General features: G+C 70.7%; 48 protein-coding genes, 1 tRNA gene and 1 pseudogene. 30 read left to right on the plus strand and 20 right to left on the minus strand.

Translation table 11 applies throughout. The features are described 5' to 3' along the window. Window positions 1–142: 142 nt before the first annotated feature. From AC07FN_RS37165 to AC07FN_RS37175, 3 genes are all read right to left on the minus strand, one after another. Window positions 143–901 carry an SDR family NAD(P)-dependent oxidoreductase gene (locus AC07FN_RS37165; protein WP_452613448.1) on the minus strand — a complete coding sequence of 253 codons (759 nt, stop codon included), beginning with the start codon at window positions 899–901 and terminating at the stop codon, window positions 143–145. Between the two features lie 104 nt (window positions 902–1,005). Further along, on the minus strand, window positions 1,006–1,128 hold the full coding sequence (locus tag AC07FN_RS37170; protein WP_358568070.1) for a hypothetical protein: 123 nt from the start codon (window positions 1,126–1,128) through the stop codon (window positions 1,006–1,008). Window positions 1,129–1,364: 236 nt separating this feature from the next. Further along, the gene (locus AC07FN_RS37175; protein WP_452613449.1) at window positions 1,365–2,327 is read right to left on the minus strand and encodes an aldo/keto reductase; all 963 of its coding nucleotides are present in this window, start codon (window positions 2,325–2,327) and stop codon (window positions 1,365–1,367) included. A 156-nt stretch (window positions 2,328–2,483) separates the two neighbouring features. On the opposite strand from AC07FN_RS37175, the gene AC07FN_RS37180 reads away from it, so the two are divergent. Both AC07FN_RS37180 and AC07FN_RS37185 read left to right on the plus strand, forming a co-directional pair. Continuing rightward, window positions 2,484–3,794 (plus strand): UDP-glucose dehydrogenase family protein, encoded by a 1,311-nt coding sequence (locus AC07FN_RS37180; RefSeq protein ID WP_478399894.1) that lies wholly within the window; start codon window positions 2,484–2,486, stop codon window positions 3,792–3,794. 216 nt (window positions 3,795–4,010) lie between these two features. Continuing rightward, window positions 4,011–5,813: a gamma-glutamyltransferase family protein gene (locus tag AC07FN_RS37185; protein WP_478399861.1), complete on the plus strand. Its 1,803-nt coding sequence runs from the start codon at window positions 4,011–4,013 to the stop codon at window positions 5,811–5,813. A 131-nt stretch (window positions 5,814–5,944) separates the two neighbouring features. Here AC07FN_RS37185 and AC07FN_RS37190 read toward each other — a convergent pair whose 3' ends face one another. The 3 genes from AC07FN_RS37190 to AC07FN_RS37200 all read right to left on the minus strand — a co-directional run bounded on the left by AC07FN_RS37190 (window position 5,945) and on the right by AC07FN_RS37200 (window position 9,710). Further along, on the minus strand, window positions 5,945–7,090 hold the full coding sequence (locus tag AC07FN_RS37190; RefSeq protein WP_478399862.1) for a glycerate kinase family protein: 1,146 nt from the start codon (window positions 7,088–7,090) through the stop codon (window positions 5,945–5,947). A gap of 25 nt (window positions 7,091–7,115) precedes the next feature. Then, window positions 7,116–8,618, minus strand: a complete 1,503-nt coding sequence (locus tag AC07FN_RS37195; RefSeq protein ID WP_478399863.1) for an SLC13 family permease — start codon at window positions 8,616–8,618, stop codon at window positions 7,116–7,118. Window positions 8,619–8,810: 192 nt separating this feature from the next. Then, on the minus strand, window positions 8,811–9,710 hold the full coding sequence (locus AC07FN_RS37200) for a DMT family transporter (RefSeq protein ID WP_478399864.1): 900 nt from the start codon (window positions 9,708–9,710) through the stop codon (window positions 8,811–8,813). A gap of 333 nt (window positions 9,711–10,043) precedes the next feature. On the opposite strand from AC07FN_RS37200, the gene AC07FN_RS37205 reads away from it, so the two are divergent. Beyond that, window positions 10,044–11,162 carry a baeRF11 domain-containing protein gene (locus AC07FN_RS37205; protein WP_478399865.1) on the plus strand — a complete coding sequence of 373 codons (1,119 nt, stop codon included), beginning with the start codon at window positions 10,044–10,046 and terminating at the stop codon, window positions 11,160–11,162. Window positions 11,163–11,403: 241 nt separating this feature from the next. On the opposite strand, the gene AC07FN_RS37210 is transcribed toward AC07FN_RS37205, so the two are convergent. From AC07FN_RS37210 to AC07FN_RS37220, 3 genes are read right to left on the minus strand one after another with little or no spacing between them, the layout of a single operon-like run. After that, window positions 11,404–12,066 (minus strand): response regulator transcription factor, encoded by a 663-nt coding sequence (locus AC07FN_RS37210; protein ID WP_478399866.1) that lies wholly within the window; start codon window positions 12,064–12,066, stop codon window positions 11,404–11,406. Further along, on the minus strand, window positions 12,063–13,550 hold the full coding sequence (locus AC07FN_RS37215; protein ID WP_478399867.1) for a sensor histidine kinase: 1,488 nt from the start codon (window positions 13,548–13,550) through the stop codon (window positions 12,063–12,065). The genes AC07FN_RS37210 and AC07FN_RS37215 overlap by 4 nt, the downstream gene beginning before the upstream one ends. Then, window positions 13,531–13,776 (minus strand): hypothetical protein, encoded by a 246-nt coding sequence (locus AC07FN_RS37220; RefSeq protein ID WP_478399868.1) that lies wholly within the window; start codon window positions 13,774–13,776, stop codon window positions 13,531–13,533. Before AC07FN_RS37220 ends, AC07FN_RS37215 begins: the two co-directional genes overlap by 20 nt. A 445-nt stretch (window positions 13,777–14,221) precedes the next feature. On the opposite strand from AC07FN_RS37220, the gene AC07FN_RS37225 reads away from it, so the two are divergent. Further along, window positions 14,222–17,464 (plus strand): glycosyltransferase, encoded by a 3,243-nt coding sequence (locus AC07FN_RS37225; RefSeq protein WP_478399869.1) that lies wholly within the window; start codon window positions 14,222–14,224, stop codon window positions 17,462–17,464. A gap of 386 nt (window positions 17,465–17,850) precedes the next feature. Here AC07FN_RS37225 and AC07FN_RS37230 read toward each other — a convergent pair whose 3' ends face one another. Continuing rightward, a complete protein-coding gene (locus tag AC07FN_RS37230; protein WP_478399870.1) occupies window positions 17,851–19,269 on the minus strand; it encodes a hypothetical protein in 1,419 nt (472 codons plus the stop codon). 225 nt (window positions 19,270–19,494) lie between these two features. On the opposite strand from AC07FN_RS37230, the gene AC07FN_RS37235 reads away from it, so the two are divergent. Beyond that, window positions 19,495–21,330, plus strand: a complete 1,836-nt coding sequence (locus tag AC07FN_RS37235; protein WP_478399871.1) for an acyltransferase family protein — start codon at window positions 19,495–19,497, stop codon at window positions 21,328–21,330. Window positions 21,331–21,351: 21 nt separating this feature from the next. Then, complete coding sequence (gene msrA / locus AC07FN_RS37240) at window positions 21,352–22,020, plus strand: peptide-methionine (S)-S-oxide reductase MsrA (protein WP_478399872.1); 669 nt, start codon at window positions 21,352–21,354, stop codon at window positions 22,018–22,020. A 66-nt stretch (window positions 22,021–22,086) separates the two neighbouring features. Here the strand turns inward: msrA and AC07FN_RS37245 are convergent, their stop codons facing one another. Then, window positions 22,087–23,133 carry an alpha-hydroxy acid oxidase gene (locus AC07FN_RS37245; RefSeq protein ID WP_478399873.1) on the minus strand — a complete coding sequence of 349 codons (1,047 nt, stop codon included), beginning with the start codon at window positions 23,131–23,133 and terminating at the stop codon, window positions 22,087–22,089. Between the two features lie 273 nt (window positions 23,134–23,406). On the opposite strand from AC07FN_RS37245, the gene AC07FN_RS37250 reads away from it, so the two are divergent. Next, window positions 23,407–23,616 carry a dodecin gene (locus AC07FN_RS37250; RefSeq protein ID WP_478399874.1) on the plus strand — a complete coding sequence of 70 codons (210 nt, stop codon included), beginning with the start codon at window positions 23,407–23,409 and terminating at the stop codon, window positions 23,614–23,616. A 110-nt stretch (window positions 23,617–23,726) separates the two neighbouring features. Here the strand turns inward: AC07FN_RS37250 and AC07FN_RS37255 are convergent, their stop codons facing one another. Further along, window positions 23,727–24,653 (minus strand): NADP-dependent oxidoreductase, encoded by a 927-nt coding sequence (locus AC07FN_RS37255; protein WP_478399875.1) that lies wholly within the window; start codon window positions 24,651–24,653, stop codon window positions 23,727–23,729. Window positions 24,654–24,726: 73 nt separating this feature from the next. Here AC07FN_RS37255 and AC07FN_RS37260 point away from each other — a divergent pair, with 73 nt between their 5' ends. After that, window positions 24,727–25,110, plus strand: a complete 384-nt coding sequence (locus tag AC07FN_RS37260) for a winged helix-turn-helix transcriptional regulator (RefSeq protein ID WP_478399876.1) — start codon at window positions 24,727–24,729, stop codon at window positions 25,108–25,110. Between the two features lie 375 nt (window positions 25,111–25,485). On the opposite strand, the gene AC07FN_RS37265 is transcribed toward AC07FN_RS37260, so the two are convergent. Together AC07FN_RS37265 and AC07FN_RS37270 are read right to left on the minus strand one after the other, a co-directional pair. Then, window positions 25,486–25,558 (minus strand) — tRNA-Gly (locus AC07FN_RS37265). A 72-nt stretch (window positions 25,559–25,630) separates the two neighbouring features. Next, entirely contained in the window at window positions 25,631–26,041 is a 411-nt protein-coding gene (locus tag AC07FN_RS37270) for a PPOX class F420-dependent oxidoreductase (protein WP_478399877.1), read from the minus strand. Between the two features lie 112 nt (window positions 26,042–26,153). Here AC07FN_RS37270 and AC07FN_RS37275 point away from each other — a divergent pair, with 112 nt between their 5' ends. The 10 genes and pseudogenes from AC07FN_RS37275 to AC07FN_RS37320 all read left to right on the plus strand — a co-directional run bounded on the left by AC07FN_RS37275 (window position 26,154) and on the right by AC07FN_RS37320 (window position 36,559). Beyond that, window positions 26,154–26,753, plus strand: coding sequence for an RNA polymerase sigma factor (locus tag AC07FN_RS37275; RefSeq protein WP_358568027.1), 600 nt, complete (start codon window positions 26,154–26,156; stop codon window positions 26,751–26,753). A 184-nt stretch (window positions 26,754–26,937) separates the two neighbouring features. Beyond that, on the plus strand, window positions 26,938–27,375 hold the full coding sequence (locus AC07FN_RS37280; protein ID WP_478399878.1) for a DUF983 domain-containing protein: 438 nt from the start codon (window positions 26,938–26,940) through the stop codon (window positions 27,373–27,375). 78 nt (window positions 27,376–27,453) lie between these two features. After that, window positions 27,454–28,305, plus strand: a complete 852-nt coding sequence (locus AC07FN_RS37285; protein ID WP_452613466.1) for an Fpg/Nei family DNA glycosylase — start codon at window positions 27,454–27,456, stop codon at window positions 28,303–28,305. Between the two features lie 158 nt (window positions 28,306–28,463). Further along, window positions 28,464–29,726, plus strand: a complete 1,263-nt coding sequence (locus AC07FN_RS37290; RefSeq protein ID WP_452613705.1) for a GAF domain-containing sensor histidine kinase — start codon at window positions 28,464–28,466, stop codon at window positions 29,724–29,726. A gap of 9 nt (window positions 29,727–29,735) precedes the next feature. Beyond that, window positions 29,736–30,644, plus strand: coding sequence for a S49 family peptidase (locus tag AC07FN_RS37295; protein ID WP_478399879.1), 909 nt, complete (start codon window positions 29,736–29,738; stop codon window positions 30,642–30,644). 439 nt (window positions 30,645–31,083) lie between these two features. Then, on the plus strand, window positions 31,084–31,860 hold the full coding sequence (locus AC07FN_RS37300) for a LytR/AlgR family response regulator transcription factor (protein ID WP_452613706.1): 777 nt from the start codon (window positions 31,084–31,086) through the stop codon (window positions 31,858–31,860). 16 nt (window positions 31,861–31,876) lie between these two features. Further along, window positions 31,877–32,284, plus strand: coding sequence for a hypothetical protein (locus AC07FN_RS37305; RefSeq protein ID WP_478399880.1), 408 nt, complete (start codon window positions 31,877–31,879; stop codon window positions 32,282–32,284). Window positions 32,285–32,332: 48 nt separating this feature from the next. Beyond that, window positions 32,333–34,075 carry a sodium/solute symporter gene (locus tag AC07FN_RS37310; RefSeq protein ID WP_478399881.1) on the plus strand — a complete coding sequence of 581 codons (1,743 nt, stop codon included), beginning with the start codon at window positions 32,333–32,335 and terminating at the stop codon, window positions 34,073–34,075. A 325-nt stretch (window positions 34,076–34,400) separates the two neighbouring features. Then, window positions 34,401–34,727 (plus strand): annotated as a pseudogene (locus tag AC07FN_RS37315) (DUF485 domain-containing protein); the annotation flags it as partial. Between the two features lie 308 nt (window positions 34,728–35,035). After that, window positions 35,036–36,559 (plus strand): solute symporter family protein, encoded by a 1,524-nt coding sequence (locus tag AC07FN_RS37320; RefSeq protein WP_478399895.1) that lies wholly within the window; start codon window positions 35,036–35,038, stop codon window positions 36,557–36,559. Window positions 36,560–36,637: 78 nt separating this feature from the next. On the opposite strand, the gene AC07FN_RS37325 is transcribed toward AC07FN_RS37320, so the two are convergent. Then, window positions 36,638–36,856, minus strand: a complete 219-nt coding sequence (locus AC07FN_RS37325) for a hypothetical protein (RefSeq protein WP_478399882.1) — start codon at window positions 36,854–36,856, stop codon at window positions 36,638–36,640. A gap of 240 nt (window positions 36,857–37,096) precedes the next feature. Here AC07FN_RS37325 and AC07FN_RS37330 point away from each other — a divergent pair, with 240 nt between their 5' ends. The 4 genes from AC07FN_RS37330 (at window position 37,097) to AC07FN_RS37345 (ending at window position 40,622) form a co-directional block, all read left to right on the plus strand. Next, window positions 37,097–37,456: a rhodanese-like domain-containing protein gene (locus AC07FN_RS37330; RefSeq protein WP_478399883.1), complete on the plus strand. Its 360-nt coding sequence runs from the start codon at window positions 37,097–37,099 to the stop codon at window positions 37,454–37,456. A gap of 32 nt (window positions 37,457–37,488) precedes the next feature. After that, window positions 37,489–38,373, plus strand: coding sequence for a DUF4328 domain-containing protein (locus AC07FN_RS37335; protein ID WP_478399884.1), 885 nt, complete (start codon window positions 37,489–37,491; stop codon window positions 38,371–38,373). 425 nt (window positions 38,374–38,798) lie between these two features. Further along, window positions 38,799–39,650: a glycerophosphodiester phosphodiesterase gene (locus AC07FN_RS37340; RefSeq protein WP_478399885.1), complete on the plus strand. Its 852-nt coding sequence runs from the start codon at window positions 38,799–38,801 to the stop codon at window positions 39,648–39,650. Window positions 39,651–39,671: 21 nt separating this feature from the next. Then, window positions 39,672–40,622: a DUF5926 family protein gene (locus AC07FN_RS37345; protein WP_452613473.1), complete on the plus strand. Its 951-nt coding sequence runs from the start codon at window positions 39,672–39,674 to the stop codon at window positions 40,620–40,622. A gap of 82 nt (window positions 40,623–40,704) precedes the next feature. Here AC07FN_RS37345 and AC07FN_RS37350 read toward each other — a convergent pair whose 3' ends face one another. Then, window positions 40,705–41,040 (minus strand): winged helix-turn-helix transcriptional regulator, encoded by a 336-nt coding sequence (locus tag AC07FN_RS37350; RefSeq protein WP_478399886.1) that lies wholly within the window; start codon window positions 41,038–41,040, stop codon window positions 40,705–40,707. 136 nt (window positions 41,041–41,176) lie between these two features. On the opposite strand from AC07FN_RS37350, the gene AC07FN_RS37355 reads away from it, so the two are divergent. From AC07FN_RS37355 to AC07FN_RS37365, 3 genes are all read left to right on the plus strand, one after another. Next, window positions 41,177–42,079, plus strand: a complete 903-nt coding sequence (locus AC07FN_RS37355) for an NAD(P)-dependent oxidoreductase (protein ID WP_478399887.1) — start codon at window positions 41,177–41,179, stop codon at window positions 42,077–42,079. Window positions 42,080–42,273: 194 nt separating this feature from the next. Further along, the gene (locus tag AC07FN_RS37360) at window positions 42,274–42,774 is read left to right on the plus strand and encodes a SigE family RNA polymerase sigma factor (RefSeq protein ID WP_235883265.1); all 501 of its coding nucleotides are present in this window, start codon (window positions 42,274–42,276) and stop codon (window positions 42,772–42,774) included. Further along, window positions 42,771–43,271, plus strand: a complete 501-nt coding sequence (locus AC07FN_RS37365) for a hypothetical protein (RefSeq protein WP_478399888.1) — start codon at window positions 42,771–42,773, stop codon at window positions 43,269–43,271. Before AC07FN_RS37360 ends, AC07FN_RS37365 begins: the two co-directional genes overlap by 4 nt. 9 nt (window positions 43,272–43,280) lie before the next feature. On the opposite strand, the gene AC07FN_RS37370 is transcribed toward AC07FN_RS37365, so the two are convergent. The 3 genes from AC07FN_RS37370 to AC07FN_RS37380 all read right to left on the minus strand — a co-directional run bounded on the left by AC07FN_RS37370 (window position 43,281) and on the right by AC07FN_RS37380 (window position 46,317). After that, window positions 43,281–43,841 carry a ferritin gene (locus AC07FN_RS37370; RefSeq protein WP_478399889.1) on the minus strand — a complete coding sequence of 187 codons (561 nt, stop codon included), beginning with the start codon at window positions 43,839–43,841 and terminating at the stop codon, window positions 43,281–43,283. Between the two features lie 297 nt (window positions 43,842–44,138). Continuing rightward, on the minus strand, window positions 44,139–45,341 hold the full coding sequence (arcA, locus tag AC07FN_RS37375) for an arginine deiminase (RefSeq protein WP_452613477.1): 1,203 nt from the start codon (window positions 45,339–45,341) through the stop codon (window positions 44,139–44,141). A gap of 166 nt (window positions 45,342–45,507) precedes the next feature. After that, complete coding sequence (locus tag AC07FN_RS37380) at window positions 45,508–46,317, minus strand: CPBP family intramembrane glutamic endopeptidase (protein WP_478399890.1); 810 nt, start codon at window positions 46,315–46,317, stop codon at window positions 45,508–45,510. Window positions 46,318–46,429: 112 nt separating this feature from the next. Here AC07FN_RS37380 and AC07FN_RS37385 point away from each other — a divergent pair, with 112 nt between their 5' ends. Next, the gene (locus AC07FN_RS37385) at window positions 46,430–46,780 is read left to right on the plus strand and encodes a hypothetical protein (protein WP_478399891.1); all 351 of its coding nucleotides are present in this window, start codon (window positions 46,430–46,432) and stop codon (window positions 46,778–46,780) included. Between the two features lie 75 nt (window positions 46,781–46,855). Here the strand turns inward: AC07FN_RS37385 and AC07FN_RS37390 are convergent, their stop codons facing one another. Next, a complete protein-coding gene (locus AC07FN_RS37390) occupies window positions 46,856–47,635 on the minus strand; it encodes a DUF2470 domain-containing protein (RefSeq protein ID WP_397527376.1) in 780 nt (259 codons plus the stop codon). A 295-nt stretch (window positions 47,636–47,930) separates the two neighbouring features. Here AC07FN_RS37390 and AC07FN_RS37395 point away from each other — a divergent pair, with 295 nt between their 5' ends. The 4 genes from AC07FN_RS37395 (at window position 47,931) to AC07FN_RS37410 (ending at window position 51,775) form a co-directional block, all read left to right on the plus strand. Next, entirely contained in the window at window positions 47,931–48,797 is an 867-nt protein-coding gene (locus AC07FN_RS37395) for a hypothetical protein (RefSeq protein WP_478390645.1), read from the plus strand. After that, window positions 48,794–49,999 carry a fumarylacetoacetate hydrolase family protein gene (locus tag AC07FN_RS37400; RefSeq protein WP_478399892.1) on the plus strand — a complete coding sequence of 402 codons (1,206 nt, stop codon included), beginning with the start codon at window positions 48,794–48,796 and terminating at the stop codon, window positions 49,997–49,999. Before AC07FN_RS37395 ends, AC07FN_RS37400 begins: the two co-directional genes overlap by 4 nt. A 40-nt stretch (window positions 50,000–50,039) precedes the next feature. Further along, entirely contained in the window at window positions 50,040–50,696 is a 657-nt protein-coding gene (locus AC07FN_RS37405; protein ID WP_452613709.1) for an IclR family transcriptional regulator, read from the plus strand. 485 nt (window positions 50,697–51,181) lie between these two features. Next, window positions 51,182–51,775: a CAAX protease gene (locus AC07FN_RS37410; protein ID WP_478399893.1), complete on the plus strand. Its 594-nt coding sequence runs from the start codon at window positions 51,182–51,184 to the stop codon at window positions 51,773–51,775. The last annotated feature ends 257 nt before the right edge of the window (window positions 51,776–52,032 follow it).

The following is a 52,032-nucleotide window of genomic DNA, read 5'->3' on the forward strand; positions in this document are numbered from 1 at the left end:
GCCGACAAATCCCAAACAGGACAGTCGAGACGTCAGTCGTGAGTCGGGTCAGACCCGCCAGCAGCGTCACCACGAACATCATCACTGTCGTGAGTGCTTTTGGCCGCCATGGCAACCAAAAGCACTCACGACCCCCTGGTCGTTACCGCGGCGCCATCCGCAGGGCACCGTCCATCCGGATGACCTCGCCGTTGAGGTAGTCGTGCTCGACGATGTCCAGCGCGAGCTTCGCGAAGTCCTCCGGCGTGGCCAGGCGCTTCGGGAACGGCACGCTCTCGGCCAGCCCGGTGCGGAACTCCTCGCTGATGGTCGCCAGCATCGGCGTGTCCACGATGCCCGGCGCGATGGTCATGACCCGGATGCCCGACGACGCCAGGTCGCGCGCGGCCGGCAGCGTCAGGCTCGCCACGCCGCCCTTGGACGCCGAGTACGCGGCCTGGCCGATCTGCCCGTCGAAGGCGGCGACGGAGGCGGTGTTGATCACCACGCCGCGCTGGCCGTGCTCGCCGGGGTCGGTCTGGCCGATCGCCGCGGCGGCCAGCCGCAGCACGTTGAAGGTGCCGATCAGGTTGATCTCGATGACCTTGCGGAACAGGTCGAAGTCGTGCGGGCCCTTGCGGCCGACGATCCGCGCCGACGGCCCGATGCCCGCGCAGTTCACCACGATCCGCAGCGGAACCCCGGCACCGGCGGCCTGGTCGACGGCGGTCTGCACCTGGTCCGCGTCGGTGACGTCGGCGGCCGTGTAGGTGACCCCGTCAACGACCGGCGCGTTGGCCACCGAGTCCGGCAAGTCCACCGCGAAGACCTGCGCGCCGCGCGAGGCGAGTGCTCGTGCGGTGGCCGCGCCAAGGCCGGAAGCCCCGCCGGTGACGATCGCCGCGGTGTCGGTGATCAGCATCTGCTCGTTCCTTTGCGTTCGTTGCTGGTGTCCCGGCATGTCTAACACCTGGGAACGGTCGTGCCCAGCACCTGACGCGGAACGGACAGGCGGCGAACCCGCGCTCAGTGATGGCGGCGCACCCGTCGTTGCGAACTCATCTCGACGAACGCCAGCAGCGCGACCAGCGGCAGCGCGGCCAGCAACGCGAGGCCGGCGAACAGTGTGGCGATCCCGATCAGCTCCATGTTCAGAGCCTGGTCCGCTGGCCGGGGCCGCCGCGTCTGCCACCGGTGCGATTCTCGGGTCCGTCCGAGCGAAAAGCCGGTCACCGACGGTGTCGGAAGACCCGCGAAGTCGTGGCTGGAGCGCGATTCCGCGAGAAATCGACGTTCACCCGATGGCGGTCGGCTTCTCGCGAAACCGTCCACCACCTGCGGAAACGAAGACGGTGGTGACGGAGCGCCACCGCCGTCGTCAGGACCTAGCGCTCGGTGGGCGGGCAGATCGCGTCGATGGCGTCCAGATCGGACTGGGTGGGGCGCCAGGCGCCCGCCACCGCGTTCGCCTGCACCTGCTCCGGCGTGGTGGCGCCGGTGATCACCGAACCCACCACCTCCTGCGCCGCCAGCCAGCCGACCGCCACCGCGGTCATCGGGATGCCGCGCTCCTCCGCGAAGGCGCGCAGCTGCTCGATGCGCTCCCACGGGGCGTCGGCGAGCATCTGGTTCCGGTTCGCCAGCCGGCTGCCCTCCGGCGGCTCCTGGTCCTGCCGGTACTTGCCGGTGAGCAGCCCGTTGGCCAGCGGGAAGTACGGGATGATCCCGACGCCGAACCGCTTGCAGGCCGGCACGACCTCGCGTTCGGCCTCCCGCGCCAGCAGCGAGTAGTGGTTCTGCGCCGACACCGGCGCGGCCAGCCCGGCCGAGGACGCCGTCCACGACGTGTCGGCGAGCTCCCAGCCCGCGAGGTTGCAGTGCCCGACGTAGCGGATCTTGCCCTCGCGCACCAGGTCGTCCAGCACCGAGAGGGTTTCGTCGATCGGCGTCAGCCGGTCCGGCCGGTGCAGCTGGTACAGGTCGATCCAGTCGGTGCCCAGCCGCCGCAGCGACGACTCGACGGCGCGCCGCACGTAGCGGCGGGAACCGCGCGCCGCGAAGTCGGGCCCGTTGCCGCCCTGCATGTCCATGCCGAACTTGGTGGCGATGATCGCGTGCTCGCGGCGGCCGGACAGCGCCTGCCCGAGCAGCTCCTCGCTGCGCCCGCGGGGCGAGCCGTACACGTCGGCCACGTCGAAGAAGGTGATCCCGGCGTCGAGCGCGGTATCCACCACGGCTCGAACACCGGACAGGGATTCGGTGGCCGTGCCGGGGCGGCCGAGGTTGTTGCAACCCAGACCGACCGCGCTGACCACCAGGCCGGATTCGCCCAAACGTCGCTGCTCCACGGCCGGTGAGCCTAAACGCCGGTTCACCGGCGCGTCACGCAGGACGTACGGCGCGTGAACGTTTGGCGATGCAGGTTCCGCTGTGCGGGCGATGTGCCACGATGCCCAAGGGGGCCACGACCGAACGGTCGTGCGAGGTGAAGGGGTGTGGGGACTGTGTTCGCCCGTCGAATCGTCGTTGTTGGCACCGGGTACGTCGGCTTGACGACCGGCGCGTGCCTGGCGTCGCTGGGGCACCGGGTGGTGTGCAGCGACGTGAACGCCGCGAAGGTCGAGCAGCTCTCCCGCGGCGAGGTGCGGATCCACGAGCCCGGGCTGGCCGAGCTGGTGCAGGAGGGCATCGCGGCCGGGCGGCTGGAGTTCGTGGTCGGTTCGGCGGCCGCCGTCGCCGAGGCCGAGGTGGTCTTCCTGTGCGTGCCGACGCCGATGGGGGCCGGCGGCAAGGCGGACCTGGCCGTTGTGGAGGCGGTGGCGCACGAGGTGCGCGAACTGCTGCCCGCGGGATGCGTGCTGGTCACGAAGTCGACGGTGCCGGTGGGCACGTCGGCGCGGCTGCGCGAGCTGGTCGGCCGCGAGGACGTCGCGGTGGTCAGCAACCCGGAGTTCCTGCGCGAGGGCTCGGCGGTGCACGACTTCCTGAATCCCGACCGCATCGTGGTCGGCTCGGACACCCAGGACGCGGCCGAGCGGGTGGCCGCCCTGTACGCGCGGCTCGGCGCCCCGACGGTGCTCACGGACGCGGCGAGCGCGGAGATGGTGAAGTACGCGGCGAACTGCTTCCTGGCGACCAAGCTCTCGTACGTGAACGCGATCGCGGAGCTCTGCGAGCGGCTGGGCGCGGACATCTCGGACGTCACCGAGGGAATGGGCTATGACCGCCGGATCGGGCAGTCGTTCCTGCAGCCGGGGCCGGGCTGGGGCGGTTCGTGCCTGCCGAAGGACACCGCGGCGCTGCTGCAGGTGGCGGAGGCCGTCGACTTCGAATTCCCGCTGCTGCAGGCGACAATCTCGTCCAACACCCGGCAGCGCGAGCGGATGGTGGCGAAGGTCGCCGACGCCTGCGGCGGCTCCCTCGACGGGGTGCGGCTCGGGCTGCTGGGCCTGACGTTCAAGGCCGGCACCGACGACCTGCGCGATTCGCCGGCGCTGGAAGTGGCGCGGCTGCTGGCGGAGCGCGGCGCGGAGCTGGTCGCCTACGACCCGGGGCTGCAAGGCGACGAGCCGGCGCTGCCGCCGGAGGTGGAGCTGGTGGACGACCCGTACCAGGCGGCGAAGGAGGCCGCGGCGCTGGTGCTGCTGACGGAGTGGCAGGAGTTCCGGACGCTGGACTGGAACCGAGTGGCCGAGGTATTGCGCGGCCCGGTGGTGGTCGACACCCGGAACCACCTCGACCCGGACGTCCTGCGCCGAGCGGGCCTGTCCTGGCGAGGCGTCGGCCGAACCCCGGTCGCGGGCGCGCCCGCCTGAGAGCTTCCCGGGTGGCTGGCTGAGGCGTAGGGCGCCGGTTTCGCGCGAAACCGCCACCCGGTGCCGGGAACCGGTCGAGCCGGGCGGAGCCATTCGGAAACGACCATCGGGAGCCCTCCTGCCCGGCTCGGGCCTCGGGCGGCTGGTGCTGGGCGCGGGGGATGTGCTCGCTTCGACTATCGCTCGGACGGGTGGCGCCCGCTTAAGGTGGTTGACGTGTTTACGACTCGCCCGGAACTCGCCGGCACGCACGGGATGGTCGCCTCGACGCACTGGCTCGCCTCCGCGGCGGGCATGGCGGTGCTGGAGGACGACGGGAACGCCTTCGACGCCGCGGTCGCCGCCGGGTTCGTCCTGCAGGTCGTGGAACCCCACCTCAACGGCCCGGGCGGCGAGGTCCCCGCGCTGTTCACCACCGCCGACGACCCGCGCCCCCGCGCGCTCTGCGGCCAGGGCCCGGCGCCCGCCGCGGCGACCATCGGCCACTACCGCGACGAGCTCGGCCTAGAACTGGTACCCGGCACCGGATTCCTGGCCACCACCGTGCCGGGCGCCTGGGACGGCTGGCTGCTGTTGCTGCGCGATCACGGCACCAAGCCGCTGCGCGACGTGCTGAAGTACGCCATCGGCTACGCCCGCGACGGGTTCCCGATCGTGGAGCGGATCAGCACGACCATCGACACCGTCCGCGCGATGTTCACCGAGCGCTGGCCCAGCTCGGCCCAGCTCTGGCTGACCGACGGCGCCGCGCCGAAGCCCGGCAGCGTGCTCAAGAACCCGGTGCTGGCCGACACGTGGGAGCGGCTGCTGGCCGAGGGCGAGGCGGCCGGGCCCGGCCGCGAGGCGCAGATCGACGCGGCCCGCCGCGCCTGGTCGCACGGCTTCGTCGCCGAGGCCGTCGAGAAGTTCGTGCGCACGCCGCACCGGGACAACTCCGGGCGGGACCACGCGGGCGTCATCACCGCGCAGGACATGGCCGAGTTCGAGGCGGGCTACGAAACCCCGCTCACGGTCGACCTCCCCGGCGACTGGACCCTGGCGAAGTTCGGCATCTGGTCCCAGGGCCCCGCGCTGGCGCAGCAGCTGCGCCTCCTGGAGGGCGACCGGATCAACTACGTCGACGGCGTCGCAGACGCGGACACCGTGCACGTCGCGGTCGAAGCCGCCAAGCTCGCCTTCGCCGACCGCGAGGCCTGGTACGGCGACTCCGCCGACCCCGGCGTCCTCGCCGACCTGGTGTCCCGCGACTACGCCGCCGCCCGCCGAGCGCTGATCGGCGACCGCGCCTCGCTGGAGCTGCGCCCCGGCTCGCCCGGCGGTCGCGACGCGATCCTGGCCGCGCACGTCGCCGAGGGGCGCGGCGTGGACGGTGAGAAGGACCCGAGCGGCGTCGGCATCGGCGAGCCCACGGTGTCGCCGACCGGTGAAAGCCGCGGCGACACGGTGCACATCGACGTGGTCGACCGGTGGGGCAACCTGATCTCGGCGACGCCGTCCGGCGGTTGGCTGCAGTCCTCGCCGACCATCCCCGAGCTGGGCTTCTGCCTCGGCAGCCGGGCGCAGATGTTCTGGCTGGACGAGGGCCTGCCGAACTCGCTGGCGCCGGGCAAGCGGCCCCGGATCACGCTGAGCCCGTCGCTGGCGCTGCGCGGCGGCGTGCCGACCATGGCCTTCGGCACCCCCGGCGGCGACCAGCAGGACCAGTGGCAGCTGTGCTTCTGGCTGGCGCACGTCCACGGTGGACCGAACCTGCAGGCGGCGATCGACGCACCGGCCTGGCACACCGGCGCGTTCCCGGGCTCGTTCTACCCGCGCGCCTGGGAACCCGGCCGGGTCGTCGCGGAGTCGCGACTCGGCGCGGACACCCTCGCCGAGCTCCGCCGCCGCGGCCACGACGTGCTCGACGCCGGGCCGTGGGCGCTCGGCCGCCTGTCGGCGGTCTCGCGGGACCCGGACACCGGCCTGCTGCGCGCGGCGGCGAACGCCCGCGGCGCCCAGGGCTACGCCGCCGGCCGCTGACGCCGGGTTGCTTACGCCGACCGCTGACGCCGGGTTGCGGCACCAGGGGATCCGCAATTTCCATTGAAATCGAAGGTCCAATTTCAATGGAAATTGCGGTCCGGGGAAGGTGACGTGCCGATCGGGCCGCGTCAGGCCGCTCGTAAGGTGCGGCCGACGAGGAGCATGCGGAGGGTTCGGGCGGTGGCGTCCGCGATGAGCTCCGGGGCGCGGGTGATCGCGTCCGCCAGGTCCACCGGTTCCGTCAGGATGCCGGTGATCGCGTCGATCCCGTGGTCGTAGCTGGCGTCCGCGCCGGGGCCGATGGTGCCGCACAGGGCGATCACCGGCTTGCCGTGCCGCTTCGCCCGCCGCGCCACCTCGGTCGGGATCTTGCCGAGCGCGGTGGACGCGTCGATCGCGCCCTCGGCCGTGATCACCAGGTCGGCGGCCCGCAGCCGCTGGTCCAGGTCGCTGCTCTCGAGGAACACGCCGAACCGCGAGACCAGCCGCGCACCGAGCACTCCCGCCAGCCCGGCGCCGAGCCCGCCCGAGGCGCCGCCGCCGGGCAGGTCGGTGAACCGGGTTCCGCTGTGCCGGCGCAGGACTTCCGCCCAGATCTGCATCGCGGCGGCGAGCTGCTCGACGCGCTCCGGCGCGGCGCCCTTCTGCGGCCCGTAGCGGCGCGCGACGCCGTCCGGCCCGCACAGCACGTTCGTCGGGTTCACCGCGACCACGAGCTCCACTTCGGACAGTCGCGGGTCCAGCCCGGTCGCGTCGAGCCGCCGGGCGCGGACCAGTTCCGCGCCGCCGTCGCCGATCTCCGCCCCGTCGGCGTCCAGCACGCGAACGCCGAGCGCCCGCAGCGCACCGGAGCCGCCGTCGCAGGTCCCGGAGTCGCCGCAGCCGATGACGATCTTCTTCACGCCCGCGTCGAGCGCGGCGGCGATCAGCTCGCCGACGCCGCGGCTGGTCGTCGCGCCGGGATCGCGCCGGCCCGGCGGCACCAGGGAAAGCCCGGCGGCGGCGGCCATTTCCACGAATCCGGTGTCGCCGACCAGCGCGAAGTGCGACTCCACCGGTTCGCCGACCGGGCCGGTGGCGGTGACCGGCACCAGCTCGCCGTCGGTCGACCGGGCCAGCAGCCGCGCCGATCCCTCGCCGCCGTCGATCAGCGGGATGGTGTCGATGGCCGCGGCGGGCACCACCCGGCGGATGCCGGCGCGGATCCCGTCGGCGACGGCCTCGGCGTCCAGGCACTCCTTGAACCCGCTCGGGGCGACGGCGAAGCGCAGCATGATGTTCTCCTCCACTGTGGACTTATCAGGTGAGCGGCAGGCCGAGAGCCGGCCAGACGAACAGGGCGAACAGCACGACGAGCGCGCCCAGCGCGGGGCCGAGCAGGGCGGACAGCTTGAGCAGGTCGCGCGGGGTGTAGGCGTGGTCGAGCCGGGCGAACATCGCGACCGGCTTGGCCGAGGACGGCAGCGTGTGGCAGAAACCCGCCGCGGCGGTCGAGGCGAAGGCCAGCGCGACCGGGTTCATGCCGACCGCGAAGGCGGCGGGCACGATCAGCGGGATCAGCACCGCCGACCGCGCCGACCGCGACTGCACCAGCAGGTGTGCGGCGACGCTCAACGCGACGACGGCGATCAGCATGGCGCCGGTGCTGTCGCCGACGAGCGCGTTCGCGGCGACCCAGCCGGCGGCCCCGGACTCGGTCAGCGCCGCGCCGAGCGCCGTGGTGGCGGCCATGAAGAGCAGCAGCGACCAGGGAATTTCGGAGATCGCGGCGCCGATGCGCACCGTCCCGAACCGCGGCGAGGCGATCAGCAGCGCCCCAGCCAGCGCGATCAGCGCGGGCGACAGGCCGTGCAGCGGCTCGGTGCTCCAGAGCAGCACGACGGTGCCGAGCAGGCCGATGGCGCGGATCTCGGTGCGCCGCATCTGCGGCGGCACGTCGAGCTGCTCGCGCAGCGCGACGGCGTCGACCCGCAGCCGCGCCCGGCGTTCCGCGCGGCCGGTGAACAGCAGCAGCACCAGCTCAGCGGCTAGGTGCGAGCTGACCACGGCGAACGGCAGTCCCCACAGCAGCCACTGGCCGAAGCCGATGCCCGTGCCGATCGTGCTGTCCAGGACCTGGCTGGTGATCAGATGCGCCCCGGCGCCGACCAGCGTCGCGATCGCCGACAGCAGCACGACGGTCGGGAACAGCGCGGCGAGGGCCCGGACCAGGCGCGGCCGGTGCGCGAACGCGCCCGCCAGCGCGAGGAAGATGGGCAGCACCAGCGCCGCGCGCCCGCTCGTGCTCGGCACCAGCAGCGCGGTGATCACCAGGCCCGCGGTGATCAGGTGCACCAGGCCGCGCGCCGATCGGGCGCGGCCGACCAGCGCGATCGCCAGCCTGGCGGGCAGGCCGGTCCGGTTGATCCCGGCGGCCAGCACGAACGCCGCCACCAGCAGCCAGATCTGGTCCGCGCCGAGCGACTCGAACAGCTCGTCGGCGTCCAGCGCGCCCAGCACCACCAGCACGGCCGCCGCGGACAGCGCGACGAAGGTGTCGTCGAGCCGGTTGCTCATCCAGCCGGCGACGGCGGCGGCGAACACCAGGATGGTGATCAGCCCGGACCTGCCGAGCTGGTCGGCCCCGGCGTCCTCCGGCGCGGTCAGCACCGCCATCAGCCCGAGCAGGCCTAGCGCGCCGAGGGTGATCCCGATGGCCCAGCCGCGCCCGGCGCTCGGGTCGGACGCCACGCGGGCGGTGCGCACCGGGCTCGTGGCGAACTCGGTGCGCACCAGCTGCGTGGTGTCCTCGTGGCTGTTCACGCCACAAACGATCTGTCCTGCGGCTGAACCGCGCGTGAACCGCCCATGAGGAGCACTTCATCTTTGCCGCGCAGTTGTCCACAACCCTGTGGACAACTTTGTCAACAGGTCGCTCAGCTGCGAAAACACCTGGTTGAGCGATCGGTTTGTGCACAGCTGTGGAGAAAGTTATCCACAGCTGTGCACAGGTTCTCAGCGGCGCGTGCTGACCAGCACCAACCCGACGCCGATCAGCGCGACGCCGAACCACGCCGCGATGCCCAGCCGTTCCCCGACGACGAGCACGCTCAACAGCGCGGCCACCACCGGCTCCAGCAGGCTCAGCGTCGTCGCGACGCTGGCCGATGTGCTGCGCAGCCCGGCCCCGAACAGCAGGTACGCCAGGCCCATCGGGATCACCGCGAGGTAGCCCGCAACCAGCAGTCCGGACGGGGAGCTCAGCAGCGGACCGCCGGTGAACGCCAGCACCGGCAGCAGCACGACGGCGCCCGCACCGAACATCGCGCCCATCACCGCGCGCGAGCCGTGGCCACCGCGCATCATCCGCGCGGCCGCCCACGAGTAAGCGACGTACGCGGCGCCGCCGAGCAGGCCGAGCAGGGCACCCACGATGACCTCCGCGCCGACGCCGCTCTCGCCGCCGACGGTGATCAGCAGCAGGCCGAGCACCGAAACCGCGGCGGCCACCGCCCACCGGCGATCCAGCCGGACGCCGTCGACGACGCGTTCCAGGATCGCGGCGAACACGGGCGCCGAGCCGAGCGTGATGACGGTGCCGATGGCGACCCCGGCGAGCGCCATCGACGAGTAGAACGCCAGCGGGTAGACCGCCACGGCCAGGGCGCCCACGAGCAGCAGCCCGGTCCGGCCGGACCGCAGCACGTCGAACGCGGAGCGCCCGGCGATCACGAGCAGCAGCACGCCGCCGACGCCCATGGTGGCGGCGCCGATCGACAACGGGCTCGCGGCGGCCGGGGCGAAGCTGGCGGCCGTTCCCGTGGTGCCCCACAGGAACGCCGCGAGCAGCACCGGCAGCGGGCCGGCGGCGAAGCTGCGGGCAGGAGCGGGTGCGATGAGCAGTTGATCAGTCAAGGTGAACTCTTCCGTTCGCGAACCGTCAGGACTCGTCGAACGGGCGCGCGTCAACCCCGGTGGGTGCGTGCAGTTTCAATTGAAACTGCGTGGGAGGACCCGGACCTGGCAGTTTCAATTGAAACTGCGCCTTCGGGGTGTTGGAGGTTCGCCGCCCGTCAGCGGGACGGGGGCGGCAGAACGCGGTGCCAGTGCGAGTTCACGCCGACCACCTTAACCGCAGGTAGGGGCCCCTCGGAACGGGCGAAGCGGGGTGAGCTCCGTCGCCCTGCCGGTTCGCCGGGACCTCGGTAGCGTCGCCGGTGCCGGACGTTCCGCCTGGGGAGGGCACCGATGGCGATCTTGCACACCGACATCCCGACGCGGGCGCAGGTCGATGCGCTGCTGACCGCGCGCGAACCGATCAGCGTCTCGCTGTACCTGCCGACCAGCCCGGCCTCCGGTGGCGACGCCGAGCGCATCGAGCTGAAGAACCTCGCCGGGCAGGCGACCGACCAGCTCCGCCGGGCGGGCGCCGCCAAGGAGGACGTGGCCGGCATCAGCGGCCAGCTGGCCGACCTGGCCGAGGACGAGGAGTTCTGGCGCTTCCAGGCCCGCAGCCTCGCGCTGTTCGCCACGCCGACCTCGCTGACCACCTTCCGGCTGCCCAACCGGCTGAATGCGGTGGTCGAGGTGTCCGACCGGTTCCACCTCAAGCCGCTGCTGCGCTCGATCACCTTCCCGCAGACCGCGCTGCTGCTGGCGCTCGCGCAGAACTCGGTGCGGCTGCTGGAGGTCGTGCCCGAGATGGACCCGGTCGTCGTCGACGTGCCGGGGATGCCCGCGGACCTGGCGAGTTCGGTGGGCAAGGAGTCGGTCACCGACCGCCTGCCGCGCCGCCGGTTCCAGGGCGGCGAGGGCACGAAGGTCCGGATGGGCCAGTTCTCCCGCCAGGTCGACCGGGCGCTGCGGCCGGTGCTGCGCGGCGACGTGCCGCTGGTCCTGGCGGCGACCGAGCCGCTGGCGAGCATCTTCCGGTCGGTCAGCACCGCCTCGGAGCTCGCCTCGGTCGGCCTGACCGGAAACCCGGAGGAGAGCAGCGACCGCGAGCTGGCGTCGGCGACGCGCGAGGTCCTCGACGACCTGCACGCCGACCGGCTGCGCGAGCTGCGCGAGCTGTTCGAGCAGCGCACCGGCCAGGGCCGGGCGGTCACGGACATCGCGGACGTGGCCCGGCACGCGACGATGGGCGCGGTCGGCACGGTGTTCGTGGACATCGACAACGTGGTCCCGGGCTTCATCGACGAGGCGGGTGCGGTGACGTTCGAGCAGGCCGACGACGCGGTGTCCTACGGCGTGGTGGACGAGATAGCCCGCCGCGTCTGGCTCACCGGCGGCCGGGTCATGGCGGTGCGCAGCGAGGACATCCCGGGAGGCGGCGCGACCGCGGCGATCCTCCGCTACGCCCCATGACCTGAGCCGCTGGGCCGGGGCCTGGTCGCCGAGGGCGACTGCGGATCCTCGGAGTGCGGTAGGGCGGGCCAAGCAGCGCAGCCGCTTGGCCCGCCCTCGCAGCTCGCACCGCCGCGGGTTCTCAGGGGTTTTCTCGCGAGGACAGCCCCGACGTGGTGAATTGACTCGGGGATCCCACAGCGAGAAGGCCTCTGAGATTCCGACCCGCACCGCTACGCAAAACGAGCCTGGGAACAAGTTCTCAGGCGCCCAGCCGGTAGCCCATGCCGCGGACGGTGCTGATCCGTTCGGTGCCGATCTTGCGGCGCAGCGCCCGCACGTAGACGTCCACGACGTTGGAACCCGGGTCGAAGTCGTAGCCCCACACGTGCGACAGGATCTGCTCGCGGGAGAGCACCTGCCCGGAGTGCCGCAGGAACAGCTCCAGCATCGCGAACTCGCGTGCCGTCAGGTCGACCGTGCCCTCCGGCACCTGCGCGCGCCGCGTGCGCAGGTCCAGCGAGAGCTCGCCGTCGCGCAGCACCGTGATCTCCGGGACCCGGTCGACCGGCCGCAGCCGCAACCGCACCCGCGCCAGCAGCTCCTCGAACCGGAACGGCTTGGTCATGTAGTCGTCCGCGCCGCCCTCCAGCCCGGCGACCGTGTCGTGCACGCCGTCCCGCGCGGTCAGGATGATCACCGGCACGGTCACGTGCTGGGCCCGCACCGCCCGCAGCACCGAGAAGCCGTCCTTGCCGGGCAGCCCCAGATCGAGCACCACCAGGTCGAAGTCGCCGGTCAGCAGGTAGTCCTGGGCGGTGTCGCCGTCGCCGACGACTGTGGTGGTGAAGCCGTTGGCCCGCAGTCCCTTCTCGATGAACGCCGCGATCCGCGCCTCGTCCTCGGCGATCAGGATCTTGCTCATGCAGTGGTCTCCTCGGTCGCGTTGTGGGGTGGGGCGGCGGGCAGTTCCAGGGCGAAGGTGGCGCCTTCGCCGGGCCGCGACACGACCCGCACCCGCCCGTGGTGCGCGTCCGCGATGGCCTTGACGATCGCCAGCCCGAGCCCGGCGCCGCCCTTGCCGTGGCTGCTGCCGTGGGTGAAGCGGTCGAAGATCTTCGACACCTCGGCCGGATCGATGCCCGGGCCGTGGTCGGTCACCCACAGCCGCACCGCGCCGTCGGCGAGGGAGGAACCGATGCGGATCTCCGAACCCGGCTCGGTGTGCTGCACGGCGTTCTGCGCCAGCTGCACCATCGCCTGGGTGATCCGCTGCTCGTCGACCAGCACCTCGCCCTCGCCGATGTCGTCGAGCACCCAGCGGCGGTCCGCCAGCGACCGCACCTTCGCCTCGATGTCGCTGGTCAGCTCGGCCAGCGAGACCGGCGCCGCGGTGACGAAGTCGGGCCGGTCGGCCTTGGCCAGCATCAGCAGGTCGTTGACGATGCGGGTCATCCGGTCCAGCTCGTCGGTGCACAGCCGCACCACTTCTTCCCGCTCCGCCGGGTCGTCGCCGAGCAGCTCCAGGTTGCCGCGCACGATCGTGATTGGCGTCCGCAGCTCGTGCCCGGCGTCGTCGACGAACTGGCGCTGGATGCGGAAGGCGTCCTCCAGCCGGTCGAGCATCGCGTTGAACTGGTCGGCCAGCGCGGCGATGTCGTCCCGGCCTTCGACCGGGATGCGCCTGGTCAGGTCGTGCTCGCTGATCTCGGCCGCGGCCTGCCGCACGGCCCGCACCGGCGCCAGGATCAGCCCGGCCACCACCCACGACGACAGCGCCGCGATCATCACGCCGAGGCCGCTGACCAGCAGCAGCACCTGCACGGTCCGGTCGGCGTCGGCCATCGCAGACGCGGTGTAGCGCTCGACCACGAACCAGGCCCGGCCGCCCTGCTCGGACTCGGTCCGCACCTTGAGCCACTGCATCCGCCCGGCGGGCGTGTCGAGCCAGCCGTAGTTGTTCGGGGCGGCCACGATCTGGTGCAGCAGCGCCTGGTCCTTGGCGAACCGGTCGATCTCGTCGTCCTGCTCCTGGGACAGCGGCCGCAGGCCGGTCGGCGTCTCCCACACCCCGATCAGGGCCTCGTCGCGGTCCGGGTACTGGCGCGACAGGTAGGAGTTGAACAGCTGCTCCGGCGCGGTGAACAGCTGCCCGGTGGCGGGGTCGCGGCCCCGCTCGGCGAACGTGACGAACTCGTGCGCCTCCTGCTCCATCGACGCGGTCACCTGGTCGTTCACGTCGTTGTGCAGGAACGAGCGGACGATCAGGATCACCGCCAGCAGCACCACGACCAGCACCAGCAGCAGCCAGCCCATGATCTGCGCGCGCGCCGGGATGCGGGTGCCGCGGCGGCCGGGGAGCTTGGCGAACGACCTGGTCGAGGTGGGCTCAGTCGTCGTGGTCGTCATCGTCGTCATCGTCGTCGGGGGCCGGCGGCGGGAGCTCGGTGGGCATGGCCGTCGAGGCCGGTGGCGCCGGCCGACTGGGTTCGGGGCCCGGTGAGCTGCCGACCTGCACGGTGGCCGGCACCTGCGGGGTGCGCGGCCCGTCGGTGAGCGCGAAGCTCACCAGCACGGCGGCGATCGGCAGCGCTAACGCCGCGATCAGCAGAACCGCCTTGGGAACCGACCTCATGGCACCACTCTCGCCGCCCGCCGGGAGCCGGACATGAAAACAAGATGAGAGGTTTTTCATCTCCCGGCCCGCAGTTTCAATGAGCGTTTTTCATCCTGGTCGGCCCGCAGCTGCGGGTCGTAAAGCTGCATGTCGATGGGGTGTCGCATGCGCCGCAGGCGCATAGCCCACCTACGACACCTGCACCGCCGCGGGTTCACGGTGCCCACCCCTCCGGGGTTCCCTCGGCGAGGACGGCCCCTCTGCCGTGTATTTGGGCATACATCAGGAGGGGCCCCCACAGTCCAGGGAGCCTCTGAGGTTCCGCTACCCGCACCGCCACGCAGAACGAGGTTGGAAAACCTCATTGAAACTGCCGGATGCGCCGCGATGACCGAACCGGCGACGAGTTACCCGATCGGGGCGCTAGCCTGCTGTGGGACTCAATCACGTCGTAAGGGACCGGATGGACAAGCGGCTGATCGACTGGACCGGCGAGCGCTGCGTGCCGTGGACCGATGACGTCCAAGTCATCTACGAGCACTACCACCGCTACGCCCTCGCGGCCCGCTTCGTGCGCGGCAAGCGGGTGCTCGACCTCGCCTGCGGCGAGGGCTACGGCGCGGCGCTGCTGGCCGCCGAAGGCGCCGAGGTGGTCGGCGTGGACGTCGACCCGGCGACGGTCGAGCACGCCCGGCACAACTACGGCGGCCGCGACGTCGGCTTCGAGGTCGGCTCGATCACCGACCCCGAGCTGCTCGCCGACGCCAAGCCCTTCGACGTGATCGTCTGCTTCGAGGCGATCGAGCACGTCGAAGACCACGACGCGGTGCTGGCCCTGGTCAGGTCCCGGCTCGTCCAAGGTGGACTGTTCCTGAGCAGCACCCCGGACACGGCGGTCTACTCGCACGAGCACGGCAACGAAAACCCGTACCACGTCAAGGAACTCACTGCGGACCAGTACGAGAAGCTGCTGGAGGACGCGTTCCGGCACGTGGCGGTGCTGAAGCAGAACGTCACCGTCGGATCGCTGCTCACCCCCGCCGACCACGGCGACCCGGACACCGCGATCGAGGGCGTCCGGCTGCAGACCATCCAGGGCCGCGACGGCGAGTGGTCGGTCCGGCAGGGCGTGCCGCACACCTACCTGCTCGGCATCGCCTCCGACAAGCACCTGCCGAAACTGCCCGCCGCGGCGCTGCTGACCGACGCCGACCTCACCCTGATCCGCCGCGGCGGCGACGTCGCGCCGATCATCGAACAACGCGACGTGGCGGTCGCGGACGTCGCCAAGCTCAACGAGCTCTACCAGCGCAACCGCGCTGAGGCCGAAGAGCTCAAGAACTCCATTACGCGGCTCGAAGAGCTGCGCAAGAAGGAAGAGCGGCGCGCCGACCAGGGCGTCCGCGAGCAGGCGCAGCTGCGAGCCGAGCTGGATCGCATCGGCGGCGAGCTGCAGGAGAGCCAGCAGAGCGCGGAGCGCGACGCGGCGCGCATCGAGTGGCTGCGCGACACCGTCGCGCGGCTCGAAGGACGCGCAGCGGACGCCGAGCGGCAAGCGGCGGAGCTCGGTGCCGCGAACGCGGAGCTCGCGGCGCAGAACTCCGCGCTGGTGCAGCGCGCGGTGACGAAGTACCGGAAGGTCATCGAGCGCGTAGCGCCGCGCGGCACCGCGCGGCGCGATGCGTACGAGATCGCGCTCGGGCGCAAGCCTGGCGTGCCGCAGTCCGACGACGTCGTCGAGACCGGGCCGCTACCGGTGCCGCACAGCGACAAACCGCTGGTCAGCGTGATCGTGCCGGTGCACGGCAAGTGGCCCTACACCCGGCAGTGCCTGCGGTTCCTCGGCGGGCACCTGGTGTCCGTGCCGTTCGAGGTGATCGTCGTCGACGACGCTTCGCCGGACGACAGCGCCGAGAAGCTCGCCGCCTGCGAGGGTGTCCGGCTGGTGCGCGCCGAGCGGAACCTCGGATTCATCGGCGCCTGCAACCTCGGCGCCGAGCACGCGCGCGGCGAGTACCTGTTCTTCCTGAACAACGACGCCGAGGTCACGGAGTCCTGGCTGGACATCCTGATGGACACCATCCGCGGCGACGAACGCATCGGGCTGGTCGGCGCCAAGCTGGTCTACCCGGACGGCCGGCTGCAGGAGTGCGGCGGCATCGTGTGGGCCGACGGCAACGGCTGGAACTACGGCCGCAACACCACCAACGGCGGCGCCGAGTTCGACGTCGTGCGCGACGTCGACTACTGCTCCGGCGCGGCGATCCTGGTCCGCACCGACGTGTTCCGGCAGGTCGGCGGCTTCGACACCCGGTACGCGCCCGCCTACTACGAGGACACCGACCTGGCGTTCGCGGTGCGCGCGGCCGGCTACCGCACCGTGGTGCAGCCGAAGGCCGTCGTCGTGCACCACGAGGGCGTGTCCAACGGCACCGACCTCAGCACCGGCGTGAAGAAGCACCAGGAGCTCAACCGCAAGGTGTTCGTGGAGAAGTGGGCCGACACGCTCGCCGCCGAACACCTGCCGGAAGCCTCGCCGCGCAACCTCTGGCTCGCCCGGCAGCGCGGCACCCGCGGCCACCACGGGCCGATCGTGCTGGTCAAGGACCACCAGGTGCCGCGCCCGGACTTCGACTCCGGCTCGGTGCGGATCCGCCGGGTGCTGGAGCAGTTCGTCCAGCTCGGCTGCCGGGTGGTGTTCTTCCCCGGCAACCACGCGCGCCTGGAGCCCTACACCACGCAGCTGCAGCAGCTCGGCGTCACGGTGCTGCCGGAACCCGAGCTGCAGCAGGCGTTCCTGCACGAGGCGGGCTCGGAGATCTCGCTGGCCCTGCTGTCCCGCCCGCAGGTCGCGTGGAGCCTCGTCGAAGAGCTGCGCACCTGCGCGCCGCAGGCCGTGATCGCCTACGACACCGTCGATGTGCACTTCCTCCGGTTGGAACGGCAGGCCGAGGTCGCCGAGCAGCAGGGCGATGCGGCGCGGGCGGAAGCGTTGCGGCGCAAGGCCTTCGCGTCGCGGCAGATGGAGCTCGGGCTGACCCGCTCCTGCGACGTCACGCTGGTGGTGTCCGAGGCGGAGCAGGTGCTGCTGCGCGAGCTGGTGCCGGACGCCGACGTTCGGGTGCTGTCCAACGTGCACGAGGTCGACTGGAGCCAGGCGAAGCCGGAGGGGCGCAAGGACCTGCTGTTCGTCGGCAGCTTCGACCACCCGCCGAACATCGACGCGGTGCGCTGGGCGGCGTCCGAGATCATGCCGCTGGTGCGGGAGAAGTGCCCGGACGCGGTGCTGCACGTCGTCGGCAGCAACCCGACCGACGAGGTCCGCGAGCTGGCCGGGCGCGGCGTGCAGGTGCACGGCTGGGTCGCGGAGCTGGAGCCGCAGTACGCGGCGAGCCGCGTGACCCTCGCGCCGCTGCGGTTCGGCGCCGGCGTCAAGGGCAAGGTCGGCGAGAGCCTCAGCCTCGGGGTGCCGGTGGTCGGCACGTCGGTGGCGACCGAGGGCATGCACCTGACGAACGGCGAGGACGTGCTGGTCGCCGACGACGCGGCGGGGCTCGCGGAGGCGGCGGTCCGGCTGCTCACCGACGACGACGCCTGGCGGCGGATGTCGGAGGCGGGCAAGAAGGGCATCGCGGCCCAGTTCGGCCCGGACGTCTCCCGCGCGGCCCTCGAAGGCCTCCTCGACACCACCGACTACGAGGCCTGACCCGACGGGGCTGGACCCGGCACACCCCGGTGTGCCGGGCCCAGACACACCGAACCCCCGCAATTTCAATGGAAATCAGAGGTTCGATTTCCATTGAAATTGCGGGAGTTGTCCACAGGTGTCGGCGTGTCGAGGTGCGACACGCCGACGGTCCGCAGTTTCGATGTGGTTGGGTGCGGGAGAGCGGGCTTTTGTTTTGAAGCGGCGCAGCCGCTTAGCCCACGTACGCAACTTGCACCGCCGCGGGTTCTCAGAGGTCTTTCTCGCGAGGACAGCCCCGATGCCGCGTATTGGTCATACATAAATCGGGGACCCCACAGCGAGAAAGGCCTCTGAGGTTCCGCCACCCGCACCGCTCCGCAAAACGAGCCTGAAACAGTGAAAGGTCAGTCGCGGACCGTCGGGGGCAGGTGGTTGACCTGCTGGTCGAGGGTCGACTTGAAGGACTGCTGGACCGCCGACTTCTGGTCCGACGGGCCGGTGACGTCGATGATGATCGCCCAGTTGTGCGCGACGTAGGCGGTGCGGTAGACGCCGCCGGCGTTCACCACCTTGACGCCCTGGTACGACAGGTCGTCCACTTCGGACAGACCCTGCTGGGCGCTCAGGTACTGGTCCACCACCTGCTCGGCGGCGTTCGCGTCGGGCAGCTGCAGCGCGAGCATCGTCGTCCTCGGGGTGCCCTCGGCGCCGTTGAACCAGCCGTCGATCAGCCCGCGCTGGATCGCGGAGTCGAGCACCGCCTTCGGCTGCAGCAGACCGGCCTTGGCGCCCTGCAGGCTCGGCAGGTCGAGCGGCCCGGACCACGGGTGCGCCGGGCCGGGCGCGGCGACCAGCACCTCCTGCGGGCTGGCCGGGGGATTCGGGTGCGCCGGCGGCGGCGCGGGCAGCTCCTGGGTCTGCACCGGGGGCGGTGGCGGCGGAGCGGCGGTCGTCTCGGTCGGCGTGGTCCCGCCGCCGGAGGTGAAGTAGAAGATCCCGGCGACGACCAGGCCGACCAGCAGCACACCGCCGATGGACAGCCCGGCGATCAGCTTGCCCTTGCCGGGCTTGCTCGCCGTCTCGAACACCTCGGGGCCCTGCCGCATCCACGACGCGTCGCCGTGCTCCGGCGTCCCCGGCAGGTCGTCGCCCCACGGCGTACCGGTGCTCTCGACGGGACCCCAGCCCTGCTGCGGGCCCCACTGCGGCTGCGGCGGACCCCACTGCGGCTGCTGGCTGAGGCTGACCACCTGGGTGCTCTCGGAGTCAGACTGCGGCGGCGCCTGCTGCTGAGGCTGCTGCGGCTGCGCCTGCTGCTGAGCCTGCTGTTGCTGGGCCTGCTGCTGCGCGAGCGGGTTGGGCACGACCTGCGTGGCCTCACTCGGCGCCCCGCCCTGCTGCTGCGGCGGCTGTTGCTGCTGCTGAGAAGCGGACTGGGCGGCGTCTCCCCAGCTGAACGCCGGGGGGAACGGGCTGGACTGCTGCTGTTGCGGCTGCTGCGGGAACCCACCCGAGGACGGCCCCGCCTGCTGGGGGAATCCGCCGGACTGCGGTCCGGCCTGCGGGTCCTGCTGGGGGAATCCGCCGGAGGACGGTCCCGTCTGCTGGGGGAAGCCCCCGGACTGCGGTCCGGCCTGCGGCTGCTGCTGGGGGAATCCGCCGGAGGACGGGTCCTGCTGCGGGAATCCGCCTGACGAGGGTCCGCCCTGCCCGTTCTGGGCCCGACCTAGCACGGCGTCGCGCCGCTGGCGGTACTCCTCGGCGGAGATCCGCCCCGCCGCGAGTTCGGCGTCGAGATTTTGCAGCTCGTCTTGCCAGGTCACCGATGCGCCCTTTCCCAGAATTCGCTCGAACGCCCCCATTGCGATCGACCGCCATTCTGGCACCCGCAAGGGGGAACGCGGGGCACCGGCCGGATAACGATCCGAGGCGTGGTCTGGCCCGACCGGGTCGCGAAGAGGTAATGGGTCCACAACCCTCAGGTCGCGGGCTAGGCTACGCAGCGTTGACTTCGGCGGCCGGGGACATGACTTGATGGGGTGATCTGGGTGGATGACGCGCGGGTCGTCCACGCTCGCCCCGAGTGGTTCGCCGAGCCGCACCACGGGTTCGCCTGGATCCGCATGATCGGCGCGCTCGTGGTGATCTACGGGCACAGTTCACCGCTGGCCGGAACGGGCGACCTCTTCCCGTCGGACTGGCCGTTGCAGCCCGACGAGGGCGTCCTCATGGGCTTCTTCGCGATGAGCGGGTTCCAGATCACGGAGAGTTGGGTCCGGGACCCCCATCCGGGCAGGTTCGCCGCGAAGCGGGTCCTGCGCCTGTGGCCGCCCATGCTCACGGTCTCGTTCGCCATGGCGCTGATCGTCGGCCCGATGATCACGACCCTGTCCGTCGGCGAGTACTTCGCGGCCAACGGCACCTGGGGTTACGTCGTCAACAACGCAGGCCTGCTCACGCTGAAGCACGAGCTGCCGGGCGTGTTCGTGGACAACCCGTGGCCGAACGCGGTCAACGGGTCGCTGTGGACGCTGCCGATGGAGCTGATCGCCTACGCGGGCCTCTACGCGCTGCTGCTGGTCGGCGCCGCGAAGCACCGCTACCGCTGGGTGATGGCGGTGGCGCTGATCGGGCTGGTCGCGTGGGACCGGCACCTGGAGCAGCTGCCGGGTTCGGAGTCGGCGGGCTCGTTCTTCAGCGTGCCGGTCGAGTCGCTGGTGGCGTTCCTGGTCGCGTTCGCCTTCGGCGTGCTGCTCAACCTGTACCGGATCCCGCTGTCGCCGTTGGCGGCCGGTGCCGGGCTGGCGGTGCTGGTGCTGATGCCCAACAGCATCACCGGCTCGTTCTGGATGACCTTCGCGGTCAGCTACGCGGTGGTCGTGGCCGGGCACTTCTGGCCGTCGCGGCTGACGGTGCCGGGGGTGTGGGTCAACGGCAGCTACGGCGTGTACGTGTGGGGATTCCCGATCCAGCAGCTGCTGGCGATGGCCGGGATCCACAACCAGTGGCTGATGCTGATCTGCGCCGCCCCGCTGGCCTACTTCATCGGCACGCTGTCCTGGAAGTTCGTCGAAGAGCCGACGCTGAAGCTGCGCCACTACTTCACCCCGGCGCCGAAGAAGGAGGAACCCGAGCCGGTCGAGGACGATCTCGAAGACCTCGACGAGGTCGAGGAGGACCCGGAAGACCTCGACGACCTGGACGACCTGGAACCGGAGGAGCCGGAGGCGGTCACGCCCGCGCACGAGGCGACGACGAAGCGCCGCCCGCTGCCGCGCCCACCGGTGCCCGGCCCGGAGCCGCCCCGCGCCCGCCCCGGCCGCCCGGGAGGCCGGCCCGCGAGCGGCGCCTCGCGGCCGAGCACCCCGCCCGGCGGCACTCCGCGCCCCGTCGGATCCCCGGGCGATGCCGCACGTCCGGGCAGCGGCACCCCGCGCCCAGCCGGACCGCCGAGCGACGCCCAGCGCCCGGGAGGCGCTCCGAACGGCGTCGACAGGCCGCGCCCCGGCACTCCGCCGAGCGGCACGCGGATCGACGGCGCGCCCAGACCGGACGGCCAACCCCGACCGGACGGCGCATCCGCACCCCGACCGGACGGCCCGCCACGCGCCCGGCTCAACGGCCTGCCGATGAACGGCGCCCCGCTGCCGCCCGCGCGCACCCGTCGCTCGGCGGAGCAACGGCCGGCCCGCCTGCCCGCGCCGCCGCCGGACGAATCGGTGCTGGCCAAGCGGTTGTCCGGGGATCTGGACTCCGGGCCGCCACCGGCCCGGCCGCCGGTCCGCCGCGCCGGCGGCCGCCATGCCCGCCCCGAGCCGCCGCCAGCCCCGGCGGAGGAAACCCGGCCGGTCCGGCCGTATCCCAAGCGGCAGGACGGTCAGTGAGCACCGCGTACCCTCGGAGGCATGGCGCTTTTCGGTGACAAGACCAGGCTGATCGACCCGGCCGAGGCCCTGCCGGGCCGGTCCACCCCGCTCCCGGTGGCGGCGGAGCACGCGGTGTTCCCGGACCGCCGGATCGTGCCGCCGTTCCCGGAGGGCTACGCCACCGCGGTGGTCGGCATGGGCTGCTTCTGGGGCGCGGAGCGAGCCTTCTGGCGCACCGACGGCGTGTGGTCGACGGCGGTCGGCTACGCCGGCGGCTTCACGCCCAACCCGACGTACGAAGAGGTGTGCTCGGGACTGACCGGCCACACCGAGGCGGTCCTGGTGGTGTTCGACCCGGCGGCCATCAGCTACCAGCAGGTCCTGAAGGTCTTCTGGGAGAACCACGACCCGACGCAGGGCATGCGCCAGGGCAACGACATCGGCACCCAGTACCGCTCGGCGATCTACTACGCGGACGAGGCCCAGAAGGCGGAAGCAGAAGCCAGCGCGGCGGCGTTCCAGGCGGCCCTGACGGCGGCGGGCCTCGGCGAGATCACCACGGAAATCGCCCCGCTCAAGGACTTCTACTACGCGGAGACCTACCACCAGCAGTACCTGAGCGACGCGAAGAACCCCAACGGCTACTGCGGCCTGGGAGGCACGGGAGTCTCCTGCCCGGTCGGCCTCAACGTCCCGACCGAGAGCTGATCGGGGCCGACGAGTTCCGGACCAGCGAGAACCCGCGCAGGTCCGGAACGCCGTCACGAACTCGGATCAGGCGTCGAGGACGTGCGGGTGGAGGTTGGCGGCCTCGGCCGGGGTCGCGCAGCCCGTCATCATCAAGGATTGGGAGAACTCCGCCGTTATCCGGCGCAGGACGCTCAGGACTCCTTGCATTCCGCCGCGGGCCAGGCCGTAGAGCACCTGGCGCCCGATCAGCACCGACGACGCGCCCAGTGCCAGCGCCCGGACCACATCGGCGCCGGTCGTGATGCCGCTGTCGACGACCACGTCGAAGCCGCGGTCGGTCGCGTGCAGCGCGCGGTTCACGCGCGGCAGGGCCAACGCGGTCGGCAGCGCGCACTCCAGCTGCCGCCCGCCGTGGTTGGACACCACCACCCCGGCCGCGCCGGCGGCCTGGGCCCGCTGAGCGCCCTCGGGCGACAGGATTCCCTTGACGTACACGGGCAACCGCGTCGAAGCGATGAGCTCTTCGATGTCCGGCCAGCTCAGCGAGGGATCGATCTCGGCGCTACCGGCCATGACGGTTTCGACGTCGACCCCGGGCCGGTAGCCGGCGAGCCGCTCCCGCTCTGAGCCCCGCCGAACAGGCGCGTCCACGGTGATCAGCAGCGCAACGCACCCGGCGTCCTCGGCGCGCGCGACCAACTGCCGCCGCAGGACGGCGTCTCGCAACCAGTAGAGCTGAAAAGCGCAGCGGGCCCCGGACTTGGCGATGTCCTCGATCCGGGCGGAAGCCATGGTCGACACGGCGACGGGAATCCCGGCCTCGGCGCAAGCGGCGGCGATCTCCAGATCCCCGTGCGGCCAAACCTGAGCGGGAATCCCCATCGGAGCAACGGCGATCGGAGCCTCCGAAGCAACCCCGAACACGGCCGAACCGCTGGACCGACGAGAAACGTCGGAGGGCAACCGGTGTTCGAGGAAGACGCTGTCCCAAGCCCGCCGGTTGGCGACCTTCGAGGTCTCTTCAGCCCCGGCGGCCCCGAAGACGAAAGCCCAGGTGGGCGAGCTGAGCACCGCCCGAGCGGCGGCCTCCTCGCCAGCAGGGGTGAAAGGCGCAGGTGGTTCCTCCGCCATCGCAACGACCTTCCTCCCACCAAAACCGACGAACCCATGATGACCCCCACCCTCCACCCCAAAAAGGTCCATTCAGCTGCTTGCCGAACGAAAAACCCGAAAACCCAACCCGGACAACCAAAACCCAGAACAAACCCCGGGGAGAAGACCGGGAAACCCACCCCACGGCCGAAGGCCGGCGAACCAGCACGTCACCACCGACACGGCCGGAGGCCGACCGACCCAGGACAACATCGGCTTGCGAACGACAGCGACGACCCCAACCATCGACCCATGACAGACCACGTGTACCGAGTAACCGAAGTAGTGGGCTCCTCGGAAGAGGGAGTGGACGACGCAATAAGAAAAGCGGTGAAAAGAGCATCACAAACGCTGAGAAACGTGGACTGGTTCGAGGTGACGAACGTGAGAGGCCACGTGGAGAACAACGAACTGGCCCACTACCAGGTAACCCTGAAAATAGGATTCCGCCTCGAAACCTGAAAGAAGCCCCAAATCTCCGCAGTACCCGGGAAGATCAGGCGGATCTGGATTGGGTTGTGCCCCTGTCCGACCAGGCGATCCGGACGACTGCGGGCCAAACGCACTGGGGATCAGACGGTGAGGACGAGCTTGCCCCGGAGGTGTCCGCCCTCAAGCAGCCGGTGCGCGTCGGCGACGCGCTCGAACGGGAACGTCTCGTGCACGTGGACCCGGAGCCTGCCCTGCTCGACGAGTTCGATGAGACGGCGCAGGGCGACCGGATCGGGGTCGACCGCGATGCCGCTGAAGCGCATGCCTGCCGCCTCGTACTTGGCGGCGAGCTCCGAATCCTCCTCGGCGACCGCTGTTACCAGGTGACCTCCGGGGCGGAGCACGTCGAGCGAGCGCTCGACGGTGTCGCCGCCGAGCGTGTCGAGCACCACATCGATGTCGCTGACCGCCTCCGTGAAGTCGACCGCCGTGTAGTCGATCACCTCGTCGGCGCCGAACCCCTCGACGAACTCCCGCTTGCTCCCGCTGGCGGTCGCGATCACGTGCGCGCCGAGCGATTTCGCGATCTGAATCGCGACGTGGCCGACCCCACCACCACCGCCGTGGACCAGGACGCGGTCGCCCTCGGTCACACCGCCGATGTCGACGAGGCCTTGCCACGCCGTCAGCCCGACGACCGGCAACGCCGAAGCCTCGACGTGCGAGAGCGACGCCGGCTTGCGAGCCAGGTGCAACGCCGGCGCCGACACGAACTCGGCGTACGCGTTGGCCGCCCGCGGGAACAGCGGCATCCCGAACACCTCGTCGCCGGGCCGCAACCGCCACGTCTGCGCCGCCTCGACCACACCGCTGATGTCCCAGCCGAGAATGAACGGCGGCTGGCCGAGCAGCGGGAATTCGCCGGCGCGCAGACGCGCCTCCAGCGGGTTCAGCCCGATCGCTTTGATGCGGACCAGGACCTCGGTCGGAAGTGGTCGGGGCTCGGGTGCGTCCACGATGGTGAGCACCTCGGGACCTCCGAACGTCTGCTGGGTGATGACTCGCATGACTCTCCTGGTTCTGGGTGGGAGAACCCGAGATTAGGCTTCCGATAGGAACCAGCAGGTACCCTTCGGCGCCATGAGCGAGTTCGGTCCCGGTGGTTCCTTTCTCGCCGACTGCCCGGCGCGTCTGGCGGTCGAACTGATCGCCGACAAGTGGACGGTGGTCGCGCTCTCCGGCCTCAGCAAAGGCCCGGTACGCCATGGCGAGTTGGTCGAGCTGATCGGCGGCGGCATCTCTCGCAAGGTGCTCACCCAGACGCTGCGTCGGCTCGAGTCGCACGGACTCGTCCGCCGCCACGCCTACGCCGAGGCGCCGCCCCGCGTCGAGTACGAGCTCACCCCGCTCGGGGTGACACTGATCGAACCGATCCACGTGCTGACCGAGTGGGCGAAGACGAACGGCGAAGCGGTCCTCGATGCGCTCGACGCCGGTCTAGGGCCGGTCGCCGGTAACGGCTGAGGCCCGCTTTCATCGAAGCCACCCAGAACCTCGGTCCCAGCCAACGACGAAATGCTCCACACCGTGCTGCGCCGCCGCGCGAACGGCGAGTCCTTCTTGCTGATCAGGACTGTCCGCCCGATTTCCCGAGCCTGCAGAGACCCCAAGACGGCGCCCCCGTGCCAAGGCGCCCCTGATGCGAAGGCTGCGATGAGACGGCCGCAGCGAAGCAAGGCAAGAGACGCTGGTCCCCGACCAGGCCGGGAACGCCACCCCACGCAAGGAGCAAGCGAAACCGGATCACCGCACCGTAGGGGGTTTGGGGGGATTCGATCCCCCCAATGAAATGACGAGGAGCCGAGGTCGAACGAAGTCGACACACGGCTCCCAGCTCCGAGCGGATGACGGGACTCGAACCCGCGACCCTCACCTTGGCAAGGTGATGCGCTACCAGCTGCGCTACATCCGCGTATTCAGCGCCCTGTTGGGCTGTTGACGACTACTTTAGCCCATCGTTTCAAGTCCGTTCACCGGGGGTCCCTCAACGGCTCGGAGAGCTGGTCGCGCGGGTCGGGGTGATGCGCAGGAGGACGCGGTGTTCCTCCTGCATGGCCCGGCGGTAGGCGGCCCAGTCCTGGTGTTCGCCGGAGATGCTGCGGTAGTACTCCTCCAGGAGGGGGAGGGCGGCCGGGAGCTGGACGATCTCGACGGTGCCTTCGACCTGGATCCAGCGGCCGAAGAACTGGTCGGGCAGGACGCACAGCCAGGCGCGCGGGTCGCGGCGCAGGTTGCGCACTTTGGCGGCGCCAGCGACAGTGCTGACGGTGACGTGTCCGGCGCTGTCCGTGGTGGTCAGCACCGGTGTCATCTGGGGTGTGCCGTCGGCGCGGAGCGTGCTGAGCACGGCGCGGTGCTGGTTGCCGATCACTTCGCGGGCTTCGTCGAGATCCACTCCGACCTCCCGTGCGGTGCTGGTGACAGCCGTGGCCTTGGGGGTCCACGGTAGCGATCGCGCTGGTCGCGCGGTATTCGCCGCGGCTGTTCGTTGGGGGGAGTTCATGGGGATGCGTGAGGATGTCGCCGGGGGTCTGCAGCCGGATGACCGGGTGCTGCTGGCGCGGTTGCGGGCGGGCGATGATCTCGCCTACGGCGATCTGTACCGGCGGTATGCGCCTGCGGTGCGGCGGTTCGCGTTGAGCATGCCGCGGCCCGGGATCGACGTCGACGACGTTGTCGCCGAGGTGTTCTTGCGCACATTGCGCGCGGTTCGGGGCGGCTGCGGGCCGCGGGATGCGATCCGCACCTACCTGTTCACGGTGGTGCGCCGGGTGCTGGGGGAGTGGGCGGCCGCTCGCCGGGACGAGCCGATGAACGCCGACGAGCTGGGCGAGCACGCGCCGCGGCAGCGCGATCACCAGTTCGTGCAAGCCGAGGGCGAGTTGCTGGCCCGCGCGTTCCACCGGTTGCCGGCGCGCTGGCGCGAGGTCCTGTGGCGGACCGAGGTGGAGGGGCATCGGCCCGCCAGCCTGGCCGATCAGCTGGGGCTGACGCCGAATGCGACGGCGGTGCTGGCGCATCGGGCGCGGCGCGGGTTGCGGGAGGCCTACGAGGAGGCGGCCGCGGTGTCCGGCCGCCGGGCTGCGGGGTGTTCGCGCCGCGGTTGATCGGTCGCGTTCGGGGTTGGCCGGACGCCGCTCATGATCGACAATGGGCCTGGTTCGGGGACGACTATCACCCGTCGGGCCCATGACGTACGCGGTACCGTTGCTTCACGCTCGGTGACCGACGGGATTCGAGTGGCGAGACGATGTTCCGAAGCGACCAGCCCGGGTGGGCGGGGAGGCGACGATGAACCGGGTGGTGCGGGGTTCCGACGGCCGTGAGTGGACCATCAAGGCGAACCTGGAGTGGTCCAACCCGATCGCGGCGGACGAGTTCGAGCACGACGTGAACGGGGGCTCGGCGCCGGCGATCCTGATGGGCGCGGTGTTCCTGTTCCTGGTCGTGATGTTCGTGGTGTGGACGCCGGACGAGGTGTACGTGCCGAGCTGGTTGATCTTGCTGCTGATCGCGGCCGTGCTGTTCTTCCCGGTCCGCTGGGTGCTGCGGCGCCCGTGGACGGTCACCGCCGTCACCCCGGGTGACCACGACGAGAACCCGCCGGAGACCTGGGTGGGCGTAGTGCGCGGCTTCGTCGACGTGCGCCAGGAGGTTTCGTCGGTGTCCCGGCACATCGAGCTGTACGCCGAGCCGGACATGAACGGCAGCCTGCAGCCCGTCGAGTAGTCCCGCCACCCGCACCGCCACGCGGGATGAGTTCTCGAACGAACTGCTTTTCGCGGGTTCTGTCTGCACACTGGACCGGTGCCGGAACTTCCCGAGGTGGAGGCGTTGGCCCAGCACCTCCGCGACAACGCCGTGGGCCGGACCGTCGAGCGCGTCGACGTCGCGTCGATGAGCGTGCTGAAGACGGCGAGCCCGCCGTGGACCGAGCTGCACGGTCGTGCCGTCACCGACGCGGTGCGGCATGGCAAGTACCTGGATCTCGACTGCGGCGGGCTGCACCTGGTCTGCCACCTGGCGCGGGCCGGCTGGCTGCGCTGGTCGGACAACCTGTCCCCGGCGCCGCCGAAGCCCGGCAGGGGGCCGATCGCGCTGCGGGTGCACCTGGGCGGCGCCGGTTTCGACCTGACCGAGGCCGGCACCCAGAAGAAGCTGGCGGCGTGGGTCGTCGCGTCGCCGGCGGAGGTGCCGGGGATCGCGAAGCTGGGTCCGGATGCGCTGGGCCTGGACCTGGCCGGGCTGACCGAGGTCTTGGCGGGGCGCACCGAGCGGATCAAGACGTTGCTCACCGACCAGTCGGCGCTGGCCGGGATCGGCAACGCCTATTCCGACGAGATTTTGCACGCCGCGAAGCTGTCGCCGTTCGCGACGGCGGGCAAGCTCGACGCCGCCGCGGTCGAGCGGCTGCACGGCAGCATGCAGGAGATCCTGCAGGACGCCGTGGCGCGTTCGCTGAAGCAGGACGCGGCGCGGCTGAAGGCGGAGAAGCGGTCGGGGATGCGGGTGCACGCGCGCACCGGATTGCCGTGCCCGGTGTGCGGTGACGCGGTCCGGGAGGTGTCCTTCGCGGACCGGTCGATGCAGTACTGCCCGACCTGCCAGACCGGTGGCAAGCCGCTCGCGGACCGCCGGTTGTCCCGTCTGCTGAAGTAGTTGTCCACAGCCTGTGGGCAGATCGGCCGGTTGTGCACAGGCCGTTGCCGCTGGTTGGACGCACCGTTCCCGCTGAACGGAATAGTAAGGTACCGCTTACCGATGGAAACGGTGCACTGAGCGTAGCCGCCTTGATTCCAAGCGTGGCGGGCGTGAAGATTGATGTTGTGCCCGAGATGTTGACTGAGCGGTCGGTCCTGACCACGCTCGCCGCACTCGCCGTGCTCGGCATGTTCGTACTGCTGTGCCGGGCGCGCCGGGTGAGCACGTCGGTGGAGGACGCCACGCTGGCGGCGCTGCACCGGGTGACCAGTGCGGCCCCGCACCTGCGGGCCGGGCTCACCCAGGAATCCGCCGACAAGACCGCGCCGCACCTGCGCGAGCTGCTGGCGTGCGTCGCCGTCGGCATCGTCGACGCCGACGGCACGCTGCTGAGCTGGGACGGCGAGGCGAACTACCACTACGCCGACCTGCGGACCAAGATCGAGCAGGTCCTGCGCACCGGCAAGCGCGAGTTCCTCGACCACGGCGACGTGACCTGCGACCACCGGCCCTGCCCGATGCGGCACGCCGTGGTGGTGCCGCTGGAGGTCGAGGGCGAGAACCGCGGCGCGCTGACCGTCATCGCCGGCGGCGACCGCAAGCGGCTGCTGCGCGCGGCCGCCGAGGTCGCCAACCACGTGTCGACCCAGCTGGAACTGGCCGAGCTGCAGGAGTCCAAGGAACGGCTGGCCAAGGCCGAGGTGCGGGCGTTGCGGGCGCAGATCTCGCCGCACTTCATCTACAACGCGCTGAACACCATCGGCTCGCTGATCCGCACCGACCCGGAGCACGCACGCGACCTGCTGCAGGAGTTCGCCGACTTCACCCGCTACTCGTTCCGCACCAGCGGGCTCTACACCACGCTGGCCGACGAGATCCGCAACATCGACCGCTACCTCACGCTGGAGAGCGCCCGCTTCGGCCCGGACCGGCTGAACGTGCAGCTCAAGATCGCCCCGGAGGTGCTGCCGGTGGTGGTGCCGTTCCTGGCGCTGCAACCGCTGGTGGAGAACGCCGTCCGGCACGGCCTGGCGACCAAGCCCGGCGGCGGCACGGTGTCGGTGATCGCCGAGGACAACGGCACCGAGGCGCTGATCAGCGTGGACGACGACGGCATCGGGATGGATCCGGAGCTGCTCGACGCGGAGCTGGCCAACGCGCACCTGACCGGCGCGCACGTCGGCCTCGGCAACATCAACAACCGGATGCGGGCCACCTTCGGCAACGACTACGGGCTGGTCGTGGAGACGGAGAAGGGCGCGGGCATGAAGGTCATCATGCGGGTGCCGAAGTTCGCGCCGGGCGTGCGGCCGGTGCCGCCGCAGTCGATCGACGAGCCGAGCGTCGGGTTGGCGGCCGGGCCGCAGCTCAGCCGGTAACGTCGAGGTATGAACGACAAGGCGCCGCAGAAGTTCACCGACATGTTGACCGGGAAGCTGTCCGCGAAGCTGCCGGGCAAGCTCGCCGAGCGCGCCGAGCGCGGCCCGGTGGTCGCCGTGGTGAAGCTGCACGGCGTCATCACGCCGACGGCATCGCCGATGAGCCGGCCGACGATCTCGCTGCAGAACGTGGAATCCGCGCTGACGCGCGCGTTCGGGCACGACCGGCTCAGCGCCGTGGTGCTGTCGATCAACTCGCCGGGCGGATCGCCGACCCAGTCGGCGCTGGTGGCGGACCGGATCCGGGGCCTGGCCGAGGAGAAGCGGGTGCCGGTGCTGGCGTTCTGCGAGGACGTCGCGGCCTCGGGCGGCTACTGGCTGGCCTGCGCGGCCGACGAGATCTACGCGCACTCGACGTCGCTGGTCGGTTCGGTCGGCGTGGTCAGCTCGGGCTTCGGGCTCACCGGCCTGCTGGAGAAGCTCGGCGTGGAGCGCCGGGTGCACACCGCGGGAACGCACAAGGTGCGGCTCGACCCGTTCAGCCCGGAGAAGGACGAGGACGTGCAGTGGCTGCGCGGCCTGCAGGACGAGCTGCACGAGCAGTTCCGCGCCTGGGTGCGCAAGCGCCGCGGCGAGAAGCTCGACGGCGCCGACGACGACCTGTTCTCCGGCGAGATCTGGACCGGCGTGAAGGCCGAGGAGCTCGGGCTGGTCGACGGCTTGGGCACCCTGCGGGGCATCGTGAAGGACAAGTTCCCGGACGCGCACCTGCTGACGGTGGAGCCGCGGAAGCCGCTGCTGGCCCGGCTCGGTATGTCGTCCTCGGTCCGGCTGGGCGGCAGCGGCGGGGCGGACACCGTGCTCGCCGCAGTGGAGGCGCTGGAGCACCGCGCGATGTGGAACCGCTTCGGGCTCTAGATCCGGGCGAATTGTCGGTGAACACTTCGGGTCGCTGCGGTGGCCCGAAGTGCTCACGAGATCCGGTGGAAGCGCTGCTCCACTCCGGCGAATCCCTTGCGAACGCTGGGTAATCGGCGTGATCGCACTGCGTAGATCATGGTTTCGGAGTCGTCACTCGTTCGGCCGCATACCTTGGGCTGATCGGGCTAAAAGTCGTGCCGCTGAGCGGATTTCCGCACTGCGCACCCCCTGGTGTCCAGCGCGCTCCGTTAGCAACTAGTTTGGTTGTCAGGCGTGACTGACCTCACTCGTCGGCTCGGGTGGCACGAGGCTGCGCCAGTGGGTGGGGCCGACACTCGATCATGGACAGTGCGCCGTGGGCGCGGCAGGATATGGCGTTGCAGTGAGTACACGAGAGAATCCAGCGGGTCTCGTCGTTCTGGCCGTCGATGACGAGATGGCCGGGTTGGACGAGATGAAGTACCTGCTCGGCAACAACGGGCGGGTCGGACGGGTGTTGACGGCGTTCGACGCCGCCGAAGCGCTGCGGCTGCTGCGCAGCGACGATCCCGAGCTGCTCGGCAGGCGTGACGGCGACGAGTCCATTGTGGACGCGGTCTTCGCGGACGTGTCGATGCCCGGGCTCAGCGGGATGGAGCTGGCCAGGGTGCTCACCGCGTTCCGCAATCCGCCTGCCCTGGTGTTCATCACCGGGCACGAGGAGAACGCGCTGGAGGCGTTCGAGGTCGGCGCGCTGGACTACATCATGAAGCCGGCCAACGCCGAGCGCGTCGATCGCGCGCTGCGCACCATCGAGAAGAACAAGGCCCAGGCGGCCAAGGGATCCCGCGCGCTGGAGGCGCCGGCTGCCGACGACGACGAGGTCATCCCGGTCGAACTCGCCGGCACCACCCGGATGATCCCGCGCAAGGACGTGCGCTGGGTCGAGGCGCAGGGCGACTACGCCCGGCTGCACACCGCCGAGGACTCGCACCTGGTGCGGATCCCGTTGGCGCAGCTGGAAGAACGCTGGGCGGAGGCCGGTTTCCTGCGCATCCACCGGTCGTTCCTGGTGTCGCTGCCGCTGGTCACCGAGCTGCGCATGTCGTCGTCCGGGTACTCGGTGGTGCTCGGCGGCGGGCCGTCGAAGGAGCTGCCGGTCAGCAGGCGGCACACCCGCGAGCTGAAGGACCGGCTGGTCCGGGCGCCGCGGCAGGGCTGGGGCCAGCAATGAACCGCGGTTCGGCGGGATGAGCCCGGACCACGGCTTCGACATCCGCGCGCGGCTGGGCGATTCGACGCCCCGCCCGCGCCGCAAGCGCGTCGTGCTCGCCGACCGCCGGACCCGGCAGGTCGCGCGCACCATCATGGAGCTGGAGGAGCAGACCAGCGTCGGCGAGGTGCTGGTCCGGCACCTGGTGAAGGTGCAGCTGCGCAGCGCGCTGGTGCTGACCGGCGTGGTCGCCGTCGTGCTGCTCGGGCTGCCGGTGCTGTTCTGGGCGGTCCCGTCGATCGGCGACTTCGAGTTGCTCGGCTTCCGGCTGCCGTGGCTGCTGCTCGGCGTGCTGGTCTACCCGTTCCTGCTGCTGATCGGGTACCTGTGCACCCGCAGCGCGGAGCGGCACGAGCGGGACTTCATCCACATGGTGGAGCAGTGACCGCATGATCGACGACGGATTTCGACACACCAGGGGCGGCGCGGTGCGATGGTTTCGAATTCCTGGTCCCTGCTAGGGATCGTGCTGATCGTCGCGGCGACCCTGGGCATCGGGATCTGGGGTTCCCGGTCGGCGCGCACCACCTCCGACTTCTTCGCGGCGCGGCAGCTGGTGCGCGAAGAGCGCAACGCGGTGGCGATCTCCGGTGAGTACCTGTCGGCGGCGTCGTTCCTGGGCATCGCGGGTCTGGTGATCAAGGACGGGGTGGACGCGCTGTGGTACCCGATCGGCTTCGCGGCCGGGTACCTGGCGCTGACGCTGTTCGTCGCCGCGCCGATGCGTCGCTCCGGCGCGTACACGCTGCCCGATTTCGCCGAGGCCCGGCTGGGTTCGCTGCGGTTGCGGACGCTGTGCACCGCGCTGGTGGTGCTGATCGGCTGGCTCTACCTGGTGCCGCAGCTGCAGGCCGCCGGGATGACGCTGGCGGCGATCGTCGGCTTGCACTACTGGGTGGGGGTTTTCGCGGTCGCGGTGATCGTGCTGCTGACCGTGGCGACCGGCGCGCTGCGCGCCGTCACGTTGGTGCAGGGCTTCCAGTACTGGGTGAAGCTGTTCGCGATCACGGTGCCCGCGTTCGCGTTGTTCGTGGTCTTCGTCAACGCGCCGCCGCACCAGGCGCTCGACGAGCCGCTGCCGCCGGTCTTCCCGCGTGACACGACGGTGCACATCGACACCGACGTGCAGCTGCGGGTCAGCGAGCCGGTGTGGGCGGCCGAAGGCACCGGCTCGATCTACCTGCAGCCCGGCGAGTACTCGATGGCGGCGGGCACCGATCTGCGGTTCCCGGCAGGCGCGGCGGTCCCGGTCGTCGCGGCGGCCGAGGCCGACAACGCGACCTGGTTGCGGCCGCACGGCGACGGCGTTTCCGGGCTGCTCGAAACGTATTCGGTGCTGATCGCGACGTTCCTTGGCACCATGGGCCTGCCGCACGTGCTCGCCCGCTTCTACACCAACCCGAGCGGGTCCGGCGCGCGCCGCACCACGCTGTTCGTGCTGGCGTTGCTCGGCGCGTTCTACCTGTTCCCGACGATCTTCGGGATGCTTTCCCGGCTGTACGTGCCGCACTTGCTGGTCACCGGCGAGACCGATGCGGCGGTTCTGCTGCTGCCGCAGGCGATGCTGGACAACTGGGTGGGCGGGCTGCTCGCGGCGATCACCGCGGCCGGGGCGTTCGCCGCGTTCCTGTCGACCTCTTCCGGCCTGGTGGTGAGCGTGGCCGGGGTGCTGTCCTCGCGCGACGCGCTCCGCGGCCGGACGCTCGACTTCCGGCTGGCGGCCGCGCTGGGCTGCCTGGTGCCGACGCTCCTGGCGCTGCCCGCGGACAACCACGACATCGCGCGCAGCGTGGGATTGGCGTTCGCGATGGCCGCTTCCACGTTCTGCCCGGTGCTGGTGCTCGGGATCTGGTGGCGCGGGCTCACCGCGGTGGGCGCCGCCACCGGCATGGTGGTCGGCTGCTGCCTGGTGCTGATCGCGGTGGCGTGCTCGCACTTCGTCGGGGACGGGGCGGGCTGGCTCGCGACGCTGGTCAGGCAGCCCGCGCTGGTCACCGTGCCGATCGCGTTCGCGGTGACCGGACTGGTCAGCTTGGCTACCCGGGCGCGGGTGCCGGCCGGGGTGGGCCGGGTGATGCTGCGGCTGCACGCGCCGGATCGGCTCGGTTTCTTCGACGGCCGGCTCAGCGCGGAGGCCGCGGAGCAGGCGCCGACCGAGGGTCGCCACCAACGCTGAACGTGAGCATCCGTCGCGTTCTTTGGACTTTTTGGGTGGATTCCGAGACGAATGCAATCACCTTTCGTGTTTGTTGGTTTAGACCAATAGAAAATCAATAGGCTGAACGGGTGAAATCGATCTGGTGAGACGCAAATTCAGCGCGTCCGCTTGGCCTCGGATAACTTCACTCGATCGTTAGCTTGCGTACTCCCAACGGGGCTTCACAGCGGTGGTCGAACTACGTAGCGTTCCCGCGTTGAACTGATTCAGCAGGCTCCCGTACCGGCGGCACCCGGGACGGAGCCTTTTCTTGTGGGAGGACACCGTGAGCACCACGGACCAAATCGGGTCCGGGTCCGGTATCGACGCCGAAACCTGGGCCGCTGCCCATAGCAGCCCCGAATTCACCACCCTGCGACGCAGACTGCGCAACTTCGTCTTCCCGGTCTCGGCACTGTTCCTGGCCTGGTATCTGGTCTACGTGCTGCTCGCCGACTACGCGCACGGCTTCATGAGCATCAAGCTGGTCGGCAACATCAACGTCGGCCTCGTGCTGGGCCTGCTGCAGTTCGTGTCCACGTTCGCCATCACCACCTGGTACGTGCGATTCGCCAACCGGGAGCTCGACCCGATCGCCGAGGGGATCCGCGAATCCCTCGAGGGCGGCGCGAGCGACAAGGCGGAGGACACCGCGAGCGACATCGCGGAGGACACCGCGGAGGACTCGACCGACGACGCCCCGGAGAAGTCCGCGGAGGACTCGACCGACGACGCCCCGGAGAAGTCCGCAGACGACAGCGCCGAGAAGGAAGCCGCCGATGACGACGGCGACGACGGCGCGAAGGACGACGGCGCGAAGAAGGACGACTCCGAAGGAGGCCAGAAGTGATCGCCGCACTTTCCCCGCTGGCCCAGGGCGAAACCGCGAACAACAGCGCGCTCAACATCGGCATCTTCGCGCTGTTCGTCGTGGTCACCATGGTCATCGTGTTCCGCGCCAGCCGGAACACCAAGACCGCCTCCGACTACTACGCCGGCGGCCGCGCGTTCACCGGCCCGCAGAACGGCATCGCCATCGCCGGTGACTACCTGTCGGCGGCGTCGTTCCTCGGCATCGCCGGGGCGATCGCGGTCTACGGCTACGACGGCTTCCTGTACTCGATCGGCTTCCTGGTGGCCTGGCTGGTGGCGTTGCTGCTGGTCGCGGAGCTGCTGCGGAACACCGGCAAGTACACGATGGGCGACGTGCTCAGCTTCCGGATGAAGGAACGTCCGGTGCGCACCGCCGCGTCGCTGTCCACCCTGGCCGTGACGTTCTTCTACCTGCTCGCGCAGATGGCCGGTGCCGGCGGCCTGGTCGCGCTGCTGCTGGGCATCACGAACAAGACCGGCCAGGCCGCGGTGATCTTCGTCGTCGGCGCGCTGATGATCGTCTACGTGCTGGTCGGCGGCATGAAGGGCACCACCTGGGTGCAGATCATCAAGGCGGTGCTGCTGATCGCGGGCGCCTTCGTGATGACCATCTGGGTGCTCGCCATGTACGGCTTCAACTTCTCGGGCCTGCTCGGCGCGGCCGCCGACGTGGCAGGCGACAAGGTGCTCAACCCGGGCGCCCAGTACGGCAAGACCGAGATCAGCAAGCTGGACTTCGTCTCGCTGGGCATCGCGCTGGTGCTCGGCACCGCGGGTCTGCCGCACGTGCTGATGCGCTTCTACACCGTGCCCACCGCGAAGGAAGCCCGCCGCTCGGTGGTCTGGGCGATCTGGCTGATCGGCCTGTTCTACCTGTTCACGCTGGTCCTGGGCTACGGTGCCGGGGCGCTGGTCGGCTCCGACGTGATCAAGAAGGCGCCGGGCGGAGTGAACTCGGCGGCGCCGCTGCTGGCGCTGGAGATCGGCGGCCCGCTGCTGCTGGGCTTCATCTCCGCGGTCGCGTTCGCGACGATCCTCGCGGTCGTCGCCGGCCTGACGATCACCGCGTCCGCCTCGTTCGCGCACGACATCTACGCGAACGTGATCAAGAAGGGCAAGGTCGACGACAAGGGCCAGGAGGTCAAGGTCGCCCGGATCACCGCGGTGGTCATCGGCATCGTGTCGATCCTGGGCGGCATCGCGGCCAACGGCCAGAACATCGCGTTCCTGGTGGCGCTGGCGTTCGCGGTCGCCGCTTCGGCGAACCTGCCGACGCTGCTGTACTCGCTGTTCTGGAAGCGGTTCAACACCAACGGCGCGCTGTGGAGCATCTACGGCGGTCTGGCGGTCACCATCCTGCTGATCGTCTTCTCGCCCGCCGTCTCCGGTGGCGAGGACTCGATGTTCCCGTCGCTGGACTTCGCGCTGTTCCCGCTGAAGAACCCGGGCCTGGTGTCGATCCCGGTGTCCTTCCTGCTCGGCTACATCGGCACGGTGCTGAGCAAGGACTCGGCCGACAAGGCCAAGCAGGCGGAGATGGAGGTCCGGTCGCTGACCGGCGCCGGCGCGGAGAAGGCCGTCTCGCACTGACGCGCTGAACCGCTCCGCCTCGAACGAGCGCCCCGTCCGGCCGAGAGCCGGGCGGGGCGCTTTCGTCGGTCGTTCGCGTCAAGCGGCGCTCAGCTCGGATTCGGCGGCCGTGAAGTGCGCTTCCCATATGTCGCCGTCGGCCCGGCGGGGCGGGACGCGAACCAGCAGGGCCTGCACGCGCGGGTCGGTCATCCGCACGAACCCGGCGAACCGCGGTGATCCGCCGTCCTCCGGAACCGTCGCCAGATGTCCCCAGTCGCTGCCGTTCGGCCAGCGGAGAATGGCTCGACGAGACATGGCTTTCCTTCCTGCCGGGCGGATTCCGCGAACGGATCTGAATCGAACAAGCACACTGTGGCACGAGACCTCGCGAAAACGGCGATATCTTCGGGATCTCCGACCGAAAGCGTGATCAACTACGAAATGGTCTCGTGTTATCGCAGGTGAAGGCGGGTTTTTCCGGGGTGTGAGGCGTCCGCCGGCGCGAAAGACGAGTCTCTTACGCCGGCACCACGCATCTCGTGGCAGCATCGGGGTGTGACTACTCCAGTTCCCGGTCATCAGGTGCCCGGCGTCCAGCCGGAGGAGCTGCCCGCGCAGCTGCCGGAGGGCAGCGTGCTGCTCGACGTGCGCGAGGCGAACGAGTGGCAGGCCGGGCACGCGCCCGAGGCCGTGCACCTCCCGATGAGCGAGCTCGTGCAACGGCTCGATGAGATCCCGGAGGCCGACCAGGTCTTCGTGATCTGCCGCTCCGGCGGCCGGTCGGCGAAGGTCGCCGCGTACCTCAACGCCAACGGCTGGGACGCGATCAACGTCGAGCGCGGCATGAACGGCTGGTTCGCCATCGGGCGGCCGCTGGTCTCCGACGACGCCGACGGCGAGCCGTACGTGCTGTGACGGCCCGACCTCCCGGCCCCGGACGGCCGAGCGTGGAGTGGGTCGCCACCCCGCCCGGTGGCCCGCGGCGGATCCGGCCGCCACGCCGACCGCACCGCTACACCGGCCCGCCGGCCTACCCGGCCGTGCCGCGCTGGGGCTTCCCGCTGCTCGCGTGGCGGTGGCCGCTGGCACTGCCGCTGCGGCCGCACGTCGATCCGATGCTGCGGGCGGTGTCCGCCGCCGGGACCGCGGTGGTGACGCTGTGGATCACCGCGGGCGTGGCGGCGCTGGCCACCTTCGCGGAGTGCTGGCGGTACGTGCTGCTGCTGATCAGCCGCAGCCAGGCGCTTCCGCGCACGCCGCTGGCGATCTCCGACGTGCTGGTCGGCACGACCGGCTCGATCCTCTGGGTGCTCGGCGTGCTCTCCGGTGTTTTCGCCGTCCTGTGGGGCCTGCGGGCGCGCGCTGCGGCGGCGGAACGCATCGGGGTGCAGAGCGCCCGGCCCGACTGGCAGGTGGTCGTCGGCGTCCTGGTGCCGGGGCTGAACCTGTCCGTGCCGGGCTCGACGCTGGCCGAGCTGGAGCATTCCGTGCTCGTCGCGGAAGGCGTGCGCCGCCGGGGTGAGCGGCCGTTCCCGACGCTGCGCGTCCGGTTCTGGTGGGCGGCGTGGGTGGGAACCCTGCTGCTCGGCTGGCTCTCGTTCGGCTGGGGATTCTTCGGCAGCGTGCAGGCCCAGGCGGACGGCGTCGTGCTGCACGCGCTCAACAACGCCCTGGTCACGACCCTGGCGATCATGACGGCGCTGCTGATCAAGTACCTGATGCGGCTGCTCGCCCCGCTGGACCCGACGGAGCTCGCGCAACTCCGGGTCCGCGCGGTCCGCGCCGCGCCGCCCGCGCCCCGGGCAACCCGCCCCACCAGCGCTCCGCGCTGACCGCACGTCCGAGGTTCCGCAATTTCCATTGAGGTTTTTCCAACCTCGTTCTGCGTGGCGGTGCGGGTGGCGGAACCTCAGAGGCTCCCTGGTCTGTGGGTGCCCTGACTTATGTATGTCCGATACACGGCGTCAGGGCCGTCCTCGCCAGGAAGCCTCTGAGAACCCGCGGCGGTGCGAGTGTCGTAGGTGGGCTATGCGCCTGCGGCGTATGCGACACCCATCGACGTGCAGCTTTGCGTCCCGCGGTTGCGGGCCGACCAGGATGAAAAAGGCTCAATTGGACCTTCGATTTCAATGGAAATTGCGGAACCACGAGGACGTGGGCGGGGGGTTCGCTTCGTCACGTGGTGGTGCGGGTCCTCGGTGACGCTGTTGTTGCGGTGCGTCACAGATGCCGGAAGTGGATCTGGATCGCCCGCATAATGGGCGCCGTGCGGCAACCGACCCCCGACGTCGTCGCGCACCGAGGAGCCTCCGCGCATCGCGCCGAGCACACCCGCGGTGCCTACGAACTGGCCCTCGAACAGGGCGCCGACGCGCTCGAATGCGATATCCGGGTCAGCCGGGACGGCCACCTGGTGTGCGTGCACGACCGGCGCATCGACCGGACCTCCAGCGGCCGCGGCGTGGTCAGCGAGCTCACCGTCGCCGCGATGTCCGAAGTGGACTTCGGCGGCTGGCACCAGGAACCGCCCCGGTCGGCGGACGACCTGGTGCGCGGCCCGGCCGCGGAGCCCGAGCACGGCGTGCTGCTGCTCGACGAACTCCTCGGCCTGCTGCGGGACAACTCGCGCCCGGTCCGGCTGTTCATCGAGACCAAGCACCCGGTGCGCTACGGCGGGCTGGTGGAGCGCAAGCTGGTCGCGCTGCTGGCCAGGCACGGCTTGGCGACGCCGGTGGACCGGGAGAACTCGCCGGTGCTGATGATGTCGTTCGCGCAGTCCGCGGTGCGCCGGTTCCACGAGGCCGCGCCGGGCGTGCCGACGGTCCTGCTGTTCGACCGGTTCCGCGGCCCGCTGCGCTCCGGCGTGCTCCCGCCGTGGGCGGACCTCGCCGGGCCGGGCATCGGCCTGCTGCGCGAGGACCCGGGATTCGTCGCGCGCGCGGCCGCGCTCGGCCGCGACACGTACTGCTGGACCGTCGACGACCCCGCGGACATCGAGCTGTGCGCCCGTTCCGGAGTGCGCTTCGTGGCCACCAATGCGCCCGCGTCCACCCGCTTCCACCTGGCTGAATCGGGCCTCGCGCAGTTCGGTAGCGTCACGGCGAAGTGACCATGAGCGAGGGGATCTGCAGTGTCGAAGCGAACCGCACCCAAGCCCCAGGCGGACACCGGGATCAAGCCGCGCCAGCCCTGCCCGTGCGGTTCGGGGAAGCGCTACAAGGCTTGCCACGGTGCCGCGGGCGGCGCCGCCGACGTGATCGTGACCAGGCCGTTCGAGGGCTTGGCCGCGGAATGCGAGCTGGTCGCGCTGCGCGAGTTCGTCCCGTCGGCGACCGCGAAGCTGCCGCTGCGCGGGGAGGGCGCGGTCACGCTCGCGACCGTGCTGCCGATGGCCGCCGCCGCGCTGCGGCGCAACGACGACAAGTCCTTCATCGGGCTGCAGGTGCAGACCCACTCCGGTGACATCAGCCGGGATCTCGCGCGGGCCGTCGAGTGGGTGCAGACCGCCGAGATCGGCGAGTCGCTGTCGGTGGTGGGCCCGGAGACGGCCGAGCCCGGCACCATTCCGGCCCGCCTGCAGGACCTGCTCGACCCGGCCGCGCCGCTGGAGGTCGAGCTGCACGAGGACTTCGCCTGGTGGCTGCCCGGCGACGTGGAGCCGACCGGCGAGGTCGCGCTGTCCCTGGAGCGGGCGAACGCGGCGATCATGCCCACCGATCGGCTGACCGCCGAAGGTGTGGAATCCGCGTACTGGGTCGACGCGGGCGAGAAGGCCCACCTGCGCTGGGTGCGCCCGGAGCCCGAGGAACAGCTGCTGGCGGCGCTCGCGCGGCTGTCCGCCCGGGGCGAGCTGGCGCTCGGCGAGGACAGCAAGTACGCGGGATCGTTCCGCGCGCACGGCCTGCTGGTGCCGGTGTGGGACCTCGACCGCGAGAAGCACGCGCGCGAGTGGGACGAGCCCGCCGCGGAGCTCGGGCGCCGGCTGGCCGACGCCCTCGGCTCGCTCGACTCGGAGCCGCTGAACGCGGCGGAGCGGCGCGCCCGCGACGGCCTCCGCGGCCGCCAGGTCACCATCCGCTGAGCCCGGTGTCGGGCGGTTCCGGCCGGAACCGCCCGACACGGCTCCACAGTGGACAGATTCGTCGGCCGCTGGAATTCTCCCCCTAGTCGCGGGGAATCGCTTCGATGCGAGCCATGTTCTGCTCGCCCCATTCCCCGAGCGGCATCAGCGCCGTGATGAGCGACCGGCCGAACTCCGTCAGCGAGTACTCCACCTTCGGCGGCACCTGGTGGTACATCTCGCGGTGCACCAGGCCGCTCGCCACCATCTCCTTGAGCTGCAGGATCAGCACCCGCTCGCTGATGTCCGGGATCGCGCGCCGCAGCTCGCCCAAGCGCAGCGTCGCGAAGGCCAGCTCCCACAGGATCAGGCACTTCCACTTGCCGCCCATCACGTCGATGGCGGCATCCAGTCCGCAGGTGTACTTGTTCCGCTTCATCCCTGGCTCCCACTGACAAAAAGTTCAGTACCCGACAAAATAGTCGGTACTTGATCAAAGTTCAGCCAAGTCGCGAGGATCGAACGCGTCAACGCGATCGAACTCGAAAGAGCCGACTTTGAACTGGAGCACGAACATGGCCGGTGGCAAACGCACGGCGGTGACCGTCCTCGGGCTGGGGAACATGGGCGCGGCGCTGGCCAAGGCGTTCCTGGCCGCCGGGCACCCGACGACGGTGTGGAACCGCAGCCCGGAGAAGGCCGCGCCGCTGGTCGCCGAGGGCGCAGCGCACGCCGGATCGATTGCGGACGCGGTCACCGCCGACCCGCTGATCATCGCCTGCCTGACCACCTACGACGCCACGCTGGAGGCCCTGGCGCCCGCCGCCGGAGAGCTGGCCGGCCGCACCCTGATCACGCTGAACAGCGGAACTCCCAGCGGCGCCCGGGAAATGGCGGAGTGGGCGACCGGCAACGGCGCCCGCTTCCTGGACGGTGCGGTGAAGAACGTCCCCGAGGCGGTCGCGAAGCCGGACACGCTGCTGTACTACAGCGGCGACAAGGCCGTCTTCGACGAGTACGAGCAGACCCTGCGGGAGCTCGGCGGCGACACCCGGTACCTCGGTGCCGACGTGGACCTCGCGGCGCTGTACGAGATGGCGGTCGGTGCCACGCTGTTGCCCGCCCTCCTCGGCTTCTTCGAAGGCGCGGCCCTGGTCGCGAAGCGCGGGACGCCCGCGAGCGAGCTGGTGCCCTACACCGTCAAGTGGCTGGAGATGATCGGCTCGGTGCTGCCGAAGTTCGCGGCGGAGATCGACGCCGCCGACTACAGCGACCCGTCTTCGACGGTCGGCCTGTTCTACGCGGGCAGCGCCCACGACGACGAGCTGGCGGCGGCGAACATCGATGTCAGCTGGCGCGAACCGATGAACGACCTGCTGCGCCGGGCGGTCGCCGAGGGCCGCGGCGAGCACAGCATCTCGGCGCTGGTCGAGCTGCTCCGGAAGCCCGACCCCGGTGCTGCTCGCAGTTTCAATTGAAACCGGTCCACTGTTGTCGTTGGGCCGAACGGGTGATCAACGTGCCGGTCGGGCAACCGGTCGGCGCGTTGCGGCGTGTCATCCCCGGCGATACCCGACGTTTAGGGGGTGGAGGGTTGACCACGCACCTGCCTGCAGTGCCGACCGCCACCGAGGCGTCCGGTGTCTATCGCGGGCGGGCACGTCGGGGGGACATGGCGGCGGCAGAGGATGATTTCGCGGAGTTCGTCCGGGTAGCACTGCCCGGGCTGATGCGCTATGGCCACGCCCTGACCGGCAACCCGCACGATGCCGCGGATCTGGTGCAGACCGTGCTGGAGAAGGTCGGCGCCCGCTGGTCGAAGATCAGCCGGAACTGCGCGGACCCCACCGCCTACGTGCGCAAGGCGATGGCGAACACGCACGTCAGCCGGTGGCGCCGGACGCGCCGGGAAACGCTGCTCGCGGATTTCCCGGACATCCCCGCCGCCATCCAGCAGGATCGCCTGGAGCACGAGCCGCTGTGGGTCGCGCTGCGATCTCTGCCACCGAGGCAACGCGCGGTGGTCGTGCTTCGTTACTACGAGGGACTTTCCGAGCTGGAGATAGCCGACACGCTCGGCATCAGCTGCGGAACGGTGAAGAGCCAGGCCAGCAAGGCGATGGCGACGTTGCGCAAGCGGCTCGGGCCGCTGGTGGGAGGAGGTGACGCGTGATGGATCTGGAGGACGAGCTGCAGCGGGTCCTCCGGGACGACCGGCTGGACATCCCGGTGCGAACCGGCGCCGAGTGGTCGCTGGTGGCCGGGGCGCGTCGCCGCAGGCAGCGCAACGGTGTGCTGGCCGCGACGGGCAGCGCGCTCGCCGCGACGCTGCTGGTCGGCGGCGGGATCGCGCTGATCGGTCACCAAGCGGGCGAGCCGGTGCAGCCGGCGGTGCCGCCCGTCGTGCAACCGGAGCCGAACCCGGGCTCGACCGCGCCGCTGCAACCGACATACCAGCCTCCGGCCCCGCCGCCGGTGCACCAGCAGCCGGGCCAGCCGCCGCAGCTGCCGAGCCTCACGGCCCCGCCGACCAGGAAGCCGTTGCCGCCGGAGGTCCTGCTGACGACGACCTCCGAGCCGGACCCGACGACTTCGGCGTCGCAGACCTCCAAGCCGAACCCGACCTCGTCGCAGAACCCCGCCACCGAACCGAATTCGCCCGGCGGGTAGCGCGAGGGCTCAGAGGGTGCCGCCGGCGGTCCGGGGTGCCGTCGCGTCGGCGCCTTCGTCGCCGACCGTTTCGCGGGCCAGGTAGTTCTCCACGTCGAAGAGGTTGCCCTTGGAGCGGTCGACCACGTTCAGCAGCGTCGACATCGAGGCGACCTCCTCGACCTGCTCCTTCAGGAACCACTGCATGAACTGCTCGCCGAGGTAGTCGCCCTCTTCGCGGGCGGTCTTGGCCAGCGTTTCCACCTCGCGGGTGACCTCGCGCTCCTGCTCCAGGGCGAGCGCGACGAGCTCGCGGGTCTCGGTGAAGTCGTTGCGCACCTGCTCGATGGCCGGGATGGCCGGCTTGATGTTGTTGTCCATCAGGTACTGGACGATCATCATCGCGTGGTTGCGCTCTTCCAGCGCCTGGCGGTAGAAGTGCGCGGCCAGCCGCGGCAGGTCCTCGTTGTCGAACCAGACCGCGACGGCGATGTACTGCTGCGAGGCGGTGAATTCATTGCGCACCTGTTCCTGCAGCAGGTGCTCGAAACGGGATTCCTTGTGCTGAATCTTCTTCGCGGTGACAGCCATGCCCCCAATATACTCTGGAATGAGTCCAGATACATTTCAGGCAAACCTAATAATCCTATGGTTAACCTTGGCTGATCGCGTTTTAGCCAAGGCAATCCTCAGATAAATAAGCCAAGCCAAACCTGTGCTGTTTTGGCTGGTGGCGACGCTGTCGTCGCTGCTGGTGGTGGATGTTTCGCGCCGTGTCACCAATTCGAGTGGCTATTGTTCGGCGAAGGGCGCTCGTGATCGGTTTTTCCGGTTGGAGCGCCCTTCATTCGTCACTCGATCAAGTGATGGAATGGGAATCGGCCGAGTTCACGGATTCAGCGGGGCGCGGGTGATGGGGCAGGACATGCACCGCGGGCCGCCCCGGCCGGAACCGAGTTCGGAACCGCTGATCCGCAGCACCTCGATCCCGGCGTCCTCGAGTCGCGCGTTGGTCTCGGCGTTGCGCTCGTAGGCCACCACCACGCCGGGCGCCACGGCGAGCGTGTTGTTGCCGTCTTCCCACTGCTCGCGTTCCGCGGTCACCGGGTCCAGGCCGGTGTCGATCGCCCGCAGGTGGTCGATGCCCATCGCCTCCGCCGCGGCGGTCAGGAACGGGGTCGGGCCGGACACCTTCAACTCGCCGTCCAGCGGGCGCAGCGCGAAGGCCTCCAGCGAGTGCTGGATCGCCGGGTACATCACCACGGCGTCGCGGTCGACCATCGTGCACACCGTGTCCAGGTGCATCGAGGCCCGGGCCTGCTCGATCGGCACCGCCAGCACGGTGTGCGCCAGGTCGTCGGCGAACAGCGAGCGGGCGAGCGACTCCGCGCCGGCGGGCGTAGTGCGCTCGCCGACGCCGATGGCCACCACGCCCGGCGCGAGCAGCAGCACGTCGCCGCCCTCGACGGGCGCGGAGTGCGCGCCGTAGGCGCGGGTGGAGTGCGAGAACCGCGGGTGGTAGGCGTAGATCAGGTCGGTGAGCGCGGATTCGCGGCGGCGCGCCGGCATCGCGAGGGCCGCGATCGCGACCCGGTCGCCGATCCACACCGACGAGTCCCGGGTGAACAGCAGGTTCGGCAGCGGGTCGATGGCGAAGTCGTGCGGGTGGTGCATCCGGCGCACCAGGGACTCGCCCTCCGCGGCGGGCAGCTCCTCGAACGTCATGCCCGCGATGAGGATCCCGGCCAGCGCGGAATCGTCCACGCTGGACAGGTGCGAGCGCAGCGTGTCGGCGATCTCCGTGCCCACCCTGAGCTCGTCCACGCCCGCGAGCACGGCCGCGGCCCGAGCGCGGGTGTCGCGCAGCGCCTCGGTGAGCAGGTCGCGCAGCAGCAGCACCTCGACGCCCCGGTTGCGGAGCACCTCGGCGAACGCGTCGTGCTCCTCCTGGGCGCGATCCACCCACGGGATCGCGTCGAACAGGAGTTGGTCGCTGTTGCGCGGCGTGAGCCGCTTCAGCTCCGTGCCCGGCCGGTGCAGCAGCACCGCGTGCAGCGGGCCGACCTCGCTCTGGACGTGTGGTTCGCTCACGATGAGCAGCCTAACCGCGGCTAACGGAAACGTCCGTCAATGACGACGATTTCGATCAATCATTAACGAAAAAGCCCAATTGACCATCGGATCGTTGCGCAGAATGGACGATCGGTTCGTTGCCGGGTCGGCTTGCAGATTTCGCCTGGAATCGGCGGCTCCCGGGTCAGGGCAGCCAGCCGACGCGGCCGCGCAGGGCGGCGTAGCCGACGAAGGCCACCACGTCGATCAGCGCGTGGCCGACGACCAGCGGCCACAGCCGGTTCGTGCGCTGCCAGGCGCGGCCGTAGACCAGGCCCATCACGACGTTGCCGACGAAGCCGCCGAAGCCCTGGTACAGGTGGTAGCTGCCGCGCAGCACCGCCGACGCCCACAGCGCCCGGTTCTCCGACCAGCCCAGCTGCCGCAGCCGGGTCAGCAGGTAGGCCACCACCAGGACCTCTTCGGCGAACGAGTTGCCGAACGCGGCCAGCGTCAGCACCGGCGCGCGCCACCACGCCGCGTCCAAAGTGGAGGGCTGGACGGTCAGGGCGAGGCCCAGGGCGTGCGCGACGAGGTACAGGCCCAGGCCGGGGATCCCGATCAGGGCCGCGAGGCCCAGCCCGCCCGCGAAGTCCCGCCCGGGACGGGAGCGGTCCAGGCCCACCTGCCGCAGCGCCACCCCGCCGCGCCACAGCAGGTACAGCCCCAAGCCGCCCCAGGCGCACAGCCGCAGCACGTTCGCCAGCTGCGCGAGCATGTCGAGCAGCCCGAGCTCCGCCTGCGGCACGTTGATCGCGGCGTGCTGGTCCGCCAGCGGTTCCGGGCGCAGCAGGGCGTCCAGCAGCGACAGCAGGCTCTGCACGCCGGAGAGCCCGAGCGTCACGGTGAAGACCACGAACAGCTCGATGGTGATCGCCCTGCGCTCCGACCGGTCCGCGATCGTCGCGGGCTCGCCGGGCCGGGTCGGGGTCAGCCATGCGCGCAGGGTGCTCACGCGTCGAACCGTACCCGGATCGGTGACGCCGCCGGCCGGGCGCTCGGAGGTCTGGAAATACCGGGAAAACCGCGTGCGGAACTGGTCACCGCCCCCGCCGCGTCGGATCGGCATGGACGTGTTCGTGTGGGGAGCGGGGGACACCGAACGCGCGGTGCGCGTGCTGCAGGCGCTGCGCCGCTTCGATGTGCTCGACGGGCCGCTCGGCTCGGCCGATCTGTTCGGGATCCGGGACGGTGTCCTGGTCGAGATCCGGCACAGCGATCCGGGCGGGCTGCTGGTGCGGTTCACCGACGGGCGATGGCCCGGCCGATCGGCGATCGCGGCGCGCGCGTTCCTCTGGGTGATCACCCGCGACGCGTCGGTGGAGGAGGCGATGCTGGTGGGTCCGGGAGCCGAGCCGCTGCGCTTCCGCGACGGCCGCATCCAGCGCCTGACCCCCGAGAACTCCGAACGCGACTGACGTCGGGATCGGCGCGAACGGCCTCTTCGCGCCGCCTATCGAGGTGAACGGTCCGTTCGCGCCGTTCCGGCGGCGTCAGCCCTGGCGTTGCTGGGCGAGGAAGGGGCAGCCGACGAGGCGACGGAGCTCCACGCCGAGGTGCTCGGTCGTGCTGACCGGGCGGGAGAACGCCAGCCGCACGTCGTGGTCGCCGTCGGCTGATTCCACCCGCAGCCGCAGGCCGTACTTGTCCAGCCCGAGCGGGCGGATGTGCCCGCCGCGCAGCTTCTCCGGCAGGTGCCGGGCGAGCAGCCCGACGACGTCGCGGTGCGACAGCTCCAGGTGCCGCAGCCACGCGTCTTCCTGCATGCAGAACGGATCCGGCGTGGCGGCCTGGAAGTCAGCGGGGTCCACCGAGCCGGTGCCCTCCGAATCCGCCAGCACCAGCGACGCGGATTCCAGCCGCAGGACGCTCGCGCCGTGCCCGGCGTCGAGCAGCCGCGGGTCCGGGCGCTCGTCGGCGACCGAGAGCACGGCGTCGCGGGCCTCCGCGCCGTCGAGCAGCCGCACCCAGCCGGTCAGCCACAGCAGTCCGCGCACCGGTTCGCGCAGCCGGACCGGCGTCGGGTCGGTGAGTTCCAGGACCGCGGCCAGCTCGGCGCGCGGGGCTTGCCAGGCGGCGGCGATCAGCGGGTGCTCGTCCGCCAGCAAGACGGTTGCGGAGCCGTCGGCGTGCACGTGGTGCAGCAACGGCGCGATGCGCGCCGAGTTCTCGTCGGCCGGCAGGAGCGCTGCGCGGCCGCCGCGTTTGGCGATGCTCCTGGCACGTTCGGCAGCGCTCGGCGTCGCGGGCCGGCGAATGGTCGTCTCACCCACTGCTCACCTCCAACTTAGGCAAGCCTAACTTAAATGTCTCGGGTGGGGAAGTCGCCTCATCGGGCGCCACGCGGTCGCCGAAGCGGCCCCACTGCCCGCGCATCCTCTTAGTACCAGCTGGAACGGCCCCGTGGGGCGGCAACCGGAGTAGTGCTCCCAGGGGCGGTGCGAGCGCCGTCGGACCAGGGAGGATGATGATGTCCAAACCAGGCGAGGGAGGCCTACATGACCCCGCCCGACGTCCGTTTATCGGGCACCTTTGTTCACTGGCCGGTACGGCATTAGCGTGTCAGCCGTGTCAAGCGCTGTTGAGCTTCGCGCGCCCGGTCCGCGCGGCATCCCGCCCCTGTTCGCCCGATTGGTTGACGACGCGGCGCTGTTCCCGCCGGGTACCGCCGCAGTGCCGCAGGCGGTGGCCGACCACCTCGAGGCGCGCGGCGGCGCGTTCACGGGTCTGCTCGGGCCGATGCTGTGCAAGGCGTCCCGGCTGGCCGAGCTGATCACCGAACTGGCGAAGGTGAAGCCGGCGTCGCCGGTGCCGCTCTCGCTGGTGTGCGACACCGGGCTCGGCGGCGTGCCCAAGGCCCTGTCGATCATCGAGGGCCGGCAGGAGCTGCTGGCGCTGCGGATGGTCGAGATGCCCGCGCCGTCCGACGTCGACGACATCTGGCTGGAGCGCGTGTCGGAGTTCGTGCCGGAGGACATCATCCGGGTGGTCGAGCCGCGACGCGGCGGCGACGGCTGGCTGGACGGCATCCGGCGGGTCGCCGAGCACGGCTGCTGGCCCAAGCTGCGCTGCGGCGGGCAGACCGCCGAATCGGTGCCGTCCATCGACGTGGTCACCGACTTCCTCGCGGTGGCGGGCACCCTCGACGTACCGTTCAAGGCCACCACCGGGCTGCACACCGCGGTGCGCGGCACCGACCAGGAGACCGGGTTCACCCACCACGGCTTCCTCAACGTCCTGGTCGCCACCGCGCGCTCGCTGTCCGGCAAGGACGTCCGGGCGGCGCTGGCCAGCACCGACGGCGCCGCGCTGGCCGAGGAGGCGCGCGCCCTGTCCGACGACGCGGCCAACGCGGTGCGCGACGTCTTCGCCTCCTACGGCTCGTGCTCGTTGCAGGACCCCGTCGCCGAACTCGAAGGATTGGGACTGCTTTGACCTGGATCGAGGACCCCGAGTTCGCCCCGGACAAGCCGTTCGGCCCGCAGACGCTGCCCTACGGCGTGCTGGTGACCGGCAGCGGCCCGGTCATCGCGGTGCGGGTCGGGCGGCACGCGCTGCTGCTGCGCGGCATCGCCGGGGAACTCGGTCCTCGACTCGCCGAGCTGGTCTCCGGCGACTCGCTCGATCCGCTGCTGGCCGCGGGCCGCGACCGCTGGCGCGAGCTGCGGGAGCGGCTCAGCGAGCTCGTCGCGGCCGATCGGGCGCCGGCGGGCGCGAGCCTGGTGCGCACCGACTGGCACACCCTGGTGCTGCCGTTCGCGGTCGGCGACTACGTCGACTTCTTCTCGTCGCGGCACCACGCCGAGAACGTCAGCCGCATCTCCCGGCGAACCATCGAGCCGCTGCCGGAGAACTGGTCGCACCTGCCGGTGGCCTACCACGGCCGCGCGGGCACCGTGTACGTCTCGGGCACCGACATCCACCGCCCGAGCGGGCAGCGCAAGGCCACCGGCGACCTGCAGCCCGCGTTCGGCCCGACGCGGCGGCTGGACTTCGAGGCGGAGGTCGGGTTCGTCTGCGGTGGCGAACCGGCCGCCCGGGTGTCCACTTCGGACTTCGCCGAGCACGTGTTCGGGCTGGCGCTGGTCAACGACTGGTCGGCGCGGGACATCCAGGCCTGGGAGTCCAAGCCGCTGGGGCCGTTCCTGGCCAAGTCGTTCGCCACCTCCGTCGCCGGGTGGATCACGCCGCTGGAGGCCTTCGAGCAGGCCAGGGTGCCGACTCCGGAACCGGCGCACGCGCTGCAGCCCTACCTCGTCGAGAAGGAGCCGTGGGGGCTGGACCTGCGGCTGGAGGTGCGCTGCAACGAGACGCTGCTGGCCTCGCCGCGGTTCGAGCACATGAGCTGGTCGCCCGCGCAGCAGCTGGCGCACATGACCGTGAACGGCGCGCCGGTGCGCCCCGGCGACCTGTTCGCGTCCGGGACCGTGTCCGGGCCCGAGCGCGACCAGCGGGGCTGCCTGCTGGAGCTGACCTGGGGCGGAGCGGAGCCGATCACGCTGCAGGACGGCGAGCAGCGGACCTTCCTCCAGGACGGGGATCGGGTGACACTGAGTGGCAGCGCGCCGGGGCCCGACGGTTCGGTGATCGGGCTCGGCGAGGTGACCGGCACGGTGCTGGCCGCGGCTCGGAGGTGACGCGATGGCCCAACCCAGCCCCGAGTCGATTCGCGGTCCGATGCGCCTGCCGCGTGACGCCCAGCCGGGCACCAAGGAGAGCTCGCTGACGCTCGATCGCGGGCTCAGCCTGCTGCAGGCCGTGGCGGACGCGGAGAGCGAAGCGCCCACCATCAGCGACCTGGCGGCGACCGTCGGCGTCAGCCGCGCGGCCGTGTACCGGCTGCTCGGGCCGCTGCAGAGCCGCGGCCTGGTGCGCCGCGAGGGTTCGAAGGTGCGGCTCGGGCTCGGCGTGCTGTGGCTGGCCGGGCGGGTGCTGCCGCAGCTGCGCATCGCATCGCTGCCCGCCTTGCGGGCGCTGGCGGAGAAGGTCGGCGCGACGGTGCACCTGACCGTGGCCGACGGCAGCGAGGCGCAGGCCGTGGCGGTCGTCGAGCCGTCGTGGACGAGCTACCACGTGTCGTACCGGGTCGGCAGTCGTCATCCGGTGCAGCGCGGCGCGGCCGGGCGGGCCGTGGACCTGCCGCCGGGCGGGCCGGCGTGGATCGCCACCAGCGGTGACCTGCAGCCGGGCGCGTTCGCGGTGGCCGCGCCGGTGCGCGGGGTGCCGGGGCTGCGCGCCAGCGTCGGCGTGGTGGCCCTGCAGCCGCTGGCGCCGGAGGAGATCGGGCCGCTGGTGCTGGAGACGGCCGAGGCGGTCGCCGAAGCCCTGCGCTGACTTCGCGTCGCGTAACGCTGGCTCTGATTCAGCCGGTTCAGCCCCCGTGTTCGCCTCCACGGTTCCACTAACGTTCGGGAGGAACGAGCCCCTCGCCGCACGGCGGTGCTGGGAAGATGCATGATGACGCGTGCCGAGCGCCGGTGGCGGACGAACTTGGCCAGGAAATAAAAACCCCCGGCGCGTACCGAAGTACTGGCTAACCGGGGGACTTCGCGATCGACCATACCACAGGAAGCCACATCACATCGCGATGTGATGTGGAATCGGGCATATCGACATCGCTTGGCGATGTGCTGAATTACTCGCGCTGGCGTTCCTCACGGCTCAAGGTCACGTTCGGTGGCCGGTGATCATGGTGGTAGAACACCGCAGTGGGCTATGACGCTGCGCCACCACCGGATGAGCTCGAACCGCTGCTGAGCGCCGAACGGCTGGGCACCTATCACCGGCATGCCCCGGCGTGGGGCGTCCCGCCGATCTCCTTGTACCTGCTCGGGGGCGAGCTCGCCGCCAGCTTTCACCGCGATCTCGGCGTCGCCGAGGTGGTACTGCGCAACGCGCTGAACGACCAGCTCACCGAGCGGTACGGCCCGCGTTGGTGGGCCGATGAGCAACTGCTCGACGATCGCGGCCAGGCCGCGATCGCCAAGGCATGGACCGATGCGCGGTGCACCGAGGACGGCCCGTCCGGCCGCTTGGTCGCGCAGCTGGCGATGGGGTTCTGGGTGCACCTGCTTGAATCCGGCGGCTACGTCGGCAAGAAGCCGTTCCGGCGGCGTCGGTACTACGACGCGACGCTGTGGCGGCCGGCCTTGCGGTTTGCCTTCCCAAACTCGACAGGAATCCGCAGTGAGGTGCATGCGGTGGCGCATCGGGTCTATGCCCTGCGCAACAGGATCTCCCACTGCGAGCCGATCGTCGGTGGGGTCCGCATTCCCGGCACGACGATTCGGCGCAGCCCGGCTGAGATCCACGACGACATCGTGACGCTGGTTCGGTGGGTGTCCGCGCCGGTCGGCGACTGGCTCGCTGTTCGATCCCACACCCCCGTGCTGCTCAGGGACGCGCCGAACTGATCTGGGCGGGAACGCCATGATCATGATGCGCAGCCGCGACGGCCGAGCCGGTCAGCGGCCGGGCCCGGGGCTTCGTCGAATGGACTCGGGCCACGCCGCCGACTTCCGCCCGTAGCCCGGTGGGGGTCGTGAATGGGAACGGCGGTTCTTGCCGCAACGACTACTCACGACAGTGATGATGTTCGTGGTGACGCTGCTGGCGGGTCTGACCCGACTCACGACTGACGTCTCGACTGTCCTGTTTGGGATTTGTCGGC

The sequence above is a fragment of the Saccharopolyspora sp. NPDC045941 genome, from assembly GCF_056431445.1.

Coding starts and splice junctions, on each gene's coding strand:
- AC07FN_RS37225 (WP_478399869.1), top strand. CDS start 14,222: ATGGACAAGCGGCTGATCGACTGGACCGGCGAGCGCTGCGTGCCGTGG.
- AC07FN_RS37260 (WP_478399876.1), top strand. CDS start 24,727: ATGAGCGAGTTCGGTCCCGGTGGTTCCTTTCTCGCCGACTGCCCGGCG.
- AC07FN_RS37245 (WP_478399873.1), bottom strand. CDS start 23,133: ATGGCGGAGGAACCACCTGCGCCTTTCACCCCTGCTGGCGAGGAGGCC.
- AC07FN_RS37350 (WP_478399886.1), bottom strand. CDS start 41,040: ATGAAGCGGAACAAGTACACCTGCGGACTGGATGCCGCCATCGACGTG.
- AC07FN_RS37295 (WP_478399879.1), top strand. CDS start 29,736: ATGAACGACAAGGCGCCGCAGAAGTTCACCGACATGTTGACCGGGAAG.
- AC07FN_RS37325 (WP_478399882.1), bottom strand. CDS start 36,856: ATGTCTCGTCGAGCCATTCTCCGCTGGCCGAACGGCAGCGACTGGGGA.
- AC07FN_RS37300 (WP_452613706.1), top strand. CDS start 31,084: ATGGCCGGGTTGGACGAGATGAAGTACCTGCTCGGCAACAACGGGCGG.
- AC07FN_RS37170 (WP_358568070.1), bottom strand. CDS start 1,128: ATGGAGCTGATCGGGATCGCCACACTGTTCGCCGGCCTCGCGTTGCTG.
- AC07FN_RS37355 (WP_478399887.1), top strand. CDS start 41,177: ATGGCCGGTGGCAAACGCACGGCGGTGACCGTCCTCGGGCTGGGGAAC.
- AC07FN_RS37250 (WP_478399874.1), top strand. CDS start 23,407: ATGACAGACCACGTGTACCGAGTAACCGAAGTAGTGGGCTCCTCGGAA.
- AC07FN_RS37280 (WP_478399878.1), top strand. CDS start 26,938: ATGAACCGGGTGGTGCGGGGTTCCGACGGCCGTGAGTGGACCATCAAG.
- AC07FN_RS37340 (WP_478399885.1), top strand. CDS start 38,799: ATGGGCGCCGTGCGGCAACCGACCCCCGACGTCGTCGCGCACCGAGGA.
- AC07FN_RS37305 (WP_478399880.1), top strand. CDS start 31,877: ATGAGCCCGGACCACGGCTTCGACATCCGCGCGCGGCTGGGCGATTCG.
- AC07FN_RS37210 (WP_478399866.1), bottom strand. CDS start 12,066: ATGAGCAAGATCCTGATCGCCGAGGACGAGGCGCGGATCGCGGCGTTC.
- AC07FN_RS37220 (WP_478399868.1), bottom strand. CDS start 13,776: ATGAGGTCGGTTCCCAAGGCGGTTCTGCTGATCGCGGCGTTAGCGCTG.
- AC07FN_RS37275 (WP_358568027.1), top strand. CDS start 26,154: ATGCGTGAGGATGTCGCCGGGGGTCTGCAGCCGGATGACCGGGTGCTG.
- AC07FN_RS37215 (WP_478399867.1), bottom strand. CDS start 13,550: ATGACGACCACGACGACTGAGCCCACCTCGACCAGGTCGTTCGCCAAG.
- AC07FN_RS37360 (WP_235883265.1), top strand. CDS start 42,274: ATGGCGGCGGCAGAGGATGATTTCGCGGAGTTCGTCCGGGTAGCACTG.
- AC07FN_RS37320 (WP_478399895.1), top strand. CDS start 35,036: ATGGTCATCGTGTTCCGCGCCAGCCGGAACACCAAGACCGCCTCCGAC.
- AC07FN_RS37310 (WP_478399881.1), top strand. CDS start 32,333: ATGGTTTCGAATTCCTGGTCCCTGCTAGGGATCGTGCTGATCGTCGCG.
- AC07FN_RS37205 (WP_478399865.1), top strand. CDS start 10,044: ATGGCGATCTTGCACACCGACATCCCGACGCGGGCGCAGGTCGATGCG.
- AC07FN_RS37190 (WP_478399862.1), bottom strand. CDS start 7,090: ATGCTGCGCTTCGCCGTCGCCCCGAGCGGGTTCAAGGAGTGCCTGGAC.
- AC07FN_RS37385 (WP_478399891.1), top strand. CDS start 46,430: ATGGACGTGTTCGTGTGGGGAGCGGGGGACACCGAACGCGCGGTGCGC.
- AC07FN_RS37165 (WP_452613448.1), bottom strand. CDS start 901: ATGCTGATCACCGACACCGCGGCGATCGTCACCGGCGGGGCTTCCGGC.
- msrA (WP_478399872.1), top strand. CDS start 21,352: ATGGCGCTTTTCGGTGACAAGACCAGGCTGATCGACCCGGCCGAGGCC.
- AC07FN_RS37255 (WP_478399875.1), bottom strand. CDS start 24,653: ATGCGAGTCATCACCCAGCAGACGTTCGGAGGTCCCGAGGTGCTCACC.
- AC07FN_RS37370 (WP_478399889.1), bottom strand. CDS start 43,841: ATGGCTGTCACCGCGAAGAAGATTCAGCACAAGGAATCCCGTTTCGAG.
- AC07FN_RS37405 (WP_452613709.1), top strand. CDS start 50,040: ATGCGCCTGCCGCGTGACGCCCAGCCGGGCACCAAGGAGAGCTCGCTG.